Annotated in this window: 39 protein-coding genes, 1 tRNA gene, 3 pseudogenes and 1 riboswitch; of the genes and pseudogenes, 6 read left to right on the forward strand and 37 right to left on the reverse strand. The window is 51.3% G+C overall.

The genetic code is table 11. The features are described 5' to 3' along the window. Positions 1 to 279: 279 nt before the first annotated feature. Positions 280 to 750 (forward strand): annotated as a pseudogene (locus tag NOS26_RS03400) (transposase); the annotation flags it as partial. Positions 751 to 1,017: 267 nt separating this feature from the next. Here NOS26_RS03400 and rplL read toward each other — a convergent pair. From rplL to NOS26_RS03460, 12 genes are all read right to left on the reverse strand, one after another. Next, positions 1,018 to 1,386, reverse strand: a complete 369-nt coding sequence (gene rplL / locus NOS26_RS03405; RefSeq protein ID WP_014015368.1) for a 50S ribosomal protein L7/L12 — start codon at positions 1,384 to 1,386, stop codon at positions 1,018 to 1,020. Positions 1,387 to 1,444: 58 nt separating this feature from the next. Further along, a complete protein-coding gene (gene rplJ, locus NOS26_RS03410) occupies positions 1,445 to 2,002 on the reverse strand; it encodes a 50S ribosomal protein L10 (RefSeq protein ID WP_014015369.1) in 558 nt (185 codons plus the stop codon). Between the two features lie 172 nt (positions 2,003 to 2,174). Continuing rightward, a complete protein-coding gene (rplA, locus tag NOS26_RS03415) occupies positions 2,175 to 2,891 on the reverse strand; it encodes a 50S ribosomal protein L1 (RefSeq protein WP_014015370.1) in 717 nt (238 codons plus the stop codon). A 60-nt stretch (positions 2,892 to 2,951) separates the two neighbouring features. Further along, a complete protein-coding gene (gene rplK / locus NOS26_RS03420; RefSeq protein WP_014015371.1) occupies positions 2,952 to 3,377 on the reverse strand; it encodes a 50S ribosomal protein L11 in 426 nt (141 codons plus the stop codon). An 89-nt stretch (positions 3,378 to 3,466) separates the two neighbouring features. Then, a complete protein-coding gene (gene nusG / locus NOS26_RS03425; RefSeq protein ID WP_014015372.1) occupies positions 3,467 to 4,006 on the reverse strand; it encodes a transcription termination/antitermination protein NusG in 540 nt (179 codons plus the stop codon). Positions 4,007 to 4,021: 15 nt separating this feature from the next. Beyond that, complete coding sequence (gene secE, locus NOS26_RS03430; RefSeq protein ID WP_014015373.1) at positions 4,022 to 4,261, reverse strand: preprotein translocase subunit SecE; 240 nt, start codon at positions 4,259 to 4,261, stop codon at positions 4,022 to 4,024. Between the two features lie 47 nt (positions 4,262 to 4,308). After that, on the reverse strand, positions 4,309 to 4,458 hold the full coding sequence (gene rpmG, locus NOS26_RS03435; RefSeq protein ID WP_014015374.1) for a 50S ribosomal protein L33: 150 nt from the start codon (positions 4,456 to 4,458) through the stop codon (positions 4,309 to 4,311). A 269-nt stretch (positions 4,459 to 4,727) separates the two neighbouring features. Continuing rightward, entirely contained in the window at positions 4,728 to 5,099 is a 372-nt protein-coding gene (locus NOS26_RS03440; protein WP_027895174.1) for a nucleotidyltransferase substrate binding protein, read from the reverse strand. A 130-nt stretch (positions 5,100 to 5,229) separates the two neighbouring features. Then, positions 5,230 to 6,666 carry an aspartate ammonia-lyase gene (locus NOS26_RS03445; protein ID WP_036202752.1) on the reverse strand — a complete coding sequence of 479 codons (1,437 nt, stop codon included), beginning with the start codon at positions 6,664 to 6,666 and terminating at the stop codon, positions 5,230 to 5,232. A 259-nt stretch (positions 6,667 to 6,925) separates the two neighbouring features. Next, positions 6,926 to 7,111: a ferredoxin gene (locus NOS26_RS03450; protein ID WP_014015377.1), complete on the reverse strand. Its 186-nt coding sequence runs from the start codon at positions 7,109 to 7,111 to the stop codon at positions 6,926 to 6,928. A gap of 118 nt (positions 7,112 to 7,229) precedes the next feature. After that, positions 7,230 to 8,399 carry an iron-containing alcohol dehydrogenase gene (locus tag NOS26_RS03455; protein ID WP_027895176.1) on the reverse strand — a complete coding sequence of 390 codons (1,170 nt, stop codon included), beginning with the start codon at positions 8,397 to 8,399 and terminating at the stop codon, positions 7,230 to 7,232. Between the two features lie 153 nt (positions 8,400 to 8,552). Continuing rightward, a complete protein-coding gene (locus tag NOS26_RS03460) occupies positions 8,553 to 8,822 on the reverse strand; it encodes a heavy-metal-associated domain-containing protein (protein ID WP_014015379.1) in 270 nt (89 codons plus the stop codon). A 225-nt stretch (positions 8,823 to 9,047) separates the two neighbouring features. Between NOS26_RS03460 and NOS26_RS03465 the strand changes: the two genes are divergently transcribed. Further along, the gene (locus tag NOS26_RS03465) at positions 9,048 to 10,430 is read left to right on the forward strand and encodes an amino acid permease (RefSeq protein ID WP_072983874.1); all 1,383 of its coding nucleotides are present in this window, start codon (positions 9,048 to 9,050) and stop codon (positions 10,428 to 10,430) included. A 187-nt stretch (positions 10,431 to 10,617) separates the two neighbouring features. Here NOS26_RS03465 and eno read toward each other — a convergent pair whose 3' ends face one another. The 3 genes from eno to NOS26_RS03480 all read right to left on the reverse strand — a co-directional run bounded on the left by eno (position 10,618) and on the right by NOS26_RS03480 (position 14,874). Further along, positions 10,618 to 11,913 carry a phosphopyruvate hydratase gene (gene eno, locus NOS26_RS03470; protein WP_255917280.1) on the reverse strand — a complete coding sequence of 432 codons (1,296 nt, stop codon included), beginning with the start codon at positions 11,911 to 11,913 and terminating at the stop codon, positions 10,618 to 10,620. A gap of 661 nt (positions 11,914 to 12,574) precedes the next feature. Then, positions 12,575 to 13,555, reverse strand: coding sequence for a GGDEF domain-containing protein (locus tag NOS26_RS03475; RefSeq protein ID WP_074786965.1), 981 nt, complete (start codon positions 13,553 to 13,555; stop codon positions 12,575 to 12,577). Positions 13,556 to 13,657: 102 nt separating this feature from the next. Then, positions 13,658 to 13,731, reverse strand: a riboswitch (cyclic di-GMP riboswitch). A gap of 75 nt (positions 13,732 to 13,806) precedes the next feature. Continuing rightward, positions 13,807 to 14,874 carry a glycosyl hydrolase family 18 protein gene (locus tag NOS26_RS03480; protein ID WP_074786963.1) on the reverse strand — a complete coding sequence of 356 codons (1,068 nt, stop codon included), beginning with the start codon at positions 14,872 to 14,874 and terminating at the stop codon, positions 13,807 to 13,809. Between the two features lie 146 nt (positions 14,875 to 15,020). Between NOS26_RS03480 and NOS26_RS03485 the strand changes: the two genes are divergently transcribed. Beyond that, a complete protein-coding gene (locus tag NOS26_RS03485; protein ID WP_255917210.1) occupies positions 15,021 to 16,247 on the forward strand; it encodes a transposase in 1,227 nt (408 codons plus the stop codon). 351 nt (positions 16,248 to 16,598) lie between these two features. Here NOS26_RS03485 and NOS26_RS03490 read toward each other — a convergent pair whose 3' ends face one another. The 9 genes from NOS26_RS03490 to NOS26_RS03530 form a co-directional block, all read right to left on the reverse strand. Further along, complete coding sequence (locus tag NOS26_RS03490) at positions 16,599 to 18,416, reverse strand: ammonium transporter (protein ID WP_074787587.1); 1,818 nt, start codon at positions 18,414 to 18,416, stop codon at positions 16,599 to 16,601. Between the two features lie 153 nt (positions 18,417 to 18,569). Further along, on the reverse strand, positions 18,570 to 19,346 hold the full coding sequence (locus tag NOS26_RS03495; protein WP_074787585.1) for a TatD family hydrolase: 777 nt from the start codon (positions 19,344 to 19,346) through the stop codon (positions 18,570 to 18,572). Positions 19,347 to 19,461: 115 nt separating this feature from the next. After that, positions 19,462 to 19,552, reverse strand: a tRNA-Ser gene (locus tag NOS26_RS03500). A 50-nt stretch (positions 19,553 to 19,602) separates the two neighbouring features. Next, positions 19,603 to 19,902 (reverse strand): MTH1187 family thiamine-binding protein, encoded by a 300-nt coding sequence (locus NOS26_RS03505; protein ID WP_014015147.1) that lies wholly within the window; start codon positions 19,900 to 19,902, stop codon positions 19,603 to 19,605. Between the two features lie 4 nt (positions 19,903 to 19,906). Continuing rightward, the gene (gene thiM / locus NOS26_RS03510; RefSeq protein ID WP_255917211.1) at positions 19,907 to 20,740 is read right to left on the reverse strand and encodes a hydroxyethylthiazole kinase; all 834 of its coding nucleotides are present in this window, start codon (positions 20,738 to 20,740) and stop codon (positions 19,907 to 19,909) included. Positions 20,741 to 21,618: 878 nt separating this feature from the next. Further along, a complete protein-coding gene (gene gyrA, locus NOS26_RS03515) occupies positions 21,619 to 24,093 on the reverse strand; it encodes a DNA gyrase subunit A (RefSeq protein ID WP_014015382.1) in 2,475 nt (824 codons plus the stop codon). A 305-nt stretch (positions 24,094 to 24,398) separates the two neighbouring features. Continuing rightward, a complete protein-coding gene (locus tag NOS26_RS03520) occupies positions 24,399 to 25,742 on the reverse strand; it encodes an acetyl-CoA hydrolase/transferase family protein (protein ID WP_014015383.1) in 1,344 nt (447 codons plus the stop codon). A gap of 230 nt (positions 25,743 to 25,972) precedes the next feature. Then, on the reverse strand, positions 25,973 to 28,039 hold the full coding sequence (gene fusA / locus NOS26_RS03525) for an elongation factor G (protein WP_014015384.1): 2,067 nt from the start codon (positions 28,037 to 28,039) through the stop codon (positions 25,973 to 25,975). Between the two features lie 94 nt (positions 28,040 to 28,133). After that, positions 28,134 to 29,327 carry a M20 family metallopeptidase gene (locus NOS26_RS03530; RefSeq protein WP_255917281.1) on the reverse strand — a complete coding sequence of 398 codons (1,194 nt, stop codon included), beginning with the start codon at positions 29,325 to 29,327 and terminating at the stop codon, positions 28,134 to 28,136. A 175-nt stretch (positions 29,328 to 29,502) separates the two neighbouring features. Here NOS26_RS03530 and NOS26_RS03535 point away from each other — a divergent pair, with 175 nt between their 5' ends. Continuing rightward, complete coding sequence (locus NOS26_RS03535) at positions 29,503 to 30,870, forward strand: aminopeptidase (protein ID WP_255917282.1); 1,368 nt, start codon at positions 29,503 to 29,505, stop codon at positions 30,868 to 30,870. Positions 30,871 to 31,072: 202 nt separating this feature from the next. Here the strand turns inward: NOS26_RS03535 and rarD are convergent, their stop codons facing one another. The 10 genes and pseudogenes from rarD to prdC all read right to left on the reverse strand — a co-directional run. Next, positions 31,073 to 31,966, reverse strand: coding sequence for an EamA family transporter RarD (gene rarD / locus NOS26_RS03540; protein WP_255917283.1), 894 nt, complete (start codon positions 31,964 to 31,966; stop codon positions 31,073 to 31,075). A 107-nt stretch (positions 31,967 to 32,073) separates the two neighbouring features. Further along, a complete protein-coding gene (locus NOS26_RS03545) occupies positions 32,074 to 32,685 on the reverse strand; it encodes an AAA family ATPase (RefSeq protein WP_014015388.1) in 612 nt (203 codons plus the stop codon). A 13-nt stretch (positions 32,686 to 32,698) separates the two neighbouring features. Continuing rightward, positions 32,699 to 33,421 (reverse strand): amino acid ABC transporter ATP-binding protein, encoded by a 723-nt coding sequence (locus NOS26_RS03550; RefSeq protein WP_255917284.1) that lies wholly within the window; start codon positions 33,419 to 33,421, stop codon positions 32,699 to 32,701. Then, entirely contained in the window at positions 33,418 to 34,077 is a 660-nt protein-coding gene (locus NOS26_RS03555; RefSeq protein ID WP_014015390.1) for an amino acid ABC transporter permease, read from the reverse strand. The genes NOS26_RS03550 and NOS26_RS03555 overlap by 4 nt, the downstream gene beginning before the upstream one ends. A 90-nt stretch (positions 34,078 to 34,167) precedes the next feature. After that, complete coding sequence (locus NOS26_RS03560) at positions 34,168 to 34,953, reverse strand: ABC transporter substrate-binding protein (RefSeq protein ID WP_255917285.1); 786 nt, start codon at positions 34,951 to 34,953, stop codon at positions 34,168 to 34,170. Between the two features lie 69 nt (positions 34,954 to 35,022). Beyond that, complete coding sequence (locus tag NOS26_RS03565; protein WP_255917286.1) at positions 35,023 to 36,066, reverse strand: proline racemase family protein; 1,044 nt, start codon at positions 36,064 to 36,066, stop codon at positions 35,023 to 35,025. Between the two features lie 30 nt (positions 36,067 to 36,096). Then, complete coding sequence (gene prdB, locus NOS26_RS03570) at positions 36,097 to 36,822, reverse strand: D-proline reductase (dithiol) protein PrdB (RefSeq protein WP_027895574.1); 726 nt, start codon at positions 36,820 to 36,822, stop codon at positions 36,097 to 36,099. Between the two features lie 11 nt (positions 36,823 to 36,833). Further along, positions 36,834 to 37,256 (reverse strand): CBO2463/CBO2479 domain-containing protein, encoded by a 423-nt coding sequence (locus tag NOS26_RS03575; protein WP_036202806.1) that lies wholly within the window; start codon positions 37,254 to 37,256, stop codon positions 36,834 to 36,836. Then, the gene (gene prdA, locus NOS26_RS03580) at positions 37,256 to 39,013 is read right to left on the reverse strand and encodes a D-proline reductase (dithiol) proprotein PrdA (protein WP_255917288.1); all 1,758 of its coding nucleotides are present in this window, start codon (positions 39,011 to 39,013) and stop codon (positions 37,256 to 37,258) included. Before prdA ends, NOS26_RS03575 begins: the two co-directional genes overlap by 1 nt. A 27-nt stretch (positions 39,014 to 39,040) precedes the next feature. Continuing rightward, positions 39,041 to 40,366: pseudogene (gene prdC, locus NOS26_RS03585) on the reverse strand (proline reductase-associated electron transfer protein PrdC); the annotation flags it as partial. 201 nt (positions 40,367 to 40,567) lie between these two features. Between prdC and NOS26_RS03590 the strand changes: the two are divergent. After that, entirely contained in the window at positions 40,568 to 42,022 is a 1,455-nt protein-coding gene (locus tag NOS26_RS03590) for a helix-turn-helix domain-containing protein (RefSeq protein WP_255917289.1), read from the forward strand. Positions 42,023 to 42,111: 89 nt separating this feature from the next. Here the strand turns inward: NOS26_RS03590 and NOS26_RS03595 are convergent, their stop codons facing one another. After that, the gene (locus NOS26_RS03595) at positions 42,112 to 43,458 is read right to left on the reverse strand and encodes an acetyl-CoA hydrolase/transferase family protein (protein WP_014015398.1); all 1,347 of its coding nucleotides are present in this window, start codon (positions 43,456 to 43,458) and stop codon (positions 42,112 to 42,114) included. 205 nt (positions 43,459 to 43,663) lie between these two features. On the opposite strand from NOS26_RS03595, the gene NOS26_RS03600 reads away from it, so the two are divergent. Then, positions 43,664 to 44,596 carry a DMT family transporter gene (locus tag NOS26_RS03600; protein WP_255917290.1) on the forward strand — a complete coding sequence of 311 codons (933 nt, stop codon included), beginning with the start codon at positions 43,664 to 43,666 and terminating at the stop codon, positions 44,594 to 44,596. Between the two features lie 129 nt (positions 44,597 to 44,725). On the opposite strand, the pseudogene tnpA reads toward NOS26_RS03600, so the two are convergent. Together tnpA and NOS26_RS03610 are read right to left on the reverse strand one after the other, a co-directional pair. Further along, positions 44,726 to 45,129, reverse strand: a pseudogene (tnpA, locus tag NOS26_RS03605) (IS200/IS605 family transposase). Positions 45,130 to 45,345: 216 nt separating this feature from the next. After that, positions 45,346 to 45,618: Rid family hydrolase (locus NOS26_RS03610; RefSeq protein WP_255917291.1), on the reverse strand; the 273-nt coding region annotated here is incomplete at its 5' end.

A 45,618-nucleotide genomic window follows, 5' to 3' on the forward strand; every position in this document is an offset into this window, starting at 1 on the left:
AACTATGCTAAAAATTTCAAAAATCAGGCTATGCACAGAATTCGCGCGGGACGCCCACACGGCGTCCCCTACAGCACAAGACCTTCGGCCGTGAATTATTTGATATTACCTATATGAGATTTTTAACAATTCACGTGGCGCAGCCCGTTCGTAGGGGCGTCCCTAATCGGAATAAGGTAAAATATATTTCGCAAATTCAATTTCATAAAAAATAGACATAGTCTATTGCCGCTAGTACAATTAAGTTACCACACAAAATTCGTAAGGAGGCAATAGACCATGTTTGGTAATATTATACAACTTAATGAGGATCTTATAAAGAATAATTTAAAGGATCTTATACGCAATAGTGTAGAGGAAACACTGAACGCCCTGCTCGACCACGAGGCGGATGAACTCGTCCGCGCTGGCAAGTATGAGCGAACGGGAGACCGTAAGGGCTACCGTTCCGGTCATTACGAGCGGAATTTTGGCACGACTTCCGGCGAAGTCAGATTACGCGTACCGAAGCTCAAGGGCATCCAGTTTGAAACGGCCATCATCGAGCGCTATAAACGCCGTGAATGCTCTGTCGAGGAAGCCCTTATTGAGATGTACCTGGCCGGCGTATCCGTGCGCCGTGTCGAAGATATCACCGAATTGCTTTGGGGCATAAAGGTCTCCTCTGGCATCATCAGCAATCTCAACCAGAAGGCATACAAGCACATCGAGGAGTGGCGTCAGCGTCCTTTAACGGGGGAATATCCGTATTATGAACATGGAGCATCTATTCAAGAGGGAAATTGAGCAGCCAAATGACGAGGAAAATCCATATATCTGATTACGATATTTACTGGCGGATGAAATGAATTTGCGAAAGAATCTTGACACTATCGGCGTCCCCTACACCGGCCGTGAATTATTTTGATAGTCGCCCTTATTAGGGGAGGCTTACGCGGCACAGTCGCATCTGAATTCAAATTTATAAAAAAGCTGCCGCACGATTGTGCAGCAGCTTTTGTAATTTCACAAAGGAAATTATTTGAGTTCGACAGTAGCGCCAGCTTCTTCGAGTTTAGCTTTGAGAGCTTCAGCGTCAGCTTTAGCAACGCCTTCTTTAACAGCTTTCGGAGCGCCGTCAACGAGAGCTTTAGCGTCTTTCAAGCCGAGGCCGGTAACTTCACGGACAACTTTGATAACGCCGATTTTTTTGTCGCCAGCAGACTGGAGAATGACGTCAAATTCGGATTTTTCTTCAGCAGCAGCAGCGCCAGCAGCCGGAGCAGCAGCAACAGCAACCGGAGCAGCAGCGGAAACGCCGAATTTGTCTTCCATAGCTTTTACGAGTTCGGAAAGTTCGAGAACAGTCATATTTTCAATGGCTTCCATGATTTCTTCTTTAGTCATTTTGAAATACCTCCATAGTATCAATTTTTGAGTTTAATTTTTTAGTTATGTAAGCTAATTAAGCAGTTTCCTGTTCTGCTTTTTTAGCGCGTACAGCGTCAAGCACATAAACCATGTTGCGGATATTGCCCTGGAGTACGTTGACAAGGCCAGAGATAGGAGCCTGCATGCTGCCAACCAATTTTGCGAGGAGTTCTTCGCGGCTCGGCAAGCTTGCCAGAGCGTCAACAGCTGCAACATCAATGACCTGACCATCAACTAAGCCTGCTTTTACAGTCAAAGCTTCGGTCTTTGTTTCTTTGATGAATTCTTTGAGGATCTTAGCCGGAGCTACAGCGTCTTCTGCGGAAAATGCGAGAGCTGTCGGGCCTTCGAGAATTGCATCTAATGCGTTATAGCCGAGTTCGTCAGCGGCGATACGGGTCAACGTGTTTTTGATGACTTTGTATTCAACACCGCCTTCGCGGAACTTACGGCGAAGTTTCGTGACATCAGCTACGGTGAGGCCGGAGAAACCAACGAAAACAGCGCCCTGAGCGGACTGCAGTTTTTCTTTCATTTCTTCAACGACAGCGGCTTTTGCCGGAGAAACCGGATGATTTGCATATGTGGACATGAGTTCGATACACCTCCTTGAACTGGGATTTATATCGTCTTAGCAATCAAAAACGGCCTCATGGAAACCACGAGGCCGAACTAGTCAAAGTCAGATATCTGCTAGTTTCATAGCCTCAGATGGCGGACATACGTCCATTATACATACCTTCAGTCTACAGCTAAGAGAGATATTAATTTTCTTCTTTCTTTGCAGCACCTTTGATGCTGTACTGATTGATGTGGATGCCAGGGCCCATCGTGGAGCTAACCGTGATGGATTTAATGTACTGGCCTTTTGCACCCGACGGTTTAACTTTGATGAGTGTATCAACCAAAGCAGTCAGGTTATCAATCAATTTATCTGCTTCGAAAGATTTTTTACCGATAGAAGAATGAATGTTGCCGGCTTTATCCGTACGGTATTCAACTTTACCAGCTTTACTTTCGCTAACAGCTTTTGTAACGTCCATCGTGACAGTACCAACCTTCGGGTTAGGCATGAGGCCTTTAGGACCGAGGATTTTACCGAGACGACCAACTTTACCCATCATGTTCGGAGTAGCGATTGCTACGTCGAATTCGAGCCAGCCACCTTTGATCTTTTCTACGAGATCATCAGCACCGACATAGTCAGCGCCAGCAGCTAAAGCTTCTTTTTCTTTATCGCCCTGAGCAAATACGAGGACGGTCTTGGATTTACCAGTGCCGTGGGGCAGTACCAAGGCGCCGCGGACCTGCTGGTCGGCGTATTTCGGATCTACGTTAAGGTTTACGGCCAATTCAACAGTTTCGTCGAATTTAGCAGTATCCATCTTTTTCAAGATGTCGATTGCTTCTGCAACATCATACTGTTTCTGTTTATCGAACAGTTTTGCAGCTTCAGCATATTTCTTGCCTACTTTTGCCATGTTTCTTCCTCCTTATGTGGTTTAGCGGGTTACCCCTTCCACGGGCAGAGAACCATCGAATTAGTCGACGATTTCGATACCCATGCTGCGAGCTGTACCTTCAATCATCTTCATAGCAGCTTCAACGTCGTTAGCGTTGAGGTCCGGCATCTTAGTCGTTGCGATTTCGCGGACTTTGTCGCGGCCCAATTTAGCTACTTTTTTCTTGTTCGGTTCGCCCGAAGCTTTGTCCAAACCTGCTGCTTTCTTCAAGAGAACGGCAGCCGGCGGTGTTTTCGTAATGAAAGTGAAGGAACGGTCTTCATAGACTGTGATTTCGACAGGGATGATGAAGCCAGCCTGTTTAGCTGTACGTTCGTTAAATTCCTTGACGAAAGCCATGATGTTGACACCAGCCTGGCCTAATGCAGGGCCAATCGGAGGCGCCGGAGTTGCTTTACCAGCTTCACACTGGAGTTTTACCATTCTTGCTACTTTTTTTGCCATGGTGAGTTACACCTCCTTACATTACAAGATGTGGTCAAACGAATCTTGCGATTCTCCCACTCGCGGCAAGTCGCCGCATTTAGAAGTATTTATTCCAGACCCTTCTCGATTTGAGAATAGTCGACTTCTACTGGAGTTTCTCGGCCAAACATATTGACAAGGCCTTTGACAGTCCCTTTTTCTTCATTGATTTCCGTTACGACGGCCATGCAATTTTCAAAAGGACCTTCGGTAATGCGCACTTCTTCGCCAACTTCGACAGAGATATGCGTTTTCGGTTCGCTTTCAATTCCCTGGGTCTTCAGAATCTTTTCGACTTCTTTCGGTTCCAGCGGAATCGGTTTAGTAGCCGAGCCAACAAACCCGGTGACACCCGGCGTATTGCGGACGACATACCAGGAACGGTCATTGACTTCCATTTCGATGAGAACGTAGCCAGGGAATACTTTCCGTTTGACTGTCCGTTTCTTACCGTCCTTGACGTCAATTTCATCTTCCATTGGAATGAGGATACGGTTAATGACGTTTTCCAAACCCATGGATTTGACTTTCTGTTCCAGCGTCTGCATTACTTTATTTTCATAACCAGAATACGTATGGATGACATACCATTTCATATCTGCTTCCATTTAAGCGCAAGCCCCCTATCCGACAACAAGCTGGAGTAACTTGAACAGCTGTGAAAATACGCCGTCAGCTACGCCAATGATTACCATTACGACGATTGTAGCGACGATGACCATAACCGTGTAGTTGATCAATTCCTTCTTCGTCGGCCAGATGACTTTTTTCATTTCTACCTTTACGCCAGATAAAAATGATTTGCCCGCGTTCTTCTTCTTGTTCTTATTCTTTTGTGCTGCTTTTTTAGCTGAAAGTGCCATATAACCTCTCACATCCAAATAAGATTAGCACAATCTTATTCAATCAATTATTTCGTTTCTTTGTGTAATGTTTCTTTTTTGCAGAACGGGCAGTATTTTTTCAGTTCCAAACGATCCGGGTTATTTTTCTTGTTTTTGTTCGTCCGGTAGTTACGCTGTTTGCATTCTGTGCATGCCAAAGTGATAGCTGTACGCATTCCTTACACCTCTCTTAAAAATAGTCACAAGCCTAGTGTTACGTAAGACTGCCTTTATAATGTATCACAACAGTCCCCTCTAAGTCAAGGAAATTTTTCTGTAACTTAAAAAAGCCAGGCGTTGGTAAACGCCTAACTTTAGCTATTCTAACATGTGACGACTGTTCTGTCAAGAGAGTTTCCATAATTCCATAGCGGGCCGCCCGCCGGGACGGCCCCTACGCACAAGGCCGCTGGCCGTGTATTTTTTTGTGACTTGTGGCCTGCGTCTATCGCGGCGCAGCCGCATCTGAATCGTACAACGCCGCCAGGGCGTCCTGGTATGGCCCCAAGATGCGTCCTACCTGTGCTTCTATGGCGTCCTGGCTGCCGTGGCGGTCACGGAGCATGGCCAGCCAGATATCTTCATCGACGAAGAGGTACTGCTCGTATGCGGCGGCGATGAGCTCCTTGGCAGACCCCATGGCGGCCAGGCCCTGTCCGTCCCGCTTCAAGGCTTCGCGAAAGGCCATCAGGCCCAGATCGAAGGCCTCCTGAAAGAGGTGGACGATGCCGTGACAAATGAAGGGATTCGTCAAATCCACCTCTTCTGCCTGCTGCAAAAGCTGTATATGTTCCTGAAAATCACGCTGCCAATCCATAAATACCTCCCAAACATCAAACATCAAACATCAAACATCGAACCTATTATAATGGATTTCCGGCAAAAAAAGAAGCGGCCCTGCTGTCAGGAGGAGACAGGGCCGCTTCCGCGATAAATGGCTTGGGAATTTAGCCAGAGATTTTCTGTTGTGCCAGATAGGTTTCTTCCAGGACCTCCTTACCGGCAATGCCCGGTTGGGTCATTTCCTGCGGCGACAAGATGATGTCTATCTGTTCTTTTGTCAGATAGCCGTGTTCGAGGATGATTTCCCGGATGGGACGGCCTGTGGCATAGGCTTCCTTGGCCAGCATAGACGACCGTTCATAGCCGATGTGCGGCAAGAGGGCCGTGACGATGCCGACGCTGTGGTCGACCCAGGACTGGCAGGCTTCTTTATTGGCCTTGACGCCTTTGAGCAGGTATTTGACAAAGGCATGGACAGCATTGGTCAAATACTGCATGGAGTGGAAGAGATTGAAAGCCATGACCGGTTCCATGACATTCAGCTCGAACTGGCCGTTTTCGACGCCCAGGCTGATAGCCATGTCGTTGCCGATGATCTGGTAACACGTCTGGTCGAGGACTTCTGCCATGACCGGATTGACTTTGCCCGGCATGATGGAAGAACCAGGCTGACGAGCCGGCAGTTTCAATTCGTTGAGGCCGCAGCGTGGACCGGAAGCCATGAGGCGGAAATCGTTGGCCATCTTGATGAGCATGAGGGCCGTAGCTTTCATGTTGCCCGATACTTCAGCAAAGATGTCCGTATTATTGGTCATGTCGATGAGGTTGCGGGCTGTGACATAGATATCACCGGTCAGCATGGAAAGTTTCGCAGCAACGGCTTTGATATAGGCCGGTTCGGCATTGAGGCCCGTGCCGACAGCCGTGCCGCCCATGTTGATGACATGGACGCCTTCGAGGGACCGGGAAATACGTTTGCGGCCGCGGGCGACAGCCGAAGCATAAGCGCCCATTTCCTGGCCAAGCGTGATGGGAACGGCATCCTGCAAGTGGGTACGGCCCATCTTGATGACGTCTTTAAATTCGTCGGCTTTGACGTCCAGTTCTGTTTCCAGTTCTTTCAGCGCAGCCGTCAATTTCTTGCCTTTCATGCTCAGGCAGACTTTGATGCTCGTCGGGAAGACGTCGTTCGTCGACTGGGCCATGTTGGCGTGGTTGTTCGGCGAGATAAGGTCGTAACGGCCTTTTTCTTTGCCCATGATTTCCAAAGCCCGGTTGCACAATACTTCGTTCATGTTCATATTTACCGAAGTACCGGCACCCCCTTGGATCGGATCAACAGGGAACTGGTCCAGCCACTGACCGTCGATGATTTCACTGGCTGCCTGTACCAGGGCATTGCCGATTTTCTTGTCGAGCCGTCCCGTTTCCATGTTGGCGAGAGCAGCTGCTTTTTTGACAATGGCCATGGCCTGGATGAAGTCCGGATCCAGATGTTCCCCTGTAATATGGAAGTTTTCCATAGCTCGCATGGTCTGTACGCCATAATAAACATTATCCGGTACATTCATTTCACCTAAAAAGTCATGTTCTGTTCTCATAATATCCTCCCCAATAACCCATTGATGCATTAAATATTTTGTATACAGTATTCAAGTAATAATTACAACGTTTCTGTTGCAATTAAATTCATACCCCTCCGGCGTCCCCACGCCGGTACATACAGAAAAGGCGCTGTTGAAATTGCTTCAACAGCGCCTTTGCCGTACGTACTATGAATTTACCTATATCATAGTGCATGTGCCTGTACTTGTCAATATTTATTCCGTAACTTTATGTTTTATTTAGATTGATTACGGCTTATGCTTCTTCGATAGCGCCAGCCGGGCAGGAGTTCATGGCTTCCTGAGCAGCGTCATTGTTAGCTTCCGTCGATTCAGCGTAGGCTTCTGCCATACCCGTATCATCGTTCATGCGGAATACTTCTGGACACGTATTAACACACAGACCACAAGCAATGCACGTATCGTTTACTTTATATTTCATAATGAGTCACTCCTTTGACCGGACCTTCTATCCGGAAAACTTAGTCCAGTAAATCATTCCTTACTGTGCCTATAGTATACCCCGGTTTCGGCCAAATGGCTGTTGTATTTACAACACTTTAGCGATAAGATGCCTGATAAATAGCGACACAGTCGTCTTCGCTCATAGGCATGCGGTCGGCCATGAATAATCCCGCCATAGCCGTCTTGGCATTATGGGCCATTTTATGGAATTCGTCGGGACTGATGCCGTAATCGGACATCTTGAGATTGGCGACGCCGCATTTTTCCTGTAATTCCTTCAGGGCATCGAGGAAGTCTTCCGGTTTTGCCGCATCAGGACGGCCCATATGGCGGGCCAGGATAATGAAGCGGTCGTCACAGACGTGGATGTCGATCATGTGCGAGAAATAAGCCAGGCTGATCATGATGAGGCCGGCACCGTGGGGCAGGGCCTGGTGATAGGCGCTGAGGGCGTGTTCCAGTGAGTGCTCACTCATATTGGAGCTGAGGCACATTTCCAGACCGCCGAGATAGTTACCGAAAGCGACGCGCTCCCGGGCCTTCATGTCGATGCCGTTCTGGACAGCCGTCGGCAAATAGGCGCTGATCTGGGAGATGGCTTCCAAGGCGACCATTTCACTCATCAGATTGGCTTTATTGGCCAGATAGCCCTCGATGTTGTGGAACAGGGCGTCGAACCCCTGATAAGCCGTGAATTTCGGCGGTACCGTCGCCATCAGTTCCGGGTCGATGATAGCCAGGACCGGAAACAGGGACGGGCCTTTGACAGGTGTCTTTTCATTCGTATCTTCATTGGTGATGACGCCGCCAGCATCCGTTTCCGAACCAGTCCCGGCCGTCGTCGTAATGGCTACGATAGGCAGAGGTTTTATGGCAATGGGCTTGCCCTTGCCCGTGCCCTGCGTGATGTAATCCCACAAATCACCGTCATTGGTCGCTACGACGGCAATCCCTTTGGCCGCATCGATACAGCTGCCGCCGCCTAAGGCCACGATGAAGTCACACTGATGTTCCCGAGCCATAGCACCGCCGCGCATGACCGTCGACTTTAAGGGATTGGCTTCGACCTGGTCAAAAAGGACCGTTTCGACGCCGGCTGTATGCAGTTCTTTTTCCGTCCGGTCCAGGTAGCCGTTGACCTTAGTCGATTTCCCATTGGAAATGACCAGCAAAGCTTTCTTGCCGGGAAGATCCTGTTCATGTAAATGGTTGAGCTGACCAGCACCAAATAACGCTTTCGTAGGGACAAACATCTGAAAAGACACGATGACACCACTCCTTGTCTGATACGAAAACAAGGCTGTGCAGAGAGAAAGAAATCCCTCTTGCGACAGCCCTGTCGGAAATATAAAATTTAATTTATGTGCTGATTATACTACAATATTTCATTATTATCAATCGTTTATTTTATTTTTTAATTATTTTTTCGGATGAAGCGAAATATCCGTTGCGGCATAGCCCGCATTGACGACCGCTTTCAAAAGGTCTTCGTCTTTGACGGAATCGTCGACGATGACTTCGGCTTCACCTCTCATCAGATTGACTTTCGCTTTCTTGACCCCTGGCACAGCTTCCAATGCCTGCGTCGCATGGTTGACACAGTTCTGACAAACCATACCGGAAATAGAAACGTATTTTTTTGTCCCCGAAACATCATCATGATGGAAAAGATTGCTGAAAAACCCCATAAGTCATATCTCCCCTCTCTATTTCATTAAAATAAAAATAGTAATTCTCATCATCATTATTATAAGGTCTCTTAAAATGGATTTCAAGTGGGATACTGTATACATGATTCCATATTTATGAATTATATTGACTATGATGTATGCATCATAGTACACTATAGTTGACGAAAAGTTTATTAAATTAAACTCTTTTGTTAATTTTATTAAAATTAAGGAAGTGATTATATGTCGTTTTTCCACACCAAATCCGTTGCCCAGCTCCATGCCGATTCTGAAAATTCAAACCTCAACAAAGATTTAGGCGTCATGGACCTGACATTTCTTGGCGTTGGCGGCATCATCGGTGCCGGCATTTTCGTCTTGACAGGTATTGCAGCTGCCAAATACGCCGGTCCGGCTATTTCTATTTCTTTTGCCCTGGCAGGTCTCCTCTGTATCCTCGTCGGTCTCGCTTACAGTGAATTCGCCTCCATGATTCCTTCATCAGGCAGTGTCTATTCCTATACTTTTGCCTCCCTTGGCGAAGGCATGGCCTTTCTCACCGGCTGGTCCCTGCTCCTCGGCTACACGGTCACAGGCAGTGCCGTTGCCGTCGGCTTTTCCGGCTACCTGGCGGGCATCCTCAAATCGTACGGCTATATCATCCCGGAAGTTCTCTTAAAGACCCCGGCTGAAGGAGGCATCATCAATCTTCCGGCAGTCATCATCATCCTCCTGCTGGCCTTGGTCCTGATCCGCGGGACAGAACAGAGTGCTAAACTGAATACGGCCCTGGTCTTCATCACCCTGGCCGCCATCATCTCCTTCATCTGCATCGCCACACCTCATGTGGAAATGGCCAACTTCAAACCCTTCGCACCCTTCGGCGTCCAGGGTATCCTGAGCGGTACGGCCATTGTCTTCTTCTCGTACATGGGCTTCGACGCCGTCGCCACATCGGCTGAAGAATGTAAGAAACCGGAACGCGACCTGCCGATTGGCATCATTCTTTCTGTCTTCATCTGTATGTGCCTCTACGTCGCCATGGCCCTCTCCCTGACCGGTGCCATCAACTATACGGACCTGAATACGCCGGAACCGGTCGCCCATGCCCTGCGTATCCTCCACTGGCCGGGCGTGGCCAATCTCGTCGCCGTCGGCGCCATTGCCGGCATCATCACGACGCTCATCGTCTATCTCTTCGGTCAGGCGCGCATCTTCTTCGCCGTCTCCCGCGACGGTCTCCTGCCGGCAAGCATCGGCAAGATCCATCCGAAATACCATACGCCATACCTGGTCACGATCATCGGCTCCGTAACGATTGCCATCATCGCCGGCTTCGTACCGCTGATGCACATCGTCGAACTGTCGAATACAGGTGTCCTCGCCGTCTTCCTCCTGAACTTCATCAGTCTCTGGCACATGCGCCGCAAACACCCGGAAGCACCGCGCAAATTCCACTGCCCCTGTCTCCCTGTCGTCGCCGTCGTCGGCGTCATCGTCTGCGGCTACCTGATTTACGCCCTCTCCACCCTGACCCATCTCCTCTTCTTAGGCTGGATGGTCCTGGGCCTCATCATCTACTTCGCCTACAGCAGCAAGCACAGCATGAGCAGTAAAGAGCAGTAAAGTGAATTAAAGGGATTGTCGCACGAAGGTTTTTGCCATCATGCACAATCCCTTTTTCACGTCGTTTGCCGTGGGTCGTGATTCGTTTGCCGTGAAGGTTTAAAATTTATGGGAAACTTCGTCAAACGAACCACGCCAAACGAACCACAAAAGGGGCTAGTCGCTTAATGCGACAGCCCCTTTTTTCTTATCTCTTAATCCCGAAGGCCTGGAAACCGGGATAGATACCCTGGCCGTGCAATTCATCTTCAATCTGCAAGAGGCGGTTGTATTTTGCTACGCGTTCGCTGCGGTTCGGCGCGCCGCTCTTGATTTGTGCCGTATTCAGGGCGACCGCCAGATCGGCGATGGATGTGTCTTCTGTTTCGCCGGAACGGTGGGAAACGATGGCCCGATAACCGGCGCGATGGGCCATTTTGATAGCTTCCAACGTTTCCGATACGGAGCCAATCTGATTGAGTTTGATAAGGATGGCATTTCCGCAGCCTTGGGCAATCCCCTTGGCCAGGCGTTTCGTATTGGTTACGAATAAGTCGTCACCGACGAGCTGTACACGCTGTCCCAAAGCCTTAGTCAAAGCTGTCCAGCCATCCCAGTCTTCTTCATCCAAGCCATCTTCGATGGAGTAAATGGGATAAGCTTGGGACAGTTTCTGCCAGTGGGCGATGAGTTCGTCCGTCGTGAAAGACTGGCCGCTCTTGGGCAGGACGTAGACGCCCTGTTTCGGTCCCTTCCATTCGCTGGCAGCGGCATCGAGGGCCAGGACAAAATCTTTCCCCGGTTCATAACCGGCTTTTTCGATAGCCTGGAGGATGTACTGGATAGCTTCTTCATCGCTGGCCAAATTGGGAGCAAAACCGCCTTCATCACCGACGGAAGTAGCTAATCCTTTGGCCTTCAAGAGACCTGCCAGCGCATGATAGACTTCGGAGCACCAGCGCAGACCTTCCCGGAAAGAAGGAGCGCCTGCCGGCATGATCATGAATTCCTGGACATCGACGGTATTGGCCGCATGGGCACCGCCATTCAGGATATTCATCATGGGGACAGTCAGGTAGTTGCCATTGACGCCGCCGAGGAAACGGTAGAGGGGAATCCCCAGGGACGCAGCAGCCGCACGGGCGCAGGCCAGCGATACGGCTAAGATGGCATTGGCACCGAGCCGGGATTTGTCCGGCGTGCCATCGGCGTGGATCATCAAGCTGTCGACACCATACGTATCAAAAGGATCCTGACCTCTCAGGACGTCCTGTAAAACTGTATTGACATGGCTGACGGCCTGGGTGACACCTTTGCCGCCAAAGCGCTGGACATCGCCGTCACGCAGTTCCAAGGCTTCAAACTGCCCCGTCGAAGCGCCGCTGGGAGCGGCACTTCGGCCCAAGGTCCCGTCGGATAACAACACATCGGCCTGCACCGTAGGATTGCCGCGCGAATCAAGAATTTCCCGGCCGATGACTTTTTCAATGCGAATATCTTTCATAATAAAACCTCCTCTATCCATGAATAAGGTATGACGAATACCATTTGTTCAGTATCTTTACAACTATATTATACAATATAAGTATTCTTTCGCATAATACTTTACGAGAATCGCTGTTATTATAATTGGACATATTCAGTCCATCATTTATAAAAGGGCTTGTCGCACGACGACAAGCCCTTTAAAGTTGTTAGTGGCTAGCAGTTAGTTGTTAGCGGATGGCTTTAAATTTGAAGGTTTTCTCTGCAAACTACAAACTATAAAGTAAACGGGGCCTCTCATGATGGTAGAAACCTTCATGCAACAGCCCCTTTTTGACAAACTATACAGCAAAAGACAGGCATTCATTTCCATCGCCTGTATGCGATACGTAGGAGACGTCCTGATCAAGGCGTCCCGCTGTGAATCGTGTGTAGGACCCTTCTGGTATATGGGGCTTTTTTTCAAGCATCACCCGTCATGTATGTCGTGTACATCACATTTCAGGTGGGCCGCCCTAGCCGGGTCGGCCCCTACGCAGGCCCCGGTCGGGGCGTTTTTTTACGCGCTGAGGGCTTCCCGAAGCGTCGTTGTCAGTTTGAGTCTGTCGCGGCGGAACGCCGCATCTGAGTCCGCGAAAAAAGCCGTGGCTCGTGGCGGGCCGCCCTGGCCGGGTCGGCCCCTACGGGCGGATAACTTGCCGCCTATGGTAACGTCGTTTTTCTTCATACATGTGCTTATCGGCGGCTTGCAGGACAGGAGGCAAGCCTTGGATGGCTTCGGCTACCCAATGATAGCCCAGGGCAATGTTCAAGTTTTGGGACGCGATTTGTCTGCGGATCTGATAGCAGGCCTGATGGAAATTCCGTTCTTCCACATGCTGCCAGATGATGACGAATTCATCGCCACCGATGCGAAATACCTCACCGCCATGGCGATATTGCTGAAGAATCGACGCCGTATGACAGATGAGCCGGTCACCGCTGGCATGACCTTCTTCATCGTTCGTCTTCTTGAGGTTATTGATATCGGCAAAGAGGACGCCCATGCTGACCTGGCAGTTGACGTGCTGCTGATAGGCATCGAAGGCATTGCGGTTAAACACGCCGGTCATCTGATCGATGAAACTGTGGTTCCGCATCTGATAGATATGGTCGCGGCCTTTGAGCAGCACCAAAAGGAAGCTGCCTGCCAGGCGGAGTAATTCATCGGCCCGTTCTCTTGCATCGGGATGAATATTTTCCAAGACAATCGCGCCAATCCGGTTGCCCGGCATGAAAAAAGCCATCGCCGCTACATTGTGAATGTGAGCGCGATGCATATGTTCCTTTATAGAAGAATCCAGGTCCGGCCAGTCCGCCGTATTGGCAATGAAGACCGGATGGCCCCGACTGGCCAAGTCCTTGAACCAGCCCCGCAGCTTCTGCCGATCTTCGTTCGGGATGACACGATCCGTATCATAAGTCATGCCGTCCGGGGTCCAGCAATAGAAGTGGATAGGCGTATCATCGAAGAGAAACGCTTTTCCAGCGCCTAAAAATGAGCCAATGCGGGCAACAAAGGAAAAGAGGATGTCGTCCGGGTCATCATTGGTCATAGCCTGACACACGGCATCCTGTAAAATCGCAATAAGCGTCGCCATCTTTTTCTGATTACAGTACATGGAATCCCCCTTGTCTGATACACACAAAAAAAACGGCCCCATACTGGCTGTACGGCGGCCGTCATCAGAAACCTGATTCCTTTTTTGCACACAAAAAAGAGAGATTGCAACTGGCTGCCAGTAGAGGCCCTATAGCTTTGCGTCGCCGGGTTTCCCCGGGTTTGCCGAATTTAATGTTTACTTTTTACATCAAGTATTATATACCCAACCTAAATTTGTGTCAACAAACAGCATACAAAAGCATAAATATACTATGGCATCAAGCCAACATAGTATGTCCTGATGTGGTCATTTTCCCCTAAGCGCCACAGGGAAATGCCATCGACACCATGTTCCAGAGCCTGCTGTTTCCAGGCCCGGATCGTCTCGCTGTCGCCATACCAGCCGGTAACGGCCGCGCCATCGGCCCGACGCCCTTCAAACCGCAAGGCCTGGCTGGACGGTTCGCGCTGAACCTTGGCATGGAGGGATTTAGCCAGCTCCCGGGCTTCTCCTTCCGTGACCATACGCGGGCTCTGTCCGCTTTCCCAGATACAGCCACCAGTAGCAAAGGCGATGCTGTGCGGCCGCGGCAGACGGTCCACCCGTCCGAGGACGGTATTGATGAAGTCCGGATCCGCCTTGGGACCGGCGTCTTTCGTATGCGTACCATAGAGATTATAGCACATGATAACGTATTCCGGCCCTTCCGGGAAAATGAGCTTGTTGGCCGGGACAGACGGTTCAAAAATGATGCGCAAAGGCACCTGTTGTTCGTCAGCTGCCGCGGCGATTTCCTGGATGAATTTCACATAACGGAAAGCCACGAGAGGATTCTTCCAAACCTGTTCATAATCGATTTCCAGGCCGTCATAGCCATAGGCTTTCATAGTCCGGAACAAATCGTCAATATGGTCCTGACGCGAAGCCTGCGTGGCCAGAATAGTTTCCAGGATTGACGTATCTTTGACCTTGGTCTGCCCCTTCGGGTCCTGCGGGTTGTCATAGACATCGTTGACGACAGTCAGGTACTTCTTGACCGTCACCTTATAGCGGGGCAGTTTCTCTGCCGCGAAATCCTTGGCCGGCCCCAGGACGATAACTCGACCCTGGCCATCGAGGGCGCCGCCGAAATAACTGACTGAATTGAGCTGGCTGCTAATATCCTTGGCTTCTTTCAGCCCTTTGTCGTAATCCCAATAAGCAATCCAGGCATTGTTGTCAAAAGTCGGCTGGGGACGCTGCTTGGCTGCCGACGTCGACGGTACCATGAGCGACACCGCCCCGGCGACGACCAGGATGATGCCGGCGGCGACGGCGCCGGAGAGAATTTTCATCATATCGCGGGCAGGAGACCCTGACCTCTTAGGTTGGGGAGGAATGCCCGCTTCCTCCTTTCAATAATAAATAATAGACTTTTAGCAAAAAAATTATGATATAATAATTTTAATGAAATAATATAGATTTTAGAAAGGCAGGTGAAAAAATGTCTAACCTAACTAAAACGATAAAACTTCGTATACATGCTACTTCTGAACAAGAGTTTCTGTTCCGTCAGATGACCGAACAATACCGTCAGGCTTGTAACTTCGTGTCGCAGTACATCTTCAACAACCGATTTAACATGACCTACCAAAGTCTCAACAGAGAGCTGTACAGTGACCTGCGCAGCCAGTTCGGTCTGAAATCGCAGCTGGCCCAGTCTTCTATCAAGACGACGATTGCCAGATATAAAACGGTAAAACAACAGCTCTTCCAAAATCCCTACAGATATAAGGATAGGAATGGCAACTGGCAACGCATTACCAAAACTTTGGAATGGCTCTGGAAGCCAGTATTCTTCAGCCGTCCACAAGCAGACTTGGTCCGTAACCGAGATTACAGTTTCGTTAATGATGGTCAAATCCTATCTATCAATACACTCGGCAAAAGAACCAAATGCACTTTTGAGGGCGAACATTTCGCTGAATACCTTGATGGCGCTTATGACCTTGGAACAGCAAAACTGGTCGAACTCAAAGGTTTATGGTATCTCCACATTCCCGTAACCCAAGCTGTCGAAGATTTTCAGAAAGAAAACGTCCGTCACGTTGTCGGTATTGACCGTGGATTACGTTTTTTGACCGTTAGCTATGACGAACAGGGCAAAACTGAATTCGTCTCTGGTAAGAAGATGGCTACTAAACGCCATAAATTTCAGGAAGTCCGCCGCCAGCTCCAGTCTAAAGGTACAAAATCAGCAAAGCGTAGACTCAAAGCCATTTCAGGACGAGAGAACCGTTGGATGTCTGATGTAAACCATCGGATTTCTAAGACACTCGTTGAAAAATACGGCAAAGATACGCTGTTTGTGCTTGAAGATTTGACCGGTGTTAGCTTCGAAGAGTCCCATCTTTCAAAAACTGCTAAACAAAATTACGACCTGCGCAGCTGGGCGTTCTATCAGTTGGAGCAATTCCTGACCTATAAGGCTCATGAAAATCGTTCCGAAGTTCTGAAGGTATCTGCTAAGTATACCTCTCAACGTTGTCCCAAATGCGGTACTATCCACAAGGAAAACCGTGACCATCACAAACACTTATATCGTTGCCAGTGTGGTTACAGATCTAACGATGACCGTATCGGAGCTATGAATATCCAACTCCTCGGAACTATGTGGATTTCCGGAGATAACAATCCTCGTTACGAAAGAATAACAACTGCTTTGGAGTAAACTCCTTAGCAAAGCGGGTGTTGTCAGCCACCCGATGATGTAGGCGGATTTAGGAAGACATCTTTTGATGCCGTTAGTACCTATGCAGTTCCGACTTACAAGCTCCCACCTCAAACGCCGAAAGCGTTAGGTGGGGATAGTTGACGATTTTGCGCATAGTTCCTCCTCGAATTATAAAAATATCGGCCAAATTCCCTTGAAAAATAGGAAATTTCAGTATTTTCTCATAAAAAAAGGCGCTGTCCCATGAAGACAGCGTCTTTTGATGTTGGTCGTAGGTCGTTCATCATTTGTCGTAGGAAATTAAAAATATCAATCCCGTGCGATGAGCGATGAACTACGATAGAATACTTACTTATTAATAGGATAATCCTGCAGGGCTTCGTAGCCTTCTTCGCCGGTACGGATTTTGACGGCATTGTCAATGGTCGAGACGAAGACTTTGCCGTCGCCGTATTTGCCGGTGTACAGGACTTTCTTGGCGACATCGATGATCTTCCGTGGCGAGATTTTGGAAACGACCATTTCGACGCGTACTTTCGGAAGGAGTTTAGCCGATACTTTAGCGCCACGATACATTTCCGGACGGCCTTTTTCAATGCCGAAACCCAGGGCCCGGGTAATAGTCATGCCAGTGATGCCGATAGCTTCCATAGCTGCTTTGAGCGGTTCAAAGCGTTTTTCATCGGTAATGATCGTGACATTGTACAGATGATGGCCGTCAGCCGGCATAGACGTAACCGTAACGGCCGACGGAGCCGCTTCCGGTTTATCCAGAGGAACTTCAACAGCATCAGCCGGAGCCTTGCCTGCATCAATAGCCTGCGTAACCGTATCGGGCGTAATCATGAAGCCGGCATAAGCCGAAGCGATACCGTGTTCTTCCAAGTCCAAGCCGTTGATTTCTTCTTCTGCCGTAACGCGCAAGCCCATGGTGGCGTTGAGGATGCGGAAGACAATATTGATGGCGACGAAGACGTAGAGGGCGACGACACAGACGCCGAGAACCTGAATGAGGAAGAAGTGGGTTTCTCCCGTATAGAGCAAGCCATCTTTGACGCTGAACAATCCCGTCAGGATAGTGCCTAAAGCACCGCAGCCACCGTGAGCGGCAACAGCACCGACAGGGTCATCGATTTTCAATTTCTGGTCGATGAATTCGATGAGGAAAATGATGACAGCCCCGGAAATGACGCCAATGATGAAGGCACCGGTAACGCTGACAGCATCGCAGCCAGCCGTAATGGCGACTAAACCAGCCAAGCCGCCGTTCAAGGTCATGGAAACATCCGGTTTGCCATAGTGGATCCAAGTGACAATCATAGCCGTGCAAGCACCAGCAGCAGCCGCCATGTTGGTCGTAACGAAAATCATCGAAGCCGATACCAGCGTTTCATCGCCGGTCATGGAAACGGTTGAGCAGCCATTGAACCCGAACCAGCCGAACCAGAGGATGAACATGCCCAAGCAGGCCAACGGCAGGCTGTGACCCGGAATAGCATTGACACTACCATCTTTATTGTATTTGCCAATACGAGGTCCCAAAATCCAGGCACCGACGAGAGCACAGACACCGCCGACCATGTGAACGCAAGTGGAACCGGCAAAATCATGAAAACCTAATTCCTGGAGCCAGCCACCGCCCCAGATCCAGTGACCGGAAATCGGATAAATGAGCAGACTGATTAAGACAGAATAAATACAATAAACAGAGAACTTCGTCCGTTCTGCCATAGCGCCGGAAACAATAGTCGCCGATGTCGCACAGAAGACAGTCTGGAAAATGAGGAAAGCCATGTCCGGGAAACCGGCGTCATCAGCGACGTGGAAGTTCTGGACAAAAGGATCTGGAATCCCGATGATACCGTGAAAATCGGTACCAAACATAAGGCCAAAACCGAGGAACCAAAAGAAAACAGTCCCCAGCGCAAAGTCCATGAAATTCTTCATGACGATATTGCCAGCGTTCTTAGCCCGCGTCAAGCCCGTTTCCAACATGGCAAAACCAGGCTGCATGAAGAAGACCAGGGCAGCGCCGAGAAGAATCCAAATCGTATCGACCGAGGAATACCGGCCCGTTCCAGCATCTGCGGCCAAAGCGGCTAATGGACTGCAAGTCAAAATGGCTGCCAGGCTGCCGCGCTGAAGGATATGTCTGAATTCACTCATAAAACTCCCCTCCTTGCAAAAAGAGACGCCTGACCGTAGAAAACGACCAGGCGCCATTGCCAAACATATTAAATTAAACATAAATAATTTAAAACTTATAAATTTTAAATTTAAATATATTATAAAAACAAACGTTATACTTGTCAAGAAATTTTATGGTAATTTGAAAAGTTTTTCTGTATTTTCCTTAGCATGGGCTATGAGTTCTTCAACAGATACATCCATATATCCAGCCAACGTCCGGGCCACATAAGTAATGTTGTTAGGAACATTCGTCCGAGGCAAGTGGAATCCCCGCGGCGTCAAATAGGGCGCATCCGTTTCGATGAGAACCCGTTCCAAAGGAAGGATAGACACGGCATCGCGCAAGGGAGCGGCTCGCCGTTCATCGCAAATCCAGCCGGTAATACCAATATAAAAGCCCAAATCGAGCATTTTGGCCAGCGTCTTCTTGTCGCCAGTATAACAATGGACGACGGATTGCGGACAAATTCCTTCATGCCCTTTAAAACAAGCCAGGAAATCGTCAGCTGCATCCCTTTCGTGCAGGAACAAAGGCTTGTCCAATTCTTCGGCCATAGCAATGAGGGCCTTGAAAAAATGGAGCTGATTCTCTTTCTTAGAATACATGCGATCGTAATCGAGCCCTGTTTCACCGACGGCGACGACTTTCGGATTCGTCATGACGATGCGCCGGATTTCTTCTAAATCTGCATCCGTCGCTTCATCGGCCACATGAGGATGGATACCAGCCGTGCCAAAAGCCGTATGATTGCGGACAAACTGATCGACTAAGCGGTTCTCCCGGGCTTCCGACCCGGTCAAGATGCAACAAATACCATCTGCCGCCGCATCGGCAATGATTTTTTCCGGCTTAGGAAATGATCGGGTAAATAAATTGAGTCCAATATCATAATACTTTATATCCATGTCAGACACCTCGTGAAAATAAGATTCCACGAATATTGTACCAAAAAAACAGGCCCCTGCGTAGCCAAAAAAGAGCACCTAGGAAAATTTCCTAGGTGCTCTCTGTCCAGTAATCTGGCGGAGTGAGAGAGATTCGAACTCTCGCAGGCCTTACGACCTCTAACGATTTAGCAAACCGTCCTCTTCAGCCTCTTGAGTATCACTCCATGCGTCAACTGACTATGTCAGTATACTACGATGGAGCGAGATTGTCAAGTTATTTTTTCAATATATCTTCTACGGCCTTGGTCTTATTGTTCATCATATTCGTATATCCTGGCCGGATATCGGCTTTCAAGACGACTTCTGCCCGCAAGCCCTGGTCGGTCAGGTACTGTGTCGCTTTTTTAACGACAGCCATGACGTCGTCCCATTCGCCTTCGATTTCAGTGAACATGGAATTGGTCCGGTTCGGCAAGCCCGATTCCCGGATGATCCGCACGATTTCAGCAACATAAGGGGCAAATTCATCGCCTGTACCACAAGGCGCAATAGCTACGGCAATTAATGTGTTCATTGTATTATACCTCCTCTACAATCAACGGGTTCTGGGCAATCGCATCGGGCGTGGCTACATAGAGTTCATCGATGAAGGCCGTCTGGAAGGAGCCTGTCCCACTGGCATGGGCTGCGGCCTTCGTCCCGGCCAGGTTATAGACAGCGGCCCCGGTAATGGCGGCAATGAAAGGGTCGGCTACGGCAGCATAAACGGCCATGACACCGCCCAGGGAGCAACCCGTCCCGGTAATGCAGGGCATCATTTCTGAACCGCCCTGGGAAAGGACAATCTGTCGGCCATCGGTAATTAAATCTTCTTCTCCAGAAACGGCGACAGCACCGCCTGTCCACTGAGCCAGCGCAGCGGCAGCATGAGCTGCGGAGCGGACGGAATCGGTCGAATCGACGCCGCGCACATCCGACGTGTCCGTACCACCTTCTAAGCCCCATAAGCCGGCCAAAGCAATGATTTCCGATGCATTGCCACGGATGATAGACGGTTTATAGTCCTTGAAGGTCATCAAAAGGTCCGTCCGCATTTGGCCCATGCCAATGGCTACGGGGTCCAGGACCCAAGGTTTTCCTTCTTCATGGAGTACGGCTGCTGTTTTCGGCAGTGTTTCCGCATAAATCGGGAACAAAGTCCCTACGTTGATATACATAGCCGCGCCGGCTTTGGCCATGCTGACGCCTTCATCGGGTAAATAAACCATCGCTGCTGAACCGCCGACAGCCAATTGGGCATTGGCGACGAAATTAATCGTCACCGTATTGGTAATGGACGGTGTCAACGGATTCGACGCCTTAGCTAATTTCGCAGCTTCCCGGACGGCATCGCGGATTTCAGATTCAGTCATATTATTACCACCTTTGTCATTTTGCTCTTTCTATTATAGACGTTCTGACAACGAAAGGCCAGGGAAATTTAATGGCATTTCCATCGCCTGTATGCGATATCGTAGGGGACGTCCTGATCAAGGCGTCCCGCTGTGAATCGTGGGTATAGTCGGAATTTATGACGAATGACACTCGGTCGTAATACAATCATGCGTCTGCCGCGGCGGTACGCCGCATCTGATTCCGAGGAAAAAGCCGTGGCTCGTGGTTCGTGGCTCGTGGCTCGTAAAAGCTCACCATCATTCCGAATAGGCCATGATCAAATATCACAGCGGGCCGCCCTAGCCGGGTCGGCCCCTACGCTGGCCCCGATCGGGGCTTTTTTTACGAGCCGAGGGTTACTCGAGGCGATGTTGTCAGTTTGAGATGCCGTTGTGCAACGGCATCCGTAGGGGCCGTCCTGTGAAGGCGGCCCGCCACGCGCTGAGGGTTTCCCGAAGCGTCGTTGTCAGTTTGGGTCTGCCGCGGCGGTACGCCGCATCTGATTCCGAGGAAAAAGCCGTGGTTCGTGGTTCGTTGCTCGTAAAAGCTCACCATCATTCCGAATAGGCCATGATCAAATATCACAGCGGGCCGCCCTAGCCGGGTCGGCCCCTACGATGGCCCCGGTCGGGGCATTTTTTTACGAGCCGAGGGTTACTCGAGGCAATGTTGTCAGTTTGAGATGCCGCGGTGTAACGGCATCCGTAGAGGCCCGGCCCGCTACGCGCTGAGGGCATCCCGAAGCGTCGTTGTCCGTTTGAGTCTGTCGTGGCGGAACGCCGCATCTGAGTCCGAGGCGGACTGCGGCCGGCAAACTGCGACTGGCGCAAAAAAAGAGGCCCGCAGGCCTCTTTTTTTATTTAAACAATTTCGTCTGTTCTTTTTCGTCTTCATCGTTGCCTTCGATAGCAATGGTATCGAGTGCCGCTACTTTATCGTCGCCTTCCAGTTTCTGAATCTTGACGCCTGATGTATTGCGGCCTTTCTTGATGCCGATGCTTTCGATGTCCGTGCGGATGACGATACCATTCGATGTGATGAGCATCAGTTCCTGTCCTTCATGAACAACTTCGACGCCGACGATGTCGCCGGTCTTCGGCGTAATCTTGAAGTTCTTGATGCCTTTGCCGCCGCGGAGCTGGACTTTATAGGCATCGATATTGTTGCGCTTGCCGAAGCCTTCTTCACTGACGGTCAGGACCTGGCAGTCCGGTTCAAGGACGTCAGCACCGATGACCATATCGCCTTCGGCCAGGGTAATGCCTCGGACGCCGCGGGTATTCCGGCCCATGGGACGGACGTCATTTTCATTGAAGCAGATAGCCATGCCCAATTTAGTCGCCAAGATAATCGTCTGGTCGCCGTTGGTCAGGCGTACCTTGGCCAAGTGGTCCCCTTCCATGAGGGAAATGGCGATGAGGCCATTACGGCGGACGTTCTTAAATTCCTGGAGGAGCGTCTTCTTGACCAGGCCTTTTTCTGTAACCATGAACAGGTTCATCGACGGGTCGACCTGATCGAGGTCGATGAGGGCGTTGACTTTTTCGCCATTGGACAAGGGCAGGATGTTGATGGCGGCAATACCCTTGGAATTACGGCTGTTGGCTTCCGGGATTTCATAGGCCTTCAAGCGATAGACGCGCCCGAAGTTGGTGAAGAACAGGACCGTATTCCATGCCGATGTATAGAGCAGATGGTTTACAGCATCTTCATCTTTCGTACCCATGCCCTTGATGCCGCGGCCGCCTTTGTTCTGTGTATGGTATACATTGGCGTTGATGCGCTTCATGTAACCCCGACGGGTCAGCGTGAGGACCATGCGTTCATTGGGGATCATATCTTCGATGGAGAAATCCGACGAATCGGCTACGATCTGTGTACGCCGTTCATCACCGAATTTCTTCTTGGCATCGAGGAGTTCCGTCTTTACGATTTCCATGACTTTGTGTTCATCAGCCAGGACGCTGCGCAAGTAGGCAATGCGTTTTTCCAGTTCCGCATATTCTTCTTCGATCTTTTCGCGTTCTAAGCCGGTCAGACGGCGCAGACGCATGTCGAGGATAGCCAGGGCCTGTTTTTCGCTGAGATTGAACTTGCTCATCAAAGACTGTTTTGCCGCATCGTCCGTAGCCGATTCGCGGATCGTCTTGATGACTTCGTCGATGTGGTCCAGGGCAATGAGCAGGCCTTCCAAGATATGAGCCCGTGCCAGGGCTTTATCGAGCTCGAACTTGCTACGGCGGGTGATGACGTCTTTCTGATGGTCAAGATAGTAGTTCAGAATCTGTTTGAGCGTCAAGACGCGCGGATGGCCGTCGACGAGGGCCAGCATGATGACGCCGAACGTTTCCTGGAGCTGCGTGTGCTTGTACAGCTTGTTCAGGACGATATCCGGGTTGACATCGGCCCGCAGTTCGACGACGATGCGCATGCCCTTGCGGTCCGATTCATCGCGCAGGGCCGTAATGCCGTCGATTTCCTTATTGCGGGACAAGTCGGCAATGGACTCGATGACGCGCGCTTTATTGACCTGATACGGGATTTCCGTCACGACAATGCGGTGTTTCCCCTTGTTCATCGGTTCGATAGTCGCACAGGACCGCATCTTGATGCTGCCCCGGCCGGTCGAATAGGCTTTGATGATGCCGTCGCGGCCCATGATCTTAGCGCCCGTCGGGAAATCAGGCCCTTTGATTTTAGTCATGATTTCTTCCAGGCTGGCTTCGGGGTTGTCGATGAGCAGGACGCAGCCGTCGATGACTTCGCCTAAATTATGAGGCGGAATGTTTGTGGCCATGCCGACAGCAATCCCAGCCGAACCGTTGACCAGGAGGTTCGGGATCTTCGACGGCAGGACCGTCGGTTCCTGCAGGGAGCCATCGTAGTTGGGCATGAAATCGACCGTTTCCTTGTCGATATCTTCCAGCATTTCGCCGGTAATCTTAGCCATACGGACTTCGGTATAACGCATGGCAGCGGCCGAGTCGCCGTCAACAGAACCGAAGTTGCCGTGGCCATCGACCAAGGGATAGCGCGTTGAGAAATCCTGAGCCAGGCGGACGGTCGCATCATAGACGGAGCTGTCACCATGGGGGTGATACTTACCTAAAACTTCGCCGACAATACGAGCCGATTTTTTATAGGGCTTGTTCGGCGTCATGCCTGCTTCGTGCATAGCATAGAGAATACGCCGGTGAACCGGCTTCAGCCCATCGCGTACATCTGGCAGGGCACGAGTGATGATGACACTCATGGCATAGTCGATGTACGACGTCTGCATTTCACTTTCCAGACAAACCGGCACAATTTTATCTACTTGTTGTTCGTCCACAAATTTCACCTCATATACAAACTGAAAATAACTGCCGGCCAGCAAAGGACCCGCAGTCCGAATCGTTATCGTCATATGGCAGCCCGTAAAATGAACAAATGGGCGCATACGATTATATTATAACAAATATTTCCAGTTTTCTCTAGAGGGTAAAAATTAGTTCATGGTTTAGAGTTCAGAGTTTGTAGTTTGCAGTTCATCGTTCGTCGTTCATCGTAATGGCTTTTGAAATTTCGACCTACGATGAACGACCTACGACGAACAAGTATCCTGGAGAGACACTTGCCAGAATAATGGCGTATCCCCTACCGTTTATTGCTATATCTCCAGATTTTCATTTTTTCGGCTTCTTTGATCAGGTCTTCCCGGAAATCCGGATGGGCGATGCTGATGAGGCGTTCAGCCCGTTCCCAGGTCGAGGCACCCATGAGGTTGACGATGCCATATTCCGTAGCGACCCAGTTGACCTGGGAGCGCGGGTCCGTAACCGTCGTGCCCGCTGCCAGCGTCGGGATGATGCGCGATTCGTCGCGGCCGGTCTTCTTGTTGTGGAACGTCGACCGCAAGGCGATGATGCTCTTGCCGCCGCGGGACCGATAAGCGCCGTCGGTGAAGTCGAGCTGACCGCCACTGCCGCTGATTTGATGGGTCCCGGCCGATTCAGACGATACCTGGCCAAAGAGGTCGATGTCGATGCAGTTATTGATAGAAATGAAATTATCCATCTGGGAAATGACGAAAGGATCATTGATGACGTCTACCGGATAGGCTGCCAGGAAAGGATTGTCGTCCATCCAGTCATAGAGGTCCTGCGTCCCCAGGGCAAAGGCCCAGCTTACCTTATCACGGCAAAAGGCCTTGCGACGGTTCGTGAGCTGGCCGTGCTGATACATGAGGTAAAAGGCATCGACGAGCATTTCCGTATGGACGCCTAGGTCTTTCAGGTCCGATTCGGCCAAGAGGGCACCGATCGTGTTGGGCAGGCTGCCGATGCCGAGCTGCAGTGTCGCCCCGTCGGGAATCTGCTGAACAATGGTCTTGGCAATCTTGGCGTCGATGTCATCACCTGTCGTAAAGGGAATCGTCGCCAAGGGATGGTTGCCGTATTCGACGATTCCGTCGATATCGCTGATATGGATACATTCGCCGCGGCCGCCGAGAACACGGGGCATGGCTTCATTGACTTCGACGATGACCTTCTTGGCCTTCTTGGTGATAGCTTCCGTTGCCGAGACGGCCAGGCCGAAATTGAAGAAGCCGTGTTTATCCATGGGGCCGACGGTAATCAAGGCCACGTCGACGTCAAGGAGGTCGCGGTACATGGACGGCTTGTTGCGGTAGCACATGGGGATGAAATTCATCTGGCCGAGGGCGCATTTTTTCCGGTCATAGCCGCTCATATGCCAGTTCATAGCCGTAAAGGCCTTGCGTTCCGGGTCCTGTTCGATGATTTGCCGCGGCGCTACGGAAAGACACATGCGGACCTTGACATCTTGCAGTTCATCCCGTCGGGCTGCCAGGGCCTGGTCGAGGAGAATCGGCTGAGTCGTGCCCATACCGTAATCGACCCAATCCCCGGATTTAACGACTTTCACTGCTTCTTCCGGCGTCATCAGTTTCTGTTTGTACATATCTGTCCATTGGGACATAAAAATCACCCTTTCGTCTGATTTGTTTTTAGTACGACGTTTTACGTTTACTTATATCCTTATTATACGACGCCAGAAGCGCCCTGGCAAGGCGTTTGGGTAAACACGTGTATGCTGTTTGAGCATATGCCTGTAGGGTCTCGTGGTTCGTGGTTCATGGCTAGAAAAAAGAGCCGTCCAAAGGGACGGCCCTTAACTAGCCACGAGCCACGAACTGCTAGCCACTAGTCTTATTCACTTTGTCTTTTTTCGATGATTTCATCCATGATTTTCTTCGGTACTTCTTCATAGTCGAAAAATTCCATGTTGAACGTGCCTTTGCCCTGGGTCATGGAGCGCAGGACGGTGACGTAATCTTTCATTTCTGCCAGAGGGACCTGGGCTTTAACGACGATGATGCCTTTGCGGTTGCGATGATGTTCCATACCGAGGATGCGGCCACGGCGGCTGCTGAAGTCGCCCATGACATCACCCATGTAATCTTCCGGGATGACGACGTCGACGTTGTAAATCGGTTCCAAGAGGATCGGTTTAGCTTCCGGTACGGCTTTCTTGAGGGCCTGGGCGGCAGCGACTTTGAAGGCCATTTCCGACGAGTCGACGGGGTGATAAGAGCCATCGGTCAACGTGACTTTGACGTTGATCATGGGGAAGCCGGCGATGAGGCCTTTTTCCAAGGTTTCGCGGACGCCTTTTTCAACAGCCGGGATGTACTGTTTCGGCACGGCACCGCCAAAAATCTTATCGACGAATTCAAAGGGTTCGCCCGTCGTCAGCGGTTCGATATCCAAGAAGACATGGCCGAACTGACCGTGACCGCCGCTCTGTTTCTTATGTTTACCTTCAGCTGTCGCCTTGCTCTTGATGGTTTCACGATACGGGATGTAGACGTCTTCCTGTTTCGCTTTGACACCGTATTTCCGTTCAATCTTAGTCAGGATATGATCGAGGTGGACGTCGCCCATGCAACGGACGAGGAGCTGTTTGCCTTCCGTACTCTTTTCTACTTGGCACGTCGGATCTTCTTCGCTGACCTTCAGGAGAGCGTTCATCAATTTTTCTTCTTCGCCCTTCTTTTCCGGGACCAGGGCTACCGTGTGCAGTGGGTTCGGGAAGCGGATGGGGTCATAAATGACGGGGAAATCGGGAGCGGCAAAGGTATCGCCGGTCCGGGCACTCGGTAATTTCGGCAGGACGACGATGTCCCCGGCAATGGCAGCCGGAACGGGGATCTGTTCCTTGCCGACCAGGGTCAAGACTTTGCCCATCTTTTCTTCTTTGCCCTGGGACATATTATACAATTTATCTCCTTCTTTGAGTTCGCCCGAGAAAATGCGGACATAGCTCAATTTGCCGGCAAAGGGATCGACAAGGGTCTTGAAGACGAAAGCCGTGAACGGCTTGTTGGGATAGACCAGGACCGGTTCGCCCGTCTTCTTATCCGTGCCCATCATGACTTTCTGCGAAGCGTCGGGCATGTAGGTGATGATACGGCGCAGGAGTTCGGCCGTACCGATATGGTTGATGGCACTGCCGCACATGAGCGGGCAGACACGGCCCGTAAGCATGCCCTGGCGCAGGCCTTTGCGCAGTTCTTCGATAGTCAGTTCATCGCCGTTGAGGTATTTTTCCAGCAATTCATCATCGCCTTCGGCAGCGGCTTCCATGCACATTTCGCGGACTTCGCGGGCTTTGGCCATATATTCCGGCGGAACCTTGATTTCCGAGCATTCGCCATTGTTCCATTCCCAGGCTACCATCTTGCAGACGTCGATGATGCCCCGGAAATCCTTGCCTTCGCCGATAGGGATCTGAAGGGGCATGATGGATTTGCCGAAGACCGAACGCAGTTTTTCCAGGCAGCCGAAGAAATCGGCATGTTCCGCATCCATCTTGTTGACATAAACCATGCGCGGCAATTTCAATTCAACGCCGTAGTCCCAGGCCCGTTCCGTATCCATTTCGACGCCCGATTCAGCCGAAACGACGAGCAGGATGCCGTCGCTGGCACGCAGGGCGGCGCGGACTTCGCCGCAGAATTCGGAGTACCCCGGCGTATCGAGGAAATTCAGCTTATAGCCTTCCCATTCGCAAGGCGCAATGCCAAGCTGGATGGTGACGTTTCTCTTAATTTCTTCCGGTTCATAGTCCATAATATGCTTGTTGTCTTTACCGACGCCAACGGCATCGACAGCACCGCAGGCAAGCAGTAATGATTCAACAACAGCCGTTTTGCCGGCGCCATCATGCGAAAGTACAGCAACGTTGCGAATTTTATCACTTGTGTATTCTTTCATAAAACAATCGCCTCCTATGGAATCTCAGTTAATATTATATATTCGAGATGAAGGGGGCAGATTCCTTTTTTAAGTTGCACTTTTTCAAAAATAATTATGCTTTTTCTTTCATTTTGGCCAGAACTAAGGAAACCATCAGTTCGACGCCTACAGGCAGGCAAGCTTCATCGACGGCAAAATGAGTATTGTGCAAAGGATAGACCGTATCACCAGGCTTGGTCGCACCGAGCCAGAAGAAGGCACCGTCGAATTTCTGCAGATATCCGGAAAAGTCTTCGGCCGTCATGGCCGGTTCGTCGACGTCTGCCAAGATGCCCGGGCCAAAGCAGTCCTTAGCCACACCGGCGACAAAAGCGGCCTGCTGGGGCGTGTTGCGGACAGCGGCATAACCCCGTTCATAATCGAGGCGGCTGACCGTCCCGTACATGGCATCGATTCCCTTCAGCGTATCCTGCAGATGGGCTTCGACAGCATCCTGGGCTTCGGCGTGGTACGTCCGGCAGGTCCCTTCGATTTCGACGGTATCGGCAACGACATTATAGCGCGTGCCGCCAGTGATCTTGCCAAAGGTCAGGACGGCCGGATAAAGGGGATTGACACGGCGGCTGATGATGGTCTGGGCCGCTGTCAGGAACTGGGCTGCAGCGACGATGGTGTCGACGCCTTTATGCGGCATGGCGGCATGGCTGGCCTTACCATTGAGGACGATGCGGATATGATCCGAAGCAGCCATCATCGGGCCGGGCAGGACGCCGATTTTGCCGCTGGGCAGGGCCGGCCAGACGTGGAGGCCGTAAACGGCATCGACGCCGTCGAGGACGCCGGACGCAACCAGCCCCTTGGCGCCGCCGACAGGCGATTTTTCTTCGGCTGGCTGGCAGATGAAGACGACCGTACCGGGAATATCGTCTTTCACCTGGCTCAGAACCTTAGCGGCACCGAGGAGGATGCTCATGTGGCCGTCATGGCCGCAGGCGTGCATCTTGCCGGGGAAATTGGACGCAAAGGGCAGGCCCGTTTCTTCCGTCATAGGCAGGGCGTCCATATCGGCCCGCAAGGCGATGACCGGTCCCGGCTTTCCGCCTTTGAGCGTCCCCAGGACAGCCGTCGTACCGGCGACATGCTCTTGTACATCAATGCCGAAAGACCGCAATTTGGCTGCCATAAAGGCCGCCGTTTCCACTTCTTCACCGGACAATTCCGGATTTTCATGAATATGACGGCGCATGGCACAAATATCAGGCACAGCCTGTTTCACTAAGTCTTTGATAATCATTTTATCGATCATGGCAAACCCTCCATGTATGAATTATTATTTATAAAATATGGCTAATAATACCACATAACATGAGAAAATACAACTGCTTTACTAGTCTTTTACAAGAGCTGGTACAGCCCCGATAAGTGCGTTATAATAAAGATGCAAGTTCATAATTCATCCATCTTAAAAGGGAGGCTTATGCATGAAAGCATTTGATACAGAAAACAGCGTCTGGGCCCGCTTCTCACCGGAACAGCGCGGCCAGATGGAAGCTTACAGCATCCACTACCGCCAGTTTTTGGACACAGCCCGGACAGAACGGCTGGCCAATAAGGAAATCATCCGCCAGGCTGAAAACGCCGGATTCCGGCCGCTATCTGACTTCACCAGCGTGAAAGCCGGCGACAAGGTCTATTGGAACCAGAAAGGGAAATCAGTCATCTTAGCCGTCATCGGCTCCGACCCCATCGAAAAAGGGCTGAAAATCGTCGGCTCCCATATCGACTGCCCGCGGTTGGACGTCAAGGCTATGCCTGTCGTCGAAAAAAATAAAATCGTCTACTTCAAGACCCATTACTATGGCGGCTTGTTGAAATATCAATGGGTCTGCCTGCCCTTGTCCCTAGTCGGCGTCGTTTATAAAGCCGATGGCAGCCGCATCGACGTCTCCATCGGCGAAGACCCGGACGATCCCGTCCTGTTCATCAACGACTTGCTGCCCCATCTGGGGAAGGACCAGGCTGCCAAAAAGCTCTCTGAAGCCATCAGCGGCGAAATGCTCATGCCCCTGGCCGGAACGAATGGCGAAGGAGAAAAGACAAAACCGGCTATTCTGGCTTTGTTAAAGGACAAATACGGCATTGAAGAAGAAGATTTTACCAGTGCTGAACTGGAAATCATCCCGGCCGTCAAGAGCCGCGACGTCGGCCTGGACCGGTCGATGATCATGTCCCACGGCCATGACGACCGCGTCTGCTCTTACGCCAACCTAGCCGCCATCCTCGATGCCGAACCAGGGGAAAAGACGCAAGTCGCCCTCTTTGCCGATAAAGAAGAAATCGGTTCCGTCGGCAACACCGGCGTCCAGTCGTCGTACTTCCCAGATTTCATCGCCGAACTCTTGTCCCTCCAAGGCCATGACCAAGAAATCTGGCTGCGCCGGACCCTGCGCAACAGCGAAGTCCTGTCGGCCGACGTCTGCGCCGCCTTCGACCCGGTCTTTGCCGACGCCTATGAAGAACAGAACTCGGCCAAGCTCGGCTACGGCATCTGCCTGTGCAAATACACCGGTGCCCGCGGCAAGGCAGGCAGCAACGACGCTAACGCCGAATTCATGGCCAAAATCCGTGGCATCTTCAACGAAAAAGAAGTTCCCTGGCAGGTCGGAGAACTGGGCAAAGTCGACCAAGGCGGCGGCGGTACTATCGCCTACATCATGGCCGACTGGGGCTGCGACGTCGTCGACTGCGGTGTAGCTATGCACAGCATGCACGCTCCTTTAGAAATCGTCGCCAAAGCCGATGCCTACAGCGGCTACCTGGCCTATAAAGCCTTTTTTGAAAGTAAGTGAGAAAAAGGCGCTGTCGCAGGAAGACAGCGCCTTTTTAGTGATTAGGGTTTAGTGGCTAGTGGTTAGTGAATGGCTTTAAATTTAAAGGTTTTCTCTGTAAACTACAAAGGCTGTACTGTAAACTGGTCTGGAAATCACACATATCCCGGAACGGGCTCGCCACGTGCGAGCCCCTACAGCGTAATTTTGAAACAGGGAGTGCTTAATGGCATTCACTTTCACGAAGCCCTTTGATAGTCTGGTAAAGGCCGTACATGTAGAGGGCGACGGCTACCCAGGCGAAGCAGAAGGTCAGGCGCAAGGGCGGCGTGATGGTTTCACCGCTCAAGAGGCCGATGACCAAGGTGATGCTCGGCGAGAGGTACATGAGCATGCCGCCCGTCGTTATGGGGACACCTTTGACGCCGGCCGAAAAGAGCATCATCGGGACGGCCGTGACGACGCCCGTCGCCGGCAGGAGCAGCCATTGCCACCCCTGGAAGGTTCCTATGGCACCCAGGCCATGCCCTTCGCTAAAGGCGATGAAAAGCAGGGATAAGGGTACCATGGAAAAGGATTCGATGAAGACCGAAACCTGGCTGTCCAGGCGGACTTTCTTTTTCAACATGCTGTACGTCGCCCAGGTCAGGCAGATGAGGAACGACAACCAGGGAACGACACCGTACAGACAGAAGGCCAGGACCAGGCCGGCTCCGGCGACGACGACGGACAGTTTCTGGATAGGCCGCAGCCGTTCATGGAAGAGAAGGCCGCCGAAAAAGACGAGGACGATAGGATTGATGAAATAGGCCAGGCTGGCCTGGAGAATGAAGCCCTGTGTCGTCGCGTAAATATAAGACCCCCAGTTCAGGGTAATGAAGATACAGGCCCCAGCAATATACGGCCATTGCCAGCGCTCCTGCCGGACCCCTTTCAGGTCGGGCAGGAGCTTTTTCTGTATGATGAGGAAAAAGCAGAAGACCGACGCCCAGACAATGCGCGAGGCCAGCGTGTACAGCGGCGGCAGCTGCCGCAACAGCAGCCAGAAGGCCGGCAGTACGCCCCAGATGGCCTGACTTAGAATGAAATAGATATAACAAATTTTGCTCCCGTCCATAAGATATCTCCTTTGACTGATTCAGCTTATTGTTACTACTATCATGCAATAGGCCTTTTTGTTTGTCAATAACGAGGATGATGTCCCTGGCGGGAGCTCGGCTAGTCTTACGCAATGTGGTGGGAGCCGTATTTTTTGAGTACGAGTTCGGTCAAATACTGGGCCGTCGCTTCGACGCCGAGAAAGCTGCTGTTGATGAGCAGGTCCGTATGGTGGAAGTCGCCTGGCAGATAACCGGCATAACGAACCTGGTAGGCGTCGCGGGCCCGGTCGACGTTGCGCATCATTTCCTTGGCCGTCCGTTCGTCCATCTTGAGCCGTTCAACGCAGTTCTTGAGGCGTTCTTTATAGGGTGCATAGATAAAGATGCGCAGCAAGTGCTTGGAACATTTCAAGATAGAATCGGAACAGCGGCCGACGATGATGCACGACTTGGCATCGGCTAGGTTCAAGATGATTTTCTTTTCTACCTGGAAGAGCTCGTCCTGTTTCCGCGTTTCGTCGTGCCCTAAGGGAAAGCACATGCGCCAGAAGCGGTTGGGTTTGGCCGATTCTTCCAGATCGCTAGCAATGGACAAGGACATATTCATCTTTTTCGCCGCCGCTTCGATGAGGTCCCGGTCATAGAACTCGACGTTCAGGGCTTCGGCCATTTCTTTGGCAATGGGCCGGCCCATACTGCCAAACTGACGGTTAATGGTGATGATGAATTTTTCCATCGTACTCCCTCCTTTACGACAAGAAACGGCTCAAGAAGTTGCGGGCTCGTTCCGTCTTGGGATGGCTGAAGAATTCAGCCGGCGTCGTATCTTCCTGGACAATGCTGTCGGCCATGAAGACGATGCGGTCCGACACGTCGCGGGCAAAAGCCATTTCATGGGTCACGATGACCATAGACATGCCATTGTGGGCCAAGTCGCGCATGACATCGAGAACGCCGCCGACGAGTTCCGGGTCCAAGGCCGATGTCGGTTCATCGAAAAGAATCATCTTAGGGTTCATGGCCAGGGCGCGGGCAATGGCGACGCGCTGCTGCTGGCCGCCGGAGAGCATATCCGGCATCTTTTCGGCCTTGTCGGCCATGTCGACTTTTTTGAGCATTTCCATGGCAATATCGTGGGCGTCGGCTTTTTTCATGTGTTTGACGCTCTGCAGGGCCAGCATGACGTTGCCGACGACGTTGCGCAGGGGAAAGAGGTTGAAATGCGGGAAGACCATGGTCACTTCTTCGCGCATCTTACGGATGTCGTAGCCAGGCTGAAGGATGCTCTGGCCATTATATTTGATGTCGCCTCCAGTCGGCGATTCCAACAGATTCAGACAGCGCAAGAAAGTGCTCTTCCCGGCACCGGAGGGTCCGAGGATACAGGTAACTTCATCATCTAGGGACAGGCTGATATCATTTAGGACCAGGTTATCACCATACTGTTTCTTCAAATGTTCAATTCTCATCATTTTACATCAGCTCCCATCTTCTGTTCGCAAATATTGACAGCGACTGTCAGCAGCGAAATCAAGACTAAGTAGAACACGGCCAGGACCGTATAGCTTTCGACGAATTCAAAGTTCGACGACGCGTACTGACCAGCTTGATAGGTCATTTCGGCGACACCGATGACGGTCAGGATAGACGTATCCTTTACGGTAATGATGAACTGGTTGCCCAGTGCCGGCAACATAGTCCGGAAAGCCATGGGCAGGATCAGTTTCATGACAATCTGGAATTTCGTCATTCCCAAAGACATCCCTGCTTCCCACTGGCCTTTAGGCACTTCCAGGATAGCGCCGCGGACGATTTCTGAAATGTAAGCCCCGGCATTAAGGGAAACACAGAGAATGCCTGCCGCTTCATGAGATAAATGGAGGCCAAAGAGTTTCGGCATGACGAAATAGATGTACAAAGCCTGGACCAAGATTGGCGTGCTGCGGATGATCCAGACATAAAAGGCGCTGATGCTCTTGAGGATGCGTATATTGCGGGCCCGGGAAAAACCCGTAGCCAAGCCGATGAAATAGCCGATGATGATACTCGTCACGGAAATGACGACGGTCCAGAACAGACCTTTCATAATGACACCGATGATGATGTCCAAGTGTTCCCAGTTAAACATAGCCTTCCCTCCTTAAAGGAATACCCCTTATAGCAAGAAGTCCGGCAAAAGTACGACTCTTGCCGGGCCACTGCGGTATGACTGATGACCTTAGACGTTCAGCCATTTATCTTCTAATTTCTTGATTGTCCCGTCTTCCTGCAATTCCTTCAAAGCTTTGTCGAATTCGGCTTTATACGGACTGTCCTTTGGCAGGGCGAAACCATCGGGAATTTTCGCCGTTTCTTCCCCTAAGAGGGTCAGGCCGCTTTCGGGATGTTTCTTCAAATAGTAGACGGCATTCGGTTTATCCTGCATAAGGGCATCGGCCTTCCCCTGTTCAACCTCCATGAAGGCTGCCGAAATGGACGGGAAGACGACGATTTCCGAGTCCTTGCAGTGTTCCGTTACGTACTTATGAGAAGCTGTCCCTTTTTCGACGGCGATTTTCTTACCTTTCAGCTGATCGACAGACGTAAGGTTTTCATCCTTGCGGACGACGAACTGCAGGCCTGCATTTTCATAAGGTTCGGTGAAGTCCATCTTTTTCTTGCGGTCTTCGGTAATGCAGACCTGGCCCATGCCGATATCGTATTCGCCATTGGCGACGGCCATGAACATGTTATCGTATTCCGTCGGCGTCACTTTATAAGTAAAGCCCAGTTTCTTGGACATGGCATCGAGCAGGTCCAAGTCGAAGCCGACGAGCTTGCTGTTTTCATCTTTGAAAGCGAAGGGCGCGTAGATCCCAGTCGCTACTTTCAATTCTTTCCCTTTCAGGCTGGCCTTATCGCTGCTGCCGCTTCCCCCGACGCAGCCCGCTAAGACCGATATGGATGCAACGGCACTCAGGCCGGCTAAGATCGCTTTTTTTACCTTACTGTTCATCATCATCATAATCAGGCACCCCTCTTCACTTGTATGACTAGAATCTATCATTCAGGTCGTATGACCGGAACTGTATATTCAGGCTTGGATCTGGAAGCCATGACGGAACGGGTCCGTCTCATCGAGGACCAGGCAGTTGATGCCGGTGATGTAGGCACTGCCCGTAATCTGCGGGATGGCAGCGGCCATGCCGCAGACTTTGGCATCCTCTACGATGCGGGCTTTGAACAAGGTCCCCATGATACTCTCATAAACGAAAAGTTCATCTTTCTTCAATTTTCCCCGCAAGTACAGCGACGCCACTTTTGCGCTGGTACCGGTCCCGCAGGGGCTGCGGTCGATTTGGTAGTTGCCGAAGACGACGGCATTCTTCATGGTCGCTTCGGGCCGGTCGGCCTTGCCATAAAATTCGACTAAGTCGACGCTGTGGATGTCCAGTTCCGGATGGGCTACGACTTCCTGAGCATTGACAGAATGGAGGATGTTCATTCCCGTATCGATGATGGTCCGGATATTGTCCGGCGCTAAGCGCATCCCCAAGGCATCGGCGTCGACGAGGGCGAAGAAGCTGCCGCCGAAGGCGATGTCCAGGGCGACATGGCCTAAGCCATCGACGGGAACGGTGACACCTGTCCGATATAAGAAGCAGGGCACGTTGGTAATGGTCACTTCTACGGCCCGGCCAGCTTCGACTTTAACATGGGCTTTGATGAGACCTGACGGCGCATCGAGGCAGATATCCGTATACGGTTCGTGGACAGGTATCATCTGTTCATTGACCAGTACCGTCGCGACGCCGATGGAGCCGTGGCCGCACATGTTCAGGTAGCCACCGCTGTCCATGAAGACGACGCCGACGTCGGCTTCCTCATGGACCGGCGTCATGAGGATGGCGCCGAACATATTCGTATGGCCCCGGGGCTCCAGCAAGATGGCCTTGCGGTACGTATCGTAGTGCTTGGCGATGTACTGCTTCTTTTCCATCATCGTCTGACCTGGCGCGTGAGGAAATCCATTGACGACGATGCGCGTCGGTTCTCCCATGGTATGCGAATCGATGACCAGGATTTTTTCGTCGCCCCGCAATTTTTCCATCAAGCGTTCCTGATTAGCATGCCACATCGAATCCCCCCTTCCACTCTTATATTTTTATTACACATTATGGCGATATTCATAGGGAAGAACTTTCAGACCATTATAACTCGGGCAATCGCGGACCCATTCCAGGGATTCCTTGAGGATGGCCGTCTGCATGGGGATATTGTTCGGTTCGCCGGCGTTGGATCCGATAGGTACGTGCGGCGCTGTAATGCGCGGAGCGCCTTGCTGACGGGCAATAGGCGGCAAGGCGGCGATGACGCAGCAGCTCATGCCTTCGGCTTCGCAGCAGCGGGTGACGATGGTTGCCGAACGGTGGCAGGTCCCGCAGCCGCCCGTACAAAGGACGACGTCGACGCCCTGGGCTTTGAGCTTCTTGGCGATTTCCGGGCCCGTTTCGTTGCGGAATTTTTCGACGTTGCCGCCGCCACCCATAAAGGTATATGTTTCTTCCGGCAGGGAGCCGATGAAGCCTTCTGCCACCAGTTCGTGCAAGCGGTCGATGGGGAACATGGCGTTGACGTCCTTATTGATATCGGAGTTATCGAAGCCGCCGTGGGTGACCATCAGGTTCGACGATGGCGTATCGAAGGGGATGACGCGATAGGTGAAATCCCCGGATGTATTGAACGGCGTCTGGTCTTTTTTATGGATGCCGCCAGCTGTGATGAAGGCGACTTTACATTCGCTCAGTGGTTTCTTTAATTCGGTAAATACCGGTTTCGGTGTAACGGGAACGAAGATTTCCGAACGCATCCCTTCTACAGTCGTCAAATTCATAACTACCCCTCCTATAGTTCATCAACAGCCGCCATAGGGCTGATGTAAAATTCAGTATACTGCCCTTTTTCCAGGGCCACATCCGTAAAGACCCAGCGCCGCGGCACGGCAATGGTGGCCAGGCCGCCGAGGCAATCGGCTTTGATGGCCGTATCATTGACTTCGCTAAGGACGCCGCCGGCCAAGACCGGTGTGAATTCCCGGTCTGTCTGGAGCGGCGCATAATCGTAATCGAGCGGGGCCTTTACGATCTGCATATAACTAAAATAGAATCGGAATTTCCGGCCTTCCCGAGGCTGATGAAGGAACAAAGACGGTGCTGCGTGGATCACGCCTAGTCTCCCCCGCAGGTTGAGCACCACGTCGTCAGCAGCGGTCTTGGTAACCGTCCCTTCCATGAGTACCGGGTTGATCTGATAGTCGAGTTTTGCCATCAATGGAGCGTCCCTTTATCGAGGAGAACTGTTTCCGGGAGACCGAGGAGTTTATTGTTAGCGTTTATAACGGCGTTATCCCATTTTTTCGGTGCTGCCGCAATGGGGACGCCGGCCATCTTATTCTTGAGCATCTGGATAGCCCGGGCTGCCACTTCTTTCGTGACGCACGAGCAGCCGGCGACGTCGTTTTCAAAACCGCCTTGGTCCATATTTTCTTCGACCATGGCATCGGCATAGGGATTGCCAACGACGAGCTGGCCCTGGTAGGCGCAGAAGGAAACGCCCACGACGGGGATACCCCGCTTGCCAGCCTGGCCGATATGCTGGATGAAGTCGATGTGGTTGTTGCCAAAACCTTCCGTCGTAATGATGCAGCCGTCGATGTCCAGGCTTTCCAAAAGCGAACCCAAGCGGTCCGAAACCCAGAGCTTTTCGTCATTGACCTGAGGGGACCCGACGAAGACGACGCCGATGAGGTCCAGTTCATCATCCTTAGCCAGGCCTTCGACCAAGGGTTCGCGGATATAGTGGCGGGTCATTTCTTTCGTAGCCGGTCCAATGCAGGTCAAAGCGTGGATGGAACCGTCGCGGACCTGGTTCGGCGTCAAGACGATGGGCACGTTGCCGAGGTCGACGTTTTTCTGACCGCCCATGACGCCGCACGGTTCATTCGGGCAGAGAACATTATCATGCATAGCCCCTTGGCCCATGATTTCCTTGACCAAGACGACGCGGGGATTGCCTTTCCGGCGCAGGTCTTCGCAAACTTCTTCACGGACGACTTCACCGTCGTATTTCTTCAATTCGTTGCGGACGGCCTGAATGATGTAGTCTTCGCATTTATGAGCGGCAAAAGGTCCCGGACGGGTCATGCCGGTAAGCCGTTTGATGACGGCATGGCAGCGGATGATGATGTCCCCTTCATCGGCACAGCCAGGATGGCCGAAATACATCTTTTCATCGAGGAAGCCTTCGGAGGAACCGAATTCATGAATCTGGACACCGTCTTCGTCGACGCCGGTGAGCATGAATACGACGCCATCGGCGACCTTGGTGACGCCTTCACCGAGTTCGCCTTCGACTTTCGTCGCAATAGGCGCGACGTCCATGATGGTGTCGGTGTAGACATGGCGTTTGTCGGGATAAATGACATCCAGGCTCATGCTGACGCAGAGCGGGTCTTCTTTGACGGCCTTATCGACGATAGAGCCGTCGATGAAGATTTTCCCATTTTCGATGGCCGTCTTGTCGCTGATTTCGACATCGGTGATCTTGATGTGTTTCTTGATCAGCTTGCGGATGACCTTCTTTTCGCCCTTCCCTTCAGCCGGAGCTGCCGGCAGCGGGCCAGCGGCACCCAGGATGGTACCGGCCGGGATATCCAGGCTCAGGCCTTCAAGTTTATCTATTTTCAAGTGGATCGTACCGGATGGAGCAGCCGGTGCGGCCGGAGCGGCTGACTTAGCCGGTTCTTCAACAGGTGCAACCGGTACGGACTTGGCATTGACTTTATCCAGGACCTCTTTGGTAATCGGCGTCAAGGCTTCGACATCCTGCAAGAGCGTGCTGCCCAGGACTTCTTCGATGGTCAGGCCGTCATCGCTGAGCGTGAGCAGGCCGGCATCGACCATGTCGTCGAAGAGCGTCGGGTCTTCCAGGTCATCGGCTCCGATGACCGTCCCCTTGGCCCGGCGGCAGCAGAAAACGGCAGGATCCGTAAGGTGTTTCTGTAAGGTATCTTTAGTAATAGACATACAATCACTCCCCCTGTGTAGTATGAATTATGCCTTGATGCGGCGGATTAATTTATGGTGGACAGCCCGCAGGGCACCATCGGTACAATGGTAGACCGGCAAATGGAGCTGTGGCGCACAGGCCATGACCGTATTGGTACAGTCCGTGCAGTTGCTGATGAGCAGGGCCTGGGCCCCTTCTTTATTCAAGGTCATGACCCGTTGGACTTGTCCCGGGCAATGGCCGGGATTATCGCATTTGCGGACGCCTGGCTTGACTTCGTGAGCCTGTTTGCAGAAGGCGACGCCGGCGACGGCAGAACCCATGGACGCTGCCATTTCCCGTAGCCGTTTTTCATCGGCGCCGCAGGCACAGACGAGAAGCCCTATTTTTTCAGGTCCTGGCAAAAACGTTTCTGCCGCAATGATGCCGCCTGTCGTCTTGACGATAGGCGCATCCAGCGTCGTCCGCTTGCCCATGAACGGGCCTCCCATGATGAGCTCGCCATATTCCTTTCCCAAGCCGCCGGCCCGTTCCAAGACATCGCTGACAGCCATGCCCAAGGGCATATCATGGAAAATCTGGACTTCCGGGCCATTCAACTTGCCCGCTACGGTCAAGTCTTTGTCGATGAGCGGTTTCTTAGCATCGACGGCTTCGGCCATGCGCTGGAGCGTTTCCACATTGATGATGACGGCTCCGGCTTTCGACGGCAGGCTGCCGGCATCGAGGAGCGTCCCTAGGACTTCCCGGACGACGGCCCGTTCTTCCCCAACAGGATAGATATTGGGCAAAAAATGAAGGGCCAGGCGGTCATCATCAGCAATAGCTTGATGTAAAGCCCGGACGGCGTCACCGTGGATGGCTTTGATGGCGATGACACCTTTATCGGCATGGACGAGGTCCATAGCCAGCTGCAAGCCGCGTATCATCGGACGGCAATCTTTTTCCAAGGCGTCGATATTATGGTTCAGGATGGGTTCACACTCTGAAGCATTGGCAATGACGACACCGCCATGAGAAAAAGGAACGGCCAGTTTCTGATACGTCGGGAATCCGGCGCCGCCCAAGCCGACGATTCCGGCCTGACGGATACACTCCAACGGCGCTTGTGCCGTAAGGGGCACGTAGTCTTTCGGCTGGACGTCGTCAGCTCGAACGATGACGGCATTCCCCGTCACTTCCAGGACCATCCCGGATACACTCGTATATATCGGGCTTCCTAATCCTTCCCCAGCCTCAGCGATGCATTGGCCACGCTGTACCCTGTCTCCAGGCTGGACCACCGGGACCGATGGGGCACCGATGTGCTGCGAAAAAGGAAAAACAAAGGGTCTCACGTCCGTCCACCTCCTAGGATCATGATGCTTAGATTCTTTCTTCGCTTGATGTCCTCAAGCATGGCCTTAGTATAGTCTCCAGACAGGTTGAAAAAAACAGGAAAACTTGAAATTTTCATGAATTCGCCTTATTCGCCTTATTTTTTATCGATAAATTCTGTGTTACAATAATAAAAACACCCTTATTTCTGGAGGAGTGAATAAAAAAGCTGCCATATAGAGGGGGAATGATACATGATCGTAGAAACCTACCCGATTGCATTGAAGAAATTCATGAAATTCACGAAAACAAAATCTGTGACCTTGGCAGAACGCATCGGTTACGATGTATCCTATATCAGTAAGTGGATCAACGGAGCCAAGCTGCCATCGTCACGGGCTATAGAACGCGTCAATGAAGATGCGGCTGCACTCTTTGCTGAAACGATTGAAAAACTCGATCGCCGCGAAGATTGCTGCCGCTATTTTTCTTTTCCCGACACGACAGAAGACCTGGCCTTCGCCATCAGCGACTATCTAAGCCGGGCCTACCGCACGTCGCTCCAAAGCGGACGCACTGAAAAAAGCAAGAAATCCTGGCCTGTCCGCATCGTCACGAGCCATCAGAAAGCCGCCCACTTCTTAAAAGATTTATTCCGAAAAAAAATCCCTACCCTGACGGGCAAGGAAGAATTAGTCATTTATGGAGAATTCTTTGATTTCTATGACGATGGCTTTTGGTCTTACCTCGACGTGCCGTCCCACTATAAACGCCTGCGCATCCGCATCGGTCTGGACAAGGAAAAACTGCGCCGCCATCCTAAATACGTGACCCGACTCTACGCCGTCCTCAATCGCTTCATGGATGCAGAATTCACTTTTTACGACTTCTCTGCCCTGAGCGACGCCAACCTCATCATCCTCAAGGACCAGTTCGTCATCCAGTATTCGCTTCAAAGCCACCGGGGGATGATGATGTGTTCCTATATCGATGATCCAGCCGTCGTTCACGACATTTACGAGCGCTTTGGCGTCCACCATACGCCGAAACTCCTCACGCATATCCAGAGTCCCTGGAACGACGACTACGGCTATCGCACATCCTTCTATGAAACGTCGCGGTTCTGCTTTTTCCTGACCAACGGCATCGAATACCTCCTGCCGCAGGAAGTATTCGACCGGCTCATCGCCGAATCGCCGGCTGACCGAGCCGGCAATATCGAACGGCTACGCATTACCTGGGAAGAAATCATCGCCAAAGCCCGTGTATCGCTCATCGTGCCGACGCCGTCCTTCATGCGATATCTGGAAACGGGCCACATCGACCTGACCGACGTCCAGTATACCTTGACACCAAGCGAACGGATTGAACATTTGAAGGTCATCGCCCGGACGCTGACCCAGAGCCAGGGCATCACCTTGGGGACTATGCACTTGTCGCCGGCCTTCCTGTCCTACAAAGAAGCCAACCTGTCCTTTTATTCCAACTACCGCATGAGCTTCTTCAAAAAGAATACCCTGGCCATGAACAGCCAGGCCGACCCGTTCTACATCATCGTCGACAAAGAGTTGGATAAGATGGTCCTGGACTACTTCGACAGCATGACAAAGGCGTCATACTGCCAGCCTTGCAGCGGTCCGGAACTGGAAAGCAAAATTAAGATTTACCAAAATATGCTGGAAAAAATCACCAGTTTAGCTGGAGCATAGAAAAAGAGGCTGTCGCATGAAGACAGCCTCTTTTTGCGTTGTAGGGCGGGCTTGCCACGTGCAAGCCCCTACGGACTACAACCTATTATTTACATGGAAATCTTGCTGGTCTTGGTCCAGATACCCATCTTTTCTGCATCTTTGATGAGTTCTTCACGGAAGTCCGGATGAGCGATGTTGATCAAGGCTTCGGCGCGTTCCCACGTCGATTTGCCTTTCAGCAGGGCTGTACCGTATTCGGTGACGATGTAGTGGACAGCCGAACGCGGCGTCGTGATGACCGTACCAGCCGGGAGGGTCGGTTTGATCAGGGATTCGACATGGCCGTCCTTGAATTTACGCGTCGAATGGACGCAGATGAAGCTCTTGCCGCCGTTGGATGCGAAAGCGCCCTGGGCGAAGTCGAGCTGGCCGCCGGTACCGCTAATCTGCTGATAGCCAGCCGTTTCAGCGTTGACCTGGCCATAGAGGTCGAGGTCGATGCAGCCGTTGATGGAGATGAATTTATCGATGCTGGCAACGACGCCGACGTTGTTGACGTAGCTTACCGGCGCATTGAAGACGATCTGGTTGTCGTTGATGAAATCATAGAGGCGCTGTGTACCGCCGGCAAAAGCATAAATAATTTTGCCCTTATCGCGGTTCTTATTGCCCGTAATCTTGCCGGCTTCATAGAGGTCGACATAGGAATCGACGAGCATTTCCGTATGACCGCTCAAATCTTTGACATCCGATTCAGCCAGTTTGCGGCCGACAGCCGACGGGATACCGCCGATACCGAGCTGAAGCGTACTGCCGTCTTCAATCATGGGGATGATGTAATCGGCGATTTTGTCGTCGACCGGCGTACCTGCCCGGTTGGGGATCTGCGGCATAGGATGATTCGAACCTTCGACGACATAGTCAACGTCGCAGAGGTTCAGTTCCGTTTCATAGCCCAGGGCTTTCGGCATGTTCTGGTTGACTTCGAGGATGATCGTCTTAGCTGCACGAATCAAGCCGCGAAGGTCCGAAGCCTGAGGCCCGAGATTGAAGTTGCCCCACTGGTCCATAGGATGAACCTGGATGATGAGTTTATCGATGTTTTCCCAATACTTCGGCAATTCGTTGAAGAGAATAGGAATGAACCAGCAGCGGCCATCTTTGGACATTTTGCGTTCAAACCCGTTCATATGAGCCGTTGCGAAACGGATCTGTTCGTTCGAGTCACTATTCAGATATGCTGCATACGGTTCGTCTTTGACGACGGTCGTAGCGACGATTTCAACGCCGTGCAGGTCTTTGGCCCGTTTACCGATTTCGATATCGATATCATACGGAGCAGCGCAGCCGAGGCCATAAGAAACGCGGTCGCCATCTTTGACGAGGGCTGCCGCCTGTTCGGCCGTAATCAATTTTTTCTTATACTCTTCCGGAATTTGTGAAAGTTTGTACATTCTAAAGTCTCCTCCTTCATGACTTTGCAATAGTAGTATGAGATAACCTTACATATAGTATAAAACTTTCCTGCGACAACTGCAACGACATTTTGTGAAAAATATTACAAAATCTGGAGGTAGAACGTCTAAAAAAGCTTTTGTTTTATGGTACAATTATATTATTGTCACTTTGACGAATCCACAATAAAGGAAGGTTTATCTCATGTATCAGTCACAAGCAAAGGGCACGATACTGCTGCTCATTACAGCCCTCATCTGGGGGGCGGCCTTTGTCGCTCAGAGCGTCGGCATGGACTATATCGGCCCTTTTACTTTCAGCGCCGCCCGCGATGTCATCGCCATCGTCGTCCTGATTCCCGTAATCCTGCTGTTTACCGATAAAAGGGCAGATGGGACGTATCCGCCGATTTTGCACCAGTTGAAGCCGGACCGCATCACCCTCATAGGCGGGGCCTGGTGCGGTCTGGTCCTGGGCGCTGCCGACACGCTGCAGCAGGTCGGTATCTCCATGACGACAGCCGGGAAAGCCGGTTTCATTACGGCTTTGTACATCATCCTCGTCCCCCTCCTGGGCCGCTTCATGGGCCGTAAGGTCCCACGGATCATCATAGCCTGCGTCGCCCTAGCCATTGTCGGCTTTTACCTCTTATGTATCAATGACGATTTCCAAGTCTCTTTCGGCGACTTTCTGGTCCTCTGCTGTGCCGTCTTCTTTGCCCTGCACATCCTGGTCATCGACCACTTTCTCTTAAAAAAGGCCAACAGCGTCAAGCTGTCCTGGGTCCAGTTCGCCACGGCCTTTCTCTTTTCCGGTACGCTGACAGTCCTCTTCGAGCAGCCCGACTGGTCTGCCCTGTGGGCTGCCAAATGGCCCCTACTCTACGCTGGCGGCCTATCCAGCGGCGTCGCCTACACCTTGCAGATCGTCGGCCAGAAATATACCGAACCGACAACGGCGACCCTCATCATGAGCCTGGAATCGGTCTTTGCCGCCCTGGCAGGCTGGCTCATCCTGGGAGAAGTCATGACGGCCAAAGAACTGACAGGCTGCGTCCTCGTCTTCGCCGCCGTCATCTTAGCGCAGATTCCCTTGCCGCACATCTCTTTCCGACAGAAGAATCATAACCACCAGTAAAACTGGTGGTTTGCTCAGGCCCTATAAGGGCCTAACTCCCGTGGTAGCACTCTAAAGAGTGCACCGAATAAAAGTCTGGCAATCACACTTTTATTACAGGCTGCCCCCTACTCGGGGGCTTTTTTTGGCCTACTTTTTCCTGCTACCCGTAAACGGGTCTACGTATTCCTTGAAATCTAATGTATCCATTTCAATATCTTCTTGTAATTGATTGCGAATATACTCCTTAATAGCTCCTTCATATTTTCCCACTGTATCCACATAATAACCTCGGCGCCAAAAATGTCGATTCCCATATTTATATTTCAGGTTTGCATGGCGGTCAAAAATCATCAGGCTACTTTTACTCTTTAAATATCCCATGAATTGAGATACGCTAAGATGCGGTGGAATAGCCACTAAAGTGACCTTAATATCTTTCCTATATCTTCTTTTATTTGTCCATAAATAATTTGTCTACGGTACTTAGGCGCAAATACAATATGATACTTGCATCGCCATTTGCTATGTGATAAACTTTTTACGTCATTCATTGACATGAACCTCTCTTCTGAATAATGTAGTGGTTGCCAGACCATCTACATTGTATCATGAGAGGTTCTTTTTTTACTTTAAGAAATTTTACTTACCCCCAGTTGAACTGGGGGTTTAATCATGCCTATTCGGCGCCAAAAAAATCCCTGAAAAAGGAACCATTGTTCCTTTTCCAGGGAAGAAGGGTGGGCATTTATCTAAGCGCAGAGCATGATTTACTTGCAGTAAGCAACTACTTCTACCTCTACATCGCCATTCATGGGGAGTTTGCCGATTTCCACACAAGACCGGGCAGGCAGCGTTTTCTTAAAGAAACTGGCATATACGGCATTAACAGCACCAAAATCATTCATATTAGGAAATGCACCTACATTTGCCAGATTCCAATAGGGAATCATGACAGCTCCCAATACGGCTATAACGATTAATTTCGTCAGTACCATACCGGTCGATACTTTAACCTGATTCTGCAAGAAGTCTCCCGCCTC

It is taken from the genome of Megasphaera sp. SC8-1, from assembly GCF_024436295.1.
Lineage (GTDB): Bacteria > Bacillota > Negativicutes > Veillonellales > Megasphaeraceae > Megasphaera > Megasphaera elsdenii.

Bases quoted from the DNA above. Each gene is read 5' to 3' on its own strand.
- rplL (WP_014015368.1), bottom strand. From the start codon at position 1,386: ATGACTAAAGAAGAAATCATGGAAGCCATTGAAAATATGACTGTTCTC.
- rplJ (WP_014015369.1), bottom strand. From the start codon at position 2,002: ATGTCCACATATGCAAATCATCCGGTTTCTCCGGCAAAAGCCGCTGTC.
- rplA (WP_014015370.1), bottom strand. From the start codon at position 2,891: ATGGCAAAAGTAGGCAAGAAATATGCTGAAGCTGCAAAACTGTTCGAT.
- rplK (WP_014015371.1), bottom strand. From the start codon at position 3,377: ATGGCAAAAAAAGTAGCAAGAATGGTAAAACTCCAGTGTGAAGCTGGT.
- nusG (WP_014015372.1), bottom strand. From the start codon at position 4,006: ATGGAAGCAGATATGAAATGGTATGTCATCCATACGTATTCTGGTTAT.
- secE (WP_014015373.1), bottom strand. From the start codon at position 4,261: ATGGCACTTTCAGCTAAAAAAGCAGCACAAAAGAATAAGAACAAGAAG.
- rpmG (WP_014015374.1), bottom strand. From the start codon at position 4,458: ATGCGTACAGCTATCACTTTGGCATGCACAGAATGCAAACAGCGTAAC.
- NOS26_RS03440 (WP_027895174.1), bottom strand. From the start codon at position 5,099: ATGGATTGGCAGCGTGATTTTCAGGAACATATACAGCTTTTGCAGCAG.
- NOS26_RS03445 (WP_036202752.1), bottom strand. From the start codon at position 6,666: ATGAGAACAGAACATGACTTTTTAGGTGAAATGAATGTACCGGATAAT.
- NOS26_RS03450 (WP_014015377.1), bottom strand. From the start codon at position 7,111: ATGAAATATAAAGTAAACGATACGTGCATTGCTTGTGGTCTGTGTGTT.
- NOS26_RS03460 (WP_014015379.1), bottom strand. From the start codon at position 8,822: ATGGGGTTTTTCAGCAATCTTTTCCATCATGATGATGTTTCGGGGACA.
- NOS26_RS03465 (WP_072983874.1), top strand. From the start codon at position 9,048: ATGTCGTTTTTCCACACCAAATCCGTTGCCCAGCTCCATGCCGATTCT.
- eno (WP_255917280.1), bottom strand. From the start codon at position 11,913: ATGAAAGATATTCGCATTGAAAAAGTCATCGGCCGGGAAATTCTTGAT.
- NOS26_RS03475 (WP_074786965.1), bottom strand. From the start codon at position 13,555: ATGTACTGTAATCAGAAAAAGATGGCGACGCTTATTGCGATTTTACAG.
- NOS26_RS03480 (WP_074786963.1), bottom strand. From the start codon at position 14,874: ATGATGAAAATTCTCTCCGGCGCCGTCGCCGCCGGCATCATCCTGGTC.
- NOS26_RS03485 (WP_255917210.1), top strand. From the start codon at position 15,021: ATGTCTAACCTAACTAAAACGATAAAACTTCGTATACATGCTACTTCT.
- NOS26_RS03490 (WP_074787587.1), bottom strand. From the start codon at position 18,416: ATGAGTGAATTCAGACATATCCTTCAGCGCGGCAGCCTGGCAGCCATT.
- NOS26_RS03495 (WP_074787585.1), bottom strand. From the start codon at position 19,346: ATGGATATAAAGTATTATGATATTGGACTCAATTTATTTACCCGATCA.
- NOS26_RS03505 (WP_014015147.1), bottom strand. From the start codon at position 19,902: ATGAACACATTAATTGCCGTAGCTATTGCGCCTTGTGGTACAGGCGAT.
- thiM (WP_255917211.1), bottom strand. From the start codon at position 20,740: ATGACTGAATCTGAAATCCGCGATGCCGTCCGGGAAGCTGCGAAATTA.
- NOS26_RS03520 (WP_014015383.1), bottom strand. From the start codon at position 25,742: ATGTCCCAATGGACAGATATGTACAAACAGAAACTGATGACGCCGGAA.
- fusA (WP_014015384.1), bottom strand. From the start codon at position 28,039: ATGAAAGAATACACAAGTGATAAAATTCGCAACGTTGCTGTACTTTCG.
- NOS26_RS03530 (WP_255917281.1), bottom strand. From the start codon at position 29,327: ATGATCGATAAAATGATTATCAAAGACTTAGTGAAACAGGCTGTGCCT.
- NOS26_RS03535 (WP_255917282.1), top strand. From the start codon at position 29,503: ATGAAAGCATTTGATACAGAAAACAGCGTCTGGGCCCGCTTCTCACCG.
- rarD (WP_255917283.1), bottom strand. From the start codon at position 31,966: ATGGACGGGAGCAAAATTTGTTATATCTATTTCATTCTAAGTCAGGCC.
- NOS26_RS03545 (WP_014015388.1), bottom strand. From the start codon at position 32,685: ATGGAAAAATTCATCATCACCATTAACCGTCAGTTTGGCAGTATGGGC.
- NOS26_RS03550 (WP_255917284.1), bottom strand. From the start codon at position 33,421: ATGATGAGAATTGAACATTTGAAGAAACAGTATGGTGATAACCTGGTC.
- NOS26_RS03555 (WP_014015390.1), bottom strand. From the start codon at position 34,077: ATGTTTAACTGGGAACACTTGGACATCATCATCGGTGTCATTATGAAA.
- NOS26_RS03560 (WP_255917285.1), bottom strand. From the start codon at position 34,953: ATGATGATGATGAACAGTAAGGTAAAAAAAGCGATCTTAGCCGGCCTG.
- NOS26_RS03565 (WP_255917286.1), bottom strand. From the start codon at position 36,066: ATGTGGCATGCTAATCAGGAACGCTTGATGGAAAAATTGCGGGGCGAC.
- prdB (WP_027895574.1), bottom strand. From the start codon at position 36,822: ATGAATTTGACGACTGTAGAAGGGATGCGTTCGGAAATCTTCGTTCCC.
- NOS26_RS03575 (WP_036202806.1), bottom strand. From the start codon at position 37,256: ATGGCAAAACTCGACTATCAGATCAACCCGGTACTCATGGAAGGGACG.
- prdA (WP_255917288.1), bottom strand. From the start codon at position 39,013: ATGTCTATTACTAAAGATACCTTACAGAAACACCTTACGGATCCTGCC.
- NOS26_RS03590 (WP_255917289.1), top strand. From the start codon at position 40,568: ATGATCGTAGAAACCTACCCGATTGCATTGAAGAAATTCATGAAATTC.
- NOS26_RS03595 (WP_014015398.1), bottom strand. From the start codon at position 43,458: ATGTACAAACTTTCACAAATTCCGGAAGAGTATAAGAAAAAATTGATT.
- NOS26_RS03600 (WP_255917290.1), top strand. From the start codon at position 43,664: ATGTATCAGTCACAAGCAAAGGGCACGATACTGCTGCTCATTACAGCC.